The sequence below is a fragment of the [Mycobacterium] manitobense genome, assembly GCF_025821665.1.
In the GTDB taxonomy this organism is placed as follows: Bacteria; Actinomycetota; Actinomycetes; order Mycobacteriales; family Mycobacteriaceae; genus Mycobacterium; species Mycobacterium arseniciresistens.
In genome coordinates, this window is sequence record NZ_JACKSJ010000235.1 from 112,028 (window position 1) to 169,698 (window position 57,671).

The 57,671-nt window shown below is 69.4% G+C and carries 40 protein-coding genes, 3 tRNA genes and 1 pseudogene (2 of these 44 running past the window's edge); 14 read left to right on the forward strand and 30 right to left on the reverse strand.

Annotated elements, in window-relative coordinates:
* The 7 genes from H7I41_RS25750 to H7I41_RS25780 all read right to left on the reverse strand — a co-directional run.
* Positions 1–2,523, reverse strand: partial view of an NAD-glutamate dehydrogenase gene (locus H7I41_RS25750; protein ID WP_264015469.1) — the 5' portion only. Its footprint begins 2,349 nt before the window's first position; 2,523 of the gene's 4,872 nt are visible here — the first part of the coding sequence; it begins with the start codon at positions 2,521–2,523; its stop codon lies beyond the left edge, outside the window.
* Positions 2,524–2,617: 94 nt separating this feature from the next.
* Positions 2,618–4,291, reverse strand: a complete 1,674-nt coding sequence (gene ettA, locus H7I41_RS25755; protein ID WP_264015470.1) for an energy-dependent translational throttle protein EttA — start codon at positions 4,289–4,291, stop codon at positions 2,618–2,620.
* Between the two features lie 66 nt (positions 4,292–4,357).
* On the reverse strand, positions 4,358–4,828 hold the full coding sequence (gene ssb, locus H7I41_RS25760) for a single-stranded DNA-binding protein (protein WP_264015471.1): 471 nt from the start codon (positions 4,826–4,828) through the stop codon (positions 4,358–4,360).
* Positions 4,829–4,980: 152 nt separating this feature from the next.
* Positions 4,981–6,975 (reverse strand): bifunctional copper resistance protein CopD/cytochrome c oxidase assembly protein, encoded by a 1,995-nt coding sequence (locus tag H7I41_RS25765; protein ID WP_264015472.1) that lies wholly within the window; start codon positions 6,973–6,975, stop codon positions 4,981–4,983.
* 33 nt (positions 6,976–7,008) lie between these two features.
* Positions 7,009–9,354 carry a glycerol-3-phosphate 1-O-acyltransferase gene (locus H7I41_RS25770; RefSeq protein WP_264015473.1) on the reverse strand — a complete coding sequence of 782 codons (2,346 nt, stop codon included), beginning with the start codon at positions 9,352–9,354 and terminating at the stop codon, positions 7,009–7,011.
* Positions 9,351–11,078 (reverse strand): HAD-IB family hydrolase/lysophospholipid acyltransferase family protein, encoded by a 1,728-nt coding sequence (locus tag H7I41_RS25775; protein ID WP_264015474.1) that lies wholly within the window; start codon positions 11,076–11,078, stop codon positions 9,351–9,353. Before H7I41_RS25775 ends, H7I41_RS25770 begins: the two co-directional genes overlap by 4 nt.
* Positions 11,075–12,553 (reverse strand): wax ester/triacylglycerol synthase family O-acyltransferase, encoded by a 1,479-nt coding sequence (locus H7I41_RS25780; RefSeq protein ID WP_264015475.1) that lies wholly within the window; start codon positions 12,551–12,553, stop codon positions 11,075–11,077. Before H7I41_RS25780 ends, H7I41_RS25775 begins: the two co-directional genes overlap by 4 nt.
* A 150-nt stretch (positions 12,554–12,703) precedes the next feature.
* Between H7I41_RS25780 and H7I41_RS25785 the strand changes: the two genes are divergently transcribed.
* The 4 genes from H7I41_RS25785 to H7I41_RS25800 all read left to right on the forward strand — a co-directional run bounded on the left by H7I41_RS25785 (position 12,704) and on the right by H7I41_RS25800 (position 18,581).
* Positions 12,704–12,776 (forward strand) — tRNA-Arg (locus H7I41_RS25785).
* 105 nt (positions 12,777–12,881) lie between these two features.
* A complete protein-coding gene (locus tag H7I41_RS25790) occupies positions 12,882–14,867 on the forward strand; it encodes a molybdopterin-containing oxidoreductase family protein (protein ID WP_264015476.1) in 1,986 nt (661 codons plus the stop codon).
* Between the two features lie 445 nt (positions 14,868–15,312).
* Positions 15,313–15,699, forward strand: a complete 387-nt coding sequence (locus tag H7I41_RS25795) for an MmpS family transport accessory protein (protein ID WP_264015602.1) — start codon at positions 15,313–15,315, stop codon at positions 15,697–15,699.
* The gene (locus tag H7I41_RS25800; RefSeq protein ID WP_264015477.1) at positions 15,696–18,581 is read left to right on the forward strand and encodes an MMPL/RND family transporter; all 2,886 of its coding nucleotides are present in this window, start codon (positions 15,696–15,698) and stop codon (positions 18,579–18,581) included. Before H7I41_RS25795 ends, H7I41_RS25800 begins: the two co-directional genes overlap by 4 nt.
* Before the next feature lie 149 nt (positions 18,582–18,730).
* On the opposite strand, the gene H7I41_RS25805 is transcribed toward H7I41_RS25800, so the two are convergent.
* Complete coding sequence (locus H7I41_RS25805) at positions 18,731–19,189, reverse strand: DUF5078 domain-containing protein (protein ID WP_264015478.1); 459 nt, start codon at positions 19,187–19,189, stop codon at positions 18,731–18,733.
* 21 nt (positions 19,190–19,210) lie between these two features.
* Positions 19,211–19,618, reverse strand: coding sequence for a DUF732 domain-containing protein (locus tag H7I41_RS25810; RefSeq protein ID WP_264015479.1), 408 nt, complete (start codon positions 19,616–19,618; stop codon positions 19,211–19,213).
* A gap of 81 nt (positions 19,619–19,699) precedes the next feature.
* Here H7I41_RS25810 and H7I41_RS25815 point away from each other — a divergent pair, with 81 nt between their 5' ends.
* Positions 19,700–20,452, forward strand: coding sequence for an enoyl-CoA hydratase (locus H7I41_RS25815; RefSeq protein ID WP_264015480.1), 753 nt, complete (start codon positions 19,700–19,702; stop codon positions 20,450–20,452).
* Positions 20,453–20,466: 14 nt separating this feature from the next.
* Here H7I41_RS25815 and H7I41_RS25820 read toward each other — a convergent pair whose 3' ends face one another.
* From H7I41_RS25820 to H7I41_RS25855, 8 genes are all read right to left on the reverse strand, one after another.
* On the reverse strand, positions 20,467–21,621 hold the full coding sequence (locus H7I41_RS25820; protein ID WP_264015481.1) for a dihydrolipoamide acetyltransferase family protein: 1,155 nt from the start codon (positions 21,619–21,621) through the stop codon (positions 20,467–20,469).
* On the reverse strand, positions 21,618–22,676 hold the full coding sequence (locus H7I41_RS25825; protein ID WP_372503806.1) for an alpha-ketoacid dehydrogenase subunit beta: 1,059 nt from the start codon (positions 22,674–22,676) through the stop codon (positions 21,618–21,620). Before H7I41_RS25825 ends, H7I41_RS25820 begins: the two co-directional genes overlap by 4 nt.
* Before the next feature lies 1 nt (position 22,677).
* Positions 22,678–23,745, reverse strand: coding sequence for a pyruvate dehydrogenase (acetyl-transferring) E1 component subunit alpha (gene pdhA, locus H7I41_RS25830; RefSeq protein WP_264015482.1), 1,068 nt, complete (start codon positions 23,743–23,745; stop codon positions 22,678–22,680).
* 221 nt (positions 23,746–23,966) lie between these two features.
* A complete protein-coding gene (locus tag H7I41_RS25835; RefSeq protein ID WP_264015483.1) occupies positions 23,967–24,779 on the reverse strand; it encodes an HpcH/HpaI aldolase/citrate lyase family protein in 813 nt (270 codons plus the stop codon).
* A complete protein-coding gene (locus H7I41_RS25840; RefSeq protein ID WP_264015484.1) occupies positions 24,779–25,270 on the reverse strand; it encodes a MaoC family dehydratase in 492 nt (163 codons plus the stop codon). The genes H7I41_RS25835 and H7I41_RS25840 overlap by 1 nt, the downstream gene beginning before the upstream one ends.
* Positions 25,267–26,427, reverse strand: a complete 1,161-nt coding sequence (locus H7I41_RS25845) for an acyl-CoA dehydrogenase family protein (protein WP_264015485.1) — start codon at positions 26,425–26,427, stop codon at positions 25,267–25,269. The genes H7I41_RS25840 and H7I41_RS25845 overlap by 4 nt, the downstream gene beginning before the upstream one ends.
* Before the next feature lie 2 nt (positions 26,428–26,429).
* Positions 26,430–28,412 (reverse strand): acetyl/propionyl/methylcrotonyl-CoA carboxylase subunit alpha, encoded by a 1,983-nt coding sequence (locus H7I41_RS25850; RefSeq protein ID WP_264015486.1) that lies wholly within the window; start codon positions 28,410–28,412, stop codon positions 26,430–26,432.
* An 8-nt stretch (positions 28,413–28,420) separates the two neighbouring features.
* Positions 28,421–29,995, reverse strand: a complete 1,575-nt coding sequence (locus tag H7I41_RS25855) for a carboxyl transferase domain-containing protein (RefSeq protein ID WP_264015487.1) — start codon at positions 29,993–29,995, stop codon at positions 28,421–28,423.
* 96 nt (positions 29,996–30,091) lie between these two features.
* Here H7I41_RS25855 and H7I41_RS25860 point away from each other — a divergent pair, with 96 nt between their 5' ends.
* Positions 30,092–30,709 carry an SACE_7040 family transcriptional regulator gene (locus H7I41_RS25860; RefSeq protein WP_264015488.1) on the forward strand — a complete coding sequence of 206 codons (618 nt, stop codon included), beginning with the start codon at positions 30,092–30,094 and terminating at the stop codon, positions 30,707–30,709.
* Between the two features lie 12 nt (positions 30,710–30,721).
* Here the strand turns inward: H7I41_RS25860 and H7I41_RS25865 are convergent, their stop codons facing one another.
* From H7I41_RS25865 to H7I41_RS25875, 3 genes are all read right to left on the reverse strand, one after another.
* A complete protein-coding gene (locus tag H7I41_RS25865) occupies positions 30,722–30,877 on the reverse strand; it encodes a DUF6131 family protein (RefSeq protein ID WP_264015489.1) in 156 nt (51 codons plus the stop codon).
* The gene (locus H7I41_RS25870; RefSeq protein WP_264015490.1) at positions 30,874–31,137 is read right to left on the reverse strand and encodes a hypothetical protein; all 264 of its coding nucleotides are present in this window, start codon (positions 31,135–31,137) and stop codon (positions 30,874–30,876) included. Before H7I41_RS25870 ends, H7I41_RS25865 begins: the two co-directional genes overlap by 4 nt.
* Before the next feature lie 91 nt (positions 31,138–31,228).
* Positions 31,229–33,121: an alpha/beta hydrolase family protein gene (locus H7I41_RS25875; protein WP_264015491.1), complete on the reverse strand. Its 1,893-nt coding sequence runs from the start codon at positions 33,119–33,121 to the stop codon at positions 31,229–31,231.
* Between the two features lie 87 nt (positions 33,122–33,208).
* Between H7I41_RS25875 and H7I41_RS25880 the strand changes: the two genes are divergently transcribed.
* Positions 33,209–33,931 (forward strand): MmpS family transport accessory protein, encoded by a 723-nt coding sequence (locus tag H7I41_RS25880; RefSeq protein ID WP_264015492.1) that lies wholly within the window; start codon positions 33,209–33,211, stop codon positions 33,929–33,931.
* Here H7I41_RS25880 and H7I41_RS25885 read toward each other — a convergent pair.
* A complete protein-coding gene (locus H7I41_RS25885) occupies positions 33,928–35,247 on the reverse strand; it encodes an MFS transporter (protein ID WP_264015493.1) in 1,320 nt (439 codons plus the stop codon). The genes H7I41_RS25880 and H7I41_RS25885 overlap by 4 nt on opposite strands.
* A gap of 86 nt (positions 35,248–35,333) precedes the next feature.
* Here H7I41_RS25885 and cmrA point away from each other — a divergent pair, with 86 nt between their 5' ends.
* On the forward strand, positions 35,334–36,140 hold the full coding sequence (gene cmrA, locus H7I41_RS25890; RefSeq protein WP_264015494.1) for a mycolate reductase: 807 nt from the start codon (positions 35,334–35,336) through the stop codon (positions 36,138–36,140).
* 52 nt (positions 36,141–36,192) lie between these two features.
* On the opposite strand, the gene H7I41_RS25895 is transcribed toward cmrA, so the two are convergent.
* Complete coding sequence (locus H7I41_RS25895) at positions 36,193–37,773, reverse strand: helicase HerA-like domain-containing protein (protein ID WP_264015495.1); 1,581 nt, start codon at positions 37,771–37,773, stop codon at positions 36,193–36,195.
* An 82-nt stretch (positions 37,774–37,855) separates the two neighbouring features.
* Here H7I41_RS25895 and orn point away from each other — a divergent pair, with 82 nt between their 5' ends.
* Together orn and H7I41_RS25905 are read left to right on the forward strand one after the other, a co-directional pair.
* Positions 37,856–38,503, forward strand: a complete 648-nt coding sequence (orn, locus tag H7I41_RS25900; protein WP_264015496.1) for an oligoribonuclease — start codon at positions 37,856–37,858, stop codon at positions 38,501–38,503.
* Between the two features lie 52 nt (positions 38,504–38,555).
* Positions 38,556–38,628, forward strand: a tRNA-His gene (locus H7I41_RS25905).
* A gap of 66 nt (positions 38,629–38,694) precedes the next feature.
* On the opposite strand, the gene H7I41_RS25910 is transcribed toward H7I41_RS25905, so the two are convergent.
* Both H7I41_RS25910 and H7I41_RS25915 read right to left on the reverse strand, forming a co-directional pair.
* Positions 38,695–40,941, reverse strand: a complete 2,247-nt coding sequence (locus H7I41_RS25910; RefSeq protein WP_264015497.1) for a fused MFS/spermidine synthase — start codon at positions 40,939–40,941, stop codon at positions 38,695–38,697.
* A 109-nt stretch (positions 40,942–41,050) separates the two neighbouring features.
* Positions 41,051–42,271, reverse strand: a complete 1,221-nt coding sequence (locus tag H7I41_RS25915; RefSeq protein ID WP_264015498.1) for a L,D-transpeptidase — start codon at positions 42,269–42,271, stop codon at positions 41,051–41,053.
* A 155-nt stretch (positions 42,272–42,426) separates the two neighbouring features.
* Here H7I41_RS25915 and H7I41_RS25920 point away from each other — a divergent pair.
* Positions 42,427–42,499: transfer RNA gene (locus H7I41_RS25920), tRNA-Lys, on the forward strand.
* A gap of 400 nt (positions 42,500–42,899) precedes the next feature.
* Positions 42,900–43,064, forward strand: coding sequence for a hypothetical protein (locus tag H7I41_RS25925; RefSeq protein ID WP_264015499.1), 165 nt, complete (start codon positions 42,900–42,902; stop codon positions 43,062–43,064).
* Positions 43,065–43,072: 8 nt separating this feature from the next.
* Here H7I41_RS25925 and H7I41_RS25930 read toward each other — a convergent pair whose 3' ends face one another.
* Entirely contained in the window at positions 43,073–43,297 is a 225-nt protein-coding gene (locus tag H7I41_RS25930; protein WP_264015500.1) for a DUF3618 domain-containing protein, read from the reverse strand.
* Positions 43,298–43,392: 95 nt separating this feature from the next.
* Here H7I41_RS25930 and bcp point away from each other — a divergent pair, with 95 nt between their 5' ends.
* The gene (bcp, locus tag H7I41_RS25935; protein WP_264015501.1) at positions 43,393–43,866 is read left to right on the forward strand and encodes a thioredoxin-dependent thiol peroxidase; all 474 of its coding nucleotides are present in this window, start codon (positions 43,393–43,395) and stop codon (positions 43,864–43,866) included.
* On the opposite strand, the gene H7I41_RS25940 is transcribed toward bcp, so the two are convergent.
* The 4 genes and pseudogenes from H7I41_RS25940 to H7I41_RS25955 all read right to left on the reverse strand — a co-directional run bounded on the left by H7I41_RS25940 (position 43,863) and on the right by H7I41_RS25955 (position 55,887).
* Complete coding sequence (locus H7I41_RS25940; protein WP_264015502.1) at positions 43,863–45,209, reverse strand: dipeptidase; 1,347 nt, start codon at positions 45,207–45,209, stop codon at positions 43,863–43,865. The genes bcp and H7I41_RS25940 overlap by 4 nt on opposite strands.
* 35 nt (positions 45,210–45,244) lie before the next feature.
* Positions 45,245–45,640 (reverse strand): holo-ACP synthase AcpS, encoded by a 396-nt coding sequence (gene acpS / locus H7I41_RS25945; RefSeq protein WP_264015503.1) that lies wholly within the window; start codon positions 45,638–45,640, stop codon positions 45,245–45,247.
* Between the two features lie 60 nt (positions 45,641–45,700).
* The gene (locus H7I41_RS25950) at positions 45,701–54,913 is read right to left on the reverse strand and encodes a type I polyketide synthase (RefSeq protein WP_264015504.1); all 9,213 of its coding nucleotides are present in this window, start codon (positions 54,911–54,913) and stop codon (positions 45,701–45,703) included.
* Between the two features lie 486 nt (positions 54,914–55,399).
* Positions 55,400–55,887 (reverse strand): annotated as a pseudogene (locus H7I41_RS25955) (glycoside hydrolase domain-containing protein).
* A 97-nt stretch (positions 55,888–55,984) separates the two neighbouring features.
* On the opposite strand from H7I41_RS25955, the gene H7I41_RS25960 reads away from it, so the two are divergent.
* The gene (locus H7I41_RS25960; protein ID WP_372503809.1) at positions 55,985–57,163 is read left to right on the forward strand and encodes an ABC transporter substrate-binding protein; all 1,179 of its coding nucleotides are present in this window, start codon (positions 55,985–55,987) and stop codon (positions 57,161–57,163) included.
* A 15-nt stretch (positions 57,164–57,178) separates the two neighbouring features.
* Here H7I41_RS25960 and H7I41_RS25965 read toward each other — a convergent pair whose 3' ends face one another.
* Positions 57,179–57,671, reverse strand: partial view of a MerR family transcriptional regulator gene (locus H7I41_RS25965; RefSeq protein WP_264015505.1) — the 3' portion only. The gene runs 254 nt beyond the window's last position; 493 of the gene's 747 nt are visible here — the last part of the coding sequence; the start codon falls outside the window, past its right edge; it ends in the stop codon at positions 57,179–57,181.

Genomic DNA, 57,671 nt, shown 5'->3' on the forward strand with positions numbered 1-57,671 from the left:
GGCGTTCTTGACCGCCTGCGCCTTGACCAGGCCGAGGATCTCGGTGCGGAAATCTTCGCGCCGGTCCGACCAGCGCAGCCCGCCGCGGGCGACGTGCCCGAACCGCAGGTGCACGCCCTCCACCCGAGGTGAGTAGACGAAGATCTCGAACCTCGGTCGCGGCAGCGGCAATTCGTCGATGAGGCGCGGGTTCAGCTTGAGCGCCAGCACGTTCTGCGCCCGCGCCGAGTCCGCCGCGGTGACGAAGTAGTTGGTGCGCAGGGTCGCTTCGATCATCGAGGCGAACGCCCGCAGCACGCGGTCGGTGTCGAGGCTGACCAGAGCGTCGATGTCGGCGGTGACGGCCGCCGCGGCCTTCTGTGCGTCGCGGCGCTTGTTCGAACCGCCGTCCTGTCCTGCGCCCGGGTTGAACAGCGCCTCGAACAACGTGACGAGTGAGCGCGCGGTGCCGGCGTTGTCGTTGATCACCGACTCGATGTGGGACTGGCTGTACGGAAAGCCGGCCTGCCGAAGGTATTTCGCGTAGGCCCGCAGGATGACCACCTGCTGCCAGGTCAGGCCGGCGCGCAGCACCAGTTCGTTGAAGCGGTCGATCTCCATGCGGCCGTGCCAGATCGCAGTGACGGCGTCGGCGAAACGGGCCTCCATCGCCTCCTGCTCGGCGCCCGCCGGCGCGTCGGGAATGCTGCGGTGCGGCGTCACCCGGAACTGGTAGATCCACACGGCGAGGCCGTCGGCCCGCTTCACCGTGAACGGCCGCTCCTCGAGCACCACCACACCCATCGACTGGAGCATCGGCAGCAGCTGGCTCAGCGACGCCGACCGGCCGCCCAGATACCAGGTCAACTGCCCCACCCGGTCCTCGCCGCCCTCGGCGAACACCAGCTTGACCGAATCGTCGGTGAGTTCCTCGATGATCGCGATGTCGTCGATCGCGTCCAGCGGGTCGACGGCCTGCTTGTAGTCCTCGGGGAATGCCACCGCGTAGTGCTCGGCGGTGCCCTGGGCGATCGATCCGCTGCGCACCGCGCCGGTCAGCCGGTCGGCCCAGGTACGGGCCGCCGCGGTCAGCAGGTCCTGGATCCGGCTCTCGTTCTCCGCCGAGGTGTCGACGCGGGCGGGTTGCTCCGAATGCGGCAGCCGGACGTTGAAGTGCACCACCGCCCAGGGCGACTCGCTCACCCTGGCGGTGTAGTCGATGCTCTCGCCGCCGAGTTCGCGAACGAGGATGTCCTGCATCTCGAGACGGACCGCCGTCGTGTAGCGGTCGCGCGGCAGATACACCAGACACGACACGAAGTGCGCGAGGTGATCGGCCCGCAGGAACAGCAGCGCACGGCGGCGCGAGCCCAGCTCCACCACCGCCATCGCCATGTCGAGCAGTTCCTGGGCGCTCAACGTGAGCAGCTCGGGGCGGGGCACGGTCTGGATGACGTCGAGCAGCAGCTGGCCGGGATGCCCGGGGTCGCGTTTGGCCAGCGCCAGCGCGTCGTTCACGCGTCGGCATGCCAACGGGATCTCGGTGACGTTGGCATTGAGCGCGGCCACCGTGAACAGGCCGACGAAGCGGTGCTCGACCGTGTCATCGCTGCCGGAGCCGTCGCGTTCGCGCACCACGACGATGTACGGGTACGCGCCGTATCGCAGGTAGCTCGGGATGGTGGCCTGCGCCAGCACCAACAGGTCGTCGTCGGCGGCGAGCTGCGGCAGCACATCGGTGCGGCGCCGCAACACCCCGAGTCTGCTGTCGGGGTCGACGGAGGCCCGGCCGTCGGTCACCGGGCAGCGCTGGCAACCCAGCAGCACGAAGTGGCCGTCGGCCAGCCAGCGCATCAGCGCGGCGACGTCCTTGCGTTCGGCACCGGGGAAACGACCGCCGGAATCGTCCTCCACCTCGTCGGCCAGGCCGTTGAGGGTGGCCACCATCGCGTCCGCGTCGAGGGCGACCTGCCGGGCGTCGGCCAGGATGTCCGGGAGCAGGCGCTTCGCCTCGGCGAGCGCATCGCGGTCGGTCTCACCGCTGAGCGCGATGTGCACCCACGCCTCGTCGGCTCCGGCGTCCGAGGCATCGTCGTTCGAGACGTCGTCGTCCGGGGCGTCGGCGGCCGCGATGGCCTGCAGGTCTCCGTCAGCGCTGCGTCGCACCCGGAAGACCGGGTTCATGATCGCGCGATAGGCCACGCCGAGACGGTGCAACAGCACGGTCACCGAATCCATCAGCAGCGGCGCGTTTTCGGTGACGATCTGCAGGGCCGGACCGACTCCGGCGTCGTCGGCGACGGGATGGGTGGCGACCAGCGTCTCGCCCGGCGAGCGACGCCGGCCGAGCCGGTAGTGCGAATTCACCAGTTCCGATGACACCGCCTGCTCCGCGGAGGCCGGTTCGTCGGCACCGGGCTCCGACGACTCGTCGTGGATCCCACGGAACGCGGCGACGAACGCGCCGGCCAACCGCTTCGCGGTGTCGGGATCGGGTGTCTCCGTTGCGGGCTGCGAGTCCTGCGCGGCGCCACGTCCCGTCATGCGGATCACTCCTGACTCACACGTGCGCACCGGCACTGGCACGCACGAGCGACCTTAGTCGCCCCCCGGTCGCCCGCGGTCCCGCACGGTGCGATCAGTCGCGTGTCAGCCGGCGATGGGTGACCCGGTGCGGCCGCGCCGCCTCCGCGCCCATCCGCTCGATCTTGTTCTCCTCGTAGCCGCCGAAGTTGCCCTCGAACCAGAACCACTTGGCCTCGTTGTCGTCGTCGCCCTCCCACGCCAGGATGTGCGTGCAGGTGCGGTCCAGGAACCAGCGGTCGTGGGAGATCACCACGGCGCAGCCCGGGAAGTTCTGCAGCGCGTTCTCCAGCGAGCTCAGGGTCTCGACGTCGAGGTCGTTGGTGGGCTCGTCGAGCAGGATCAGGTTGCCGCCGACCTTGAGGGTGAGCGCCAGATTCAGCCGGTTGCGTTCACCGCCGGACAGCACGCCGGCCGGCTTCTGCTGATCCGGGCCCTTGAACCCGAACGCGGACACGTAGGCCCGCGACGGAACCTCGTTCTGCCCGACCTCGATGTAATCGAGCCCGTCGGACACCACTTCCCAGACGTTCTTCTTCGGATCGATCTGCGAACGGTTCTGGTCGACATAGCTCAACTTGACCGTCTCACCGACCTTCACGGTGCCGCTGTCGGGCTGCTCCAGGCCGACGATCGTCTTGAACAGCGTGGTCTTGCCGACGCCGTTGGGCCCGATGACCCCGACGATGCCGTTGCGTGGCAGCGAGAAGGACAGGTCCTTGATCAGCGTGCGACCCTCGAAGCCCTTGTCGAGGTGGTCGACCTCGACGACCACGTTGCCCAGCCGGGGCGGGGTCGGGATCTGGATCTCCTCGAAGTCGAGCTTGCGCGTCTTCTCCGCCTCGGTGGCCATCTCCTCGTAACGCTGCAGGCGGGCCTTGTTCTTGGCCTGACGGGCCTTGGCACCTGAGCGCACCCAGGCGAGCTCCTCCTGCAGTCGCTTGTGCAGCTTGGCGTCCTTGCGCCCCGAAACGGCGATGCGTTCGGCCTTCTTCTCCAGGTATGTCGAGTAGTTGCCCTCGTACGGGTACGCGTGGCCGCGGTCGAGCTCGAGGATCCACTCGGCGACGTTGTCGAGGAAGTACCGGTCGTGGGTGACCGCCAGGATGGCGCCCTTGTAGTCGGCGAGGTGGTGTTCGAGCCACAGAACGCTCTCGGCGTCCAGGTGGTTGGTGGGTTCGTCGAGCAGCAGCAGGTCGGGCTTGGACAGCAGCAGCCGGCACAGGGCGACGCGCCGTCGCTCACCACCGGAGAGGTGCGTGACGGGCTCGTCGGGCGGCGGGCAGCGCAGTGCGTCCATCGCCTGCTCGAGCTGCGAGTCGATGTCCCACGCGTCGGCCGCGTCGAGCTCCTCCTGCAGCGTGCCCATCTCTTCCATGAGCTCGTCGGTGTAGTCGGTGGCCATCAGCTCGGCCACTTCGTTGTACCGGTTGAGCTTGCCCTTGATCGCGACGCCGGCCTCGACGTTCTCTCGGACCGTCTTGTCCTCGTCGAGCTGCGGCTCCTGCATCAGGATGCCGACCGTCGCGCCGGGCGCCAGGTAGGCGTCACCGTTGTTGGCCTGGTCAAGGCCCGCCATGATCCGCAAGACGCTCGACTTGCCGGCCCCGTTCGGGCCGACGACGCCGATCTTGGCTCCCGGGAGGAAGTTCAGGTTGACGTCGTCAAGGATCACCTTGTCGCCGTGCGCCTTGCGGACCTTCCGCATCGTGTAGATGAATTCGGCCATGCCGGGGTTGTGCCTTTCGGTTGGCGGGTGATGCTCGCGGACCATCCTAGGCGTGGCCGGATGGCGCTAAGCGGTCAGTGGCAGCGGCTCGGACTCGTCCGGCGAAGCGTCGGCGGCGTCGCTGTCGGCGTCATCGCCGTCGGCGCCGCGTGCCTGCTGGTCGTCGGTGGCACTGTCGGGGTGCCTGCGGCTCTCGATCCGCACGATGCACCGGGACAGATCGGGTCCCACCGAGGTGGCGCGCACCTCCGTCGAGGTCCGGCGCACGCCTTCCTTGTCCTCGTACTCGCTGGTGTACACCTGTCCAACAACGATGACGGCGTCTCCCTTCCCGAGGGCGGCTCCGACGCCGGTCACCAGCTTGCCCCAGCAGCTGACGCTGACGAACAGCGAGTTGCCCGGCTCCCACTCGCCCTCGGCCGTGCGCCGGCGCGAGTTGCTGGCCACCCGGAACCGCATGACCTCCTGGTCACCGGCGCGGTGCCGGACCGGGTTGTTGACGATGTTTCCCACGACGGTGATCGGTGTCTCGAACATTCGGTGTGCCCTTTCGCTTCTGGTGCGGCGGCTGTGCGTCGCCGCTGCACCCATTGACCGCGGCGGCACCGACGGAAGTCGAGGTCCGCGCCGCCGGAGGGCGGCACCTGGGGATGAAGCCGGGACTGTGGATCGATCAGGCGGACGGCTGGTCAGCGACCCTCGCGGCGGGCCAGTTCGGCCAGCATCGCGTTGTAGGCGGCCAGGTCGGCGTCGTCGTCGCGGTCGGCGGCGCGGTCGAGTCGCGTGGCGGTGCGCTGGTCGCTGCGCCGCCACTGGATCAGCAGGGCGATCATCACCAGCACCAGGGGTATCTCGCCGGCGGCCCACGCGACGCCGCCGCCCAACTTCTGGTCGCCGAGCAGATCGGTGTGCCAGCTCAGCTGCAGCGACCGGTAGAACGGCTCGGCCAGCACGCTCTGGGTGCCCATCAGCACGACCCCGAAGAAGGCGTGCAGCGGCAGGGACGCGAACACCATCGCCAGCTTGCCCAGTTGCGGGATGGGTCGCGGCGTCGGGTCGACGCCGATCACCACCCAGTAGAAGAGGTAGCCGGTCACCAGGAAGTGCACGTTCATCAGGACGTGGGCGGCGTGGCTGGTGACCGCGGAGTCGAAGATGCCGCCGAAGTAGAGGCCGTAGAAGCCGGCCACGAACAGCACCAGTGCCACGATCGGATTGGTCAGGAACCGCGACACCCTGGAATGCAGGGCGGCGAGCAGCCATTCGCGCGGACCGGGCGCGCCGCGGCCTGCGGTGGGCAGCGCCCGCAGCGCCAGCGTGGTGGGGCCGCCCAGCGCCAGCAGGATCGGCACCAGCATGGACAGCAGCATGTGCGCGACCATGTGCACGCTGAACATGGCGGGCATGTACCGCCCGATGCCCGACGACGTCGTGATCAGCAGGGCGGCGCAGCCGCACAGCCAGGCCGCGGTCCGGCCGGCCGGCCACGCGTCGCCACGCCTGCGCAGCCGTCGCACCCCGAGCAGGTAGACGGCGGCCAACACGATCGCCGCGGTGCCCAGGATCAGGTCGAAGCGCCAGTCGAAGAGGATGCGTGCCACGGTCGGCGGGCCGGCGAGGTCGTAACCGATCTCCACCTCCACCGGACTCGGCTGGGTGCGCAGCGACGGCGGCGGGGTCCGGCCCAGCCCGACGGCGATGCCGAACGTCACGCCGAACACCACCGCCTCGGTGAGTGCGAGCCGCAGCAGGGGTCCGCGGGCGGACGGATCGTCCCGCAGCGCCGCCACGCCGCGTGTTCGTTGCCGCCACCCCAGCGCGCCGAGCACCACCAGGGCGGTCACCTTGGCCAGCACCAGCGCGCCGTACTCGCTGCGCACCAGCTCTGGCGGCGGCACCCGCACCAGCGCGTTGACGATTCCGCTGACCGCCATGGCGACGAAGCACCACAGCGCGAGCGCCGAGAAGCGCCTGGCGGCCAGGTCCGCGTGGTCGCCGCCGCGCAGTGCGTGCGCCAGCAGCGCGAGCAGTCCCCCGGCCCACAGTGCGCCGGCGATCAGGTGGATGAGCAGGCTGTTGGTGGCCAGGTCGTGCGCACCGCCCGACGACGAGTGTCCGGTCAGCGCCAGCGGCACCAGGCTGAGCAGCGCGCCGGCCAGCAGCGCCGGGGTCCAAGACCAGCGCAGCACCGGCATGGCCGCCACGGTGACGACGGCGGCCAGCAGCGCCGTCCAGCGCCAGGCGCCCGCGACGTCGACGAGGTCCGCAGCCGCCCAGATCTCGGCCGGACCGAGATGGTCGCGCAGCGGCTGCCCCGACACGTCGGACACCGTGAGCGGAACGAGCAGCACCGCGCACAGCGCCCAGATCGCCGACGCGGCGGTGCCGAGCCGCAGTGCGCGGTAGCCCGCGGCGTCGAGCACACCACTGGCCTGCGGCGGTGTCAGGAAGGCCGCGAACAGGAACGCACCGACCGCCACCACCGCCGCGATCTCCCCGGCAGCCCGCACGAACGGCAGCCCGTAGGTGGTGACCGGCCCGGGATCGGGCAGCCCGGTGGCGCTGAGCGCGTCGGCCAGCGACAGCGCGCCGATGCCCGCGGCGGTCGCCCCGGCCAGCAGCCCGACGCCGACGAGCACCGGCCACACTGCGCTGGTGCGCACCCGGGCCGCCACGGTCGTCATGCGTCCAGGGTATGAGGTGCGGAGCCGGACCCCTCAGCCGTCCTGCCTGGAGCGGCGCTGCGCCTCGCGCTCGCCGAACTGGGAGCGTGCGAGCTGCTCGACGCTGTCCATGTCGTCGAGGATGCCGCACAGTTCGATGTGGAACGCCTCGCGGCGCCGATCGAGGTTCTCGGCGGGCGACAGCAGATCCTGGTCGGCGGCCACCTGGCGGGCGGTGGCGAACAGCAGCGCCGACACCGACTCGGTGCTACGCACCCTGTTCTGCGCGACGTACTGCTGTCCCAGGCCGAGCGCCAGCTTGGTGAGGTCCTTCTCCGCGATCTCTGCCGGGGCATCGCGCAGCACGTCCGCGGCTATCTCGTAAGCCTCGAAGAACGGCCGCAGCATGGCCGCGGCGATCAGCGGCCGCTTGGCCCGCAGCAGGCGGTCCACCTCCTCACCGCCGGCCGAGACGTGTTCCTCCCAGTCGGCGTGCCACGACATCTCCTCGGCGACGTGGTCGCGGAACGCCGCGGAGTCGGCGAAGTAGAAGTCGAACTTCAGCAGGTCGCGCAGCCGCATCGCCTGCGACCAGAACGCCGCCAGGTGGTCGCCGTCGCTCCGTTTGGCATAGGCCAGCGCGAGTTCGACGATCGAGGTCTCCAGGAAGGCGTGGATCAGGGTGTTGCGGTAGAAGGCGGCCTGGTGCTCGTGCTGCGGTGCGATCGACCAGACCGGTTCCCGCCCGCTGTCGACCCTGGTGACCGGGTGCCCGCTGGACAGTGCGTCGACGGCGGCGAGCACCCCCTCCGGCGTGCGCAGCCGCAGCGCGCTGTTGGTCATCGGAGTCTGCTTGCGGTGCAGGTAGTCCAGCGAATCCTGCAGCGTGTGGTGCAGTTGGTCGAGGGTCAGCGCGACGCCACGGGTGGCCAGCAGCAGCGCGGACACCAGTCCGGTCGCGTTGACGGGGGTGACCTGCAGGATGCGCCAGGCCACCTCGAACGCCATCTTCTGCAGCGCAAGGCGTTTGACGGCCTGGTCCTCGGCGGCCGGACCGTGCGCCGGGCCGAGGTACTGCTTCATCGACACCGCCTCGGGGAAGCGGACGTAGATCTTGCCGAAGTTCCGCTCGCCCTGGGCCTTGATGAAGTTGTACAGCCAGCTCACACCCTCGGCGGCCTTCTCCCCACCGCGGGCGTACTCGGCGTATTCGGCAGTCTCGTGCAGCTGATCGAAACTGATCGAGACCGGTTGCAGCAGAAGGTCGTCGGTACGTCCCGCGAGATATGCGTCGGCGACGTAGGACAGCAGACCCAGCTTGGGCGGCAGCATCTTGCCCGTCCGGGACCGGGTGCCCTCGATCGACCAGCTCAGGTTGAACCGCTTCTCGACGACGTAGCCGATGTATTCCTTGAGCACGTACTTGTACAGCGCGTTGTCGCCGATGTTGCGCCGGATGAAGATCACCCCGGAGCGGCGGAGCAGCGACCCCAGCGGCGGGAAGTCCATGTTGATGCCGCCGAACGTGCTCACCGGCGGAAGCCGGTTCTCGTACAGCGCGACCGTGAGCACCGGGTTGTCGAGATTGGACCGGTGCGACCACAGCATCACCGCCGGATGGTTCTCCAGGTTGCGCCGCATCGTCTCGACCTGTTCGCGGTCGTAGTCGATGCGCGGATCGAAACCGCGGCTGAAGATGGCGCGGCTCAGCGCGGGGATCAGGTCGATGGACACCCTGCTCCACCCGGTGGCCATCTCGTCGAGCATCGCGCCGGCCTTCTCGAGGTCGGCGCCGTCGATCTGCTCGAGTCCGGCCCGGAACCGGGCCGATGCCAGCATCTCCGGCTTGACCAGTCGCGGCGACTTGTACTCGGGCCCCAGGAGGCGGTACTCGACCCGTTCGATGGCCAGCGCCGCCCGGCGGAGCACGAAATGCGCGAAGTCCCTTGGGTTCTCCGCGACCGTCGTGTCACTCCACTGCTGCCGGAGCTCGGAGACCTTGGCGGGCTCGCCGGCCACCACCCGGGCCCGCGACGCATCCTTGCGAAGGATGCGCCGCTGCAGCATCTCCGGCGGGCGGTAGGTGTCGCGTCCGGAGATCAGCGAGACCACCTTCGAGCGGGTCGGCAGGCCGCCGGGCACCCAGAACACCCGCACCGGCACGACGGTGCGGTCCTGGTCGGCCTCGAGTTCGGAGACCAACCGGGCCAGCACGGCGGGCGGCGGGTCCTCGACGACGGGTAGCTGTAACACCTCGACGCGCACCTCGGGATGGTCACGGCGCTGGGCCTGCAGCCAGTCCTCGAGCAGCTGGACCTCCGCCGGAGAGGAGGCCGCAGCCAGTACCAGCGCGTCGTCGGTGGTGGTGAAGCTGTCGAAGTAGTCGGCTGGGCGTTTCACGGGCGGCCTTTCGCACCGGGTTTCTTCGCGCCCGGATTCTTCTGTGCGGCAGCCTTCTTCGCCGGCGTTTTCGCCGCCTTCTTCGCCGGCGTTTTCGCCGCCTTCTTCGCAGCCGTGGTCTTCTTCGCAGGCGCCGCCTTCTTCGCGGCCGTGGCTTTCTTCGCAGGCGCTGCCTTCTTCGCCGGCGCGGCCTTTTTCTCGGGCTTCTCCGGGGACTGCCCAGCCGGCCGCTTGTACAGCGCAGGGGTCGGCAACTCCTGGTGCGGCCAGGCTTTCAGCGTGTCGAGGTAGATCTTGCGAATCTCGTCGATGCGCTCGGGCAGGTCCTCGACCGTCCAGCCGTCGGTCGAGATCGGCGGGTACACCGCGATGTCCACGGTGCCTGGGTTGAACGTGCTGGAGTCGCGCGCGGCGACCACCTCGGCGTTGCGGATGACGATCGGCACGATCGGGATGCCCGCGGACATCGCGATCCGGAACGGCCCCTTCTTGAATTCGCCGACCTCGGTGGTGTCGAGGCGCGTGCCCTCGGGGGCGATGAGGATCGAGAGTCCCTTGCGGGCGAGCCCTTCGATCTTCGCCAGCGCCTCGACGGCCTTCTTGGGGTCGTCGCGGTCGATGAACGCCGCGTCCATCACCTTGCCGATGGTGCCGATGATCGGGTCGTTCTCGAGCTCCTTCTTGCCCACCGAGGTGAAGTCGGTCTCGACGAGCCTGCCGGCGATCAGCGGGTCGGCCTGGTTGCGGTGGTTGAAGATGAACACCGCCGGCCGCTGGACGGTCAGGTTCTCGCGCCCGAGGATGTTGAGGTTGATGCCGGCGGTCGTCAGCACCAGCCGGCTCCACGCCGACGTGAAGAAGTTCACCCCGCTGCGCCGGTTGCGGTTGAGCAGTCCCCATCCGACGGCGCCCGCGGCGACCGGCACCAGCGAAGCGATGCCCGCGACCGTGCGCAACTGCGAGACCGGGCTGCTGCCGGAGCGACTGGTGAACCGCAGCACCGGCCACCCCCGCTTGGCGGCCACGGCCGCCAGCTTGCCGGCGGGATTGGTCGGCCTCGGATTGCCGACCAGGTACATCAGTGCCACGTCCTCGTCGCCGTCGGCGTAGAAGTAGCTCTTGGCGAGGTCGACGCCGTTGCGGGCGGCGAAGGCCTGAACGGCCCTGGCCTTTCCGGGACCCCAGATGATCGGCCGCGTCACCTCGCCGGTGATGCAGTCGTTCTCGTCGGTCTCGAACTTGTTGCTGAGCACGTTCTCGATGCCGAGGTACTCGGCGACCGGCTCCACCTGGACCGTCAGCGCGGACGAGCTGAGCACCACGGTGTGCCCGCGTGCCATGTGCGCCCGTACGAGGTCGCGCATCTCGGGGTAGATGCGGTCGCGGACGTGCTTGTCGAACAGTCGCTCGGCCAGTTCGTCGACGTCGGAGAGCGAACTGCCACGCAGCATTCGCGCACCCTTGCCGATGAGGTCCTCGAACTCCGAGCGGCCCAGCTGGTGGTTGAGACCGGCCTGCACCATGCCCATGAACTCGCCCACGCCCATCTGCCGGCGACGCAACCGTTCGCGGGTCATGATGACGCCGGTGAATCCGGCCACCAGGGTGCCGTCGAGGTCGAAGAAGGCGCCGATCTCCGGGCCGCCGGGGCCGCCCATGATCTCGGCCACCGATCCCGGCAGCCGGATGGTCCGCGGGTCGGATTGCTGATCGTCCGCCGTCACTGCTGTGCGCTCCCATTCGACGATGCCTTCGACCGGTCGGCGACCGATGCTGGTGACGCCCGGCCCGGGCCGCCCAGTGCGAGCACCTCGTCGAAACCGTCGATGAGGCAGCGGGCGAACAGGTCCGGGTCTCTGATCGACGCCCGGTCGTATCGGGCGGTGACGGTGCAGTACCCCGACCGGGACACCAACACCACCATCATCGCCACTCCGGGCAACGGCCCGATTCCGTACTGGCGCAGTATCTTCGCACCGGCGATGTAGGTGTCCCCCGCGTAGACCGGCACGTTGCTCGCCTGCACGTCGGAGTTCACCACCGACCCGGCCATGGCTTCGAGCACCGAGTCGGGCATCAGGCTCGCCACCGGGGCGACGGCGCCCACCATGTCGAGCGCACGCTCTTCACGCTTGCGGGTCATCTGCGCCCGGACTCTGCCGATGCGCGCCACCGGGTCGGTGACCCCGATCGGCGCAGCCAGGTTGACCCCGACGAAGCGGTTGCCGCCGGCCGGGTCGGCATCCGACCGCAGGCTGACGGGGACCGCCATCGGCAGCGTCGCGACCGGCACCCCGAACGCCTCGTGATAGAGGCGAAGCGCGCCGCACACACCGGCCAGGTAGGCGTCGTTGATGGAACCGCCCGCCGCCTTCGCCGCCTTGTGCAGGTCGCTGAGCACCATGTCGATCGCCTCGCTGCGCGTCGACAGGCTGCGCCGCCGCAGCAGCGGTGAGGGCTGCGCGACCGAGCCCACCACCCGCGCGCCGGAGCGGGCGTAGTCGACCACCCCGCCGACCGTCGACACCGGGTCGCGAACCACCTTGCCGACGGCGCCGAGGGCGCCACCGAGCACCCCGCGGACACCGCCGAGGATCGACAGCGGTAACCGGTTGACGCCTTCGCGCATCAAGTCGTTGGGCGACAGGTCCTGCGGGATGGGAAGCGGCGGCGCCTGCTGCGGCGGCGGATCGCGTTCGAGGTCGTAGACGCTGGCGAACATCTCGACTCCGCCGACACCGTCGGTCACCGCGTGACTGAAGTGCAGCATCGTCGCGGCGCGACCGCCCTCCAATCCCTCGATGAGGGTGGCCGTCCACAGCGGCCGGGAGATGTCCAACGGTGACTGCAGGGCGATCTCGGCGAGGTCGATCAGCTGGCGCATCGTGCCCGGGTCGGGGATCCGCACCCGGCGCACGTGGAAGTCGAGATTGAAGTCCGGGTCGACGACCCAGCGTGGAGCCGCCGTCGGCAGGGTCGGGGTGACGACCTTCTGGCGCAGCCTCAACACCTTGCGGGAGGCGTATTCGAAGCGGGTGCGGAACCGGTCCCAGTCCGGTGTGACGTCGAGGATCTCGACGGTCAGGATCCCCGAGCGGGTGCGGGGATTGGCCTCGCCGCGGTGCAGGATCTGGTCGAACGGGCTCAGTTCCTCGGGCAGTCCCGCCGTGTCCAATTCCGGCACGTCGCTCGTCGCCACGCTGTCCCCCCTCATCACCTGTGACCGCTGCCAACACGCTAGTCCGCGGGTACTCCCGGCGCTGCGGCTTTCATGGCGGTGGCGAGGCGCCTCGCGCGAACCCTTCACCCCACCGGGCCGGGGTGCCTGTGGCGTTAAAGTAGCTCCGCTGCCCCCGTAGCTCAGCGGATAGAGCAGCCGCCTTCTAAGCGGTTGGTCGCAGGTTCGATCCCTGCCGGGGGCGCTTCCCATGCGCCGGCCGACCGACGGAAATCGCATTCTCTTTTCTGCGTAGCCGTTCTCTCCGAATGCACATCCCTTCCCGCCGGGCGAGAGTACGTTTCCCGACATGCACACCGTCCGCAGTTTCTGCCGGGTCTGCACATCCGTCTGCGGCATCCTCGTCGACGTCGACGGCGACGAGGTGCTGCGCGTCCGCGGCGACAAGGAGCATCCGTTCTCCAAGGGCTACACCTGCGCCAAGGGACGCGCACTGCCGTTGCTGCACCACCATCCCGACCGCCTCGAACGGCCCCGCATGCGGATCGACGGACGCCAGCAGGACGTCAGCTGGGACGCCTGTCTGGATGACCTGGCCACCCGCCTGCGCGCGATCATCGACGAGCACGGCCCCGGCTCGGTCGGCATCTACTTCAGCACCATGGAGAGCGCCGGTTTCCGGATGGCCGAAGCGTTGCACGCGGCGATCGGCACCCCGGCCAAGTTCAGCCCCCTGACCATCGACGGCACCGCCAAACCGCTGGTGTCGGATCTGGTCGGCGGATTCATGGGGCTGTCCGGCCGGACGGATCTCGACACCACCGACTTCCTGCTGCTCGTCGGCGCCAACCCGGTGGTCTCCCACGGCCACGCCATCTCGATGCCCAACCCGACGGGCACCGTGCGCGACATCGCCGCACGCGGACAGGTGTGGGTGATCGACCCGCGGCGCACCGAGACCGCCCGTCTGGCGACCGGCCACCTGGCGCCGCGCCCCAGCACCGACCACGCGGTACTGGCCCACCTTGTGCGTGAGGTCCTGCGCGACGGCGTGAAACCCGATGTCCCCGTTCAGGGCATCGACGAGCTCGCCGCGGCGGTGGCACCGTTCACCCTGGCCCACACGGCGAAGTACGCCGACGTCACCGAAGCCGACCTCATGCGGCTCGCGACGGCGGTCCGCGGCGCCAGGTGCGTCGCCATCGAGACCGGAACCGGTGTGACCATGACCGCCGAGCGCGCCAACGTCACCCAGTGGCTGGCGTGGGTGCTGATGATCCTCACCGGCGCGATGAACCGGCCGGGCGGCACCTGGTTCCACCCCGGGTTCGCCTATCAACTCGAGGCTTTCGGTGATCTGCTGCCGATCACCCCGATCGAGGGATCATTCGGCCCGGGTCCGCGCAGCCGGCCGGAGGCGCAGGCGTTCATCAACGAATGGCCCTGCGCGGTCCTTCCCGACGAGATCGAGGCGGGCAACATCCGCGCGCTGATCAACGTCGGCGGCAGTCTGGTCACCAGCTTCCCCGAGACGGGGAAGCTCATCCCCGCGTTGCAGAAGCTCGAGGTCTTCGCCACCACGGAGATCATCGACAACGAGACGACGCGGCTGGCGACGCACGTCCTGCCGACCAAGGACCCGCTCGAACGTCCCGACATCACCCTGCACGACATCTTGAGCTCGCGGGTGTCGGTCCAGCACACCCATGCCGTTGTGGAGCCGGTCGGCGAGCGGCGATCGATGTGGTGGGTGTTCGCCGATCTGGCGCGGCGCCTCGGCTACGACGTCGGCACGCTCGCCAATCCGGACACCAGCACCGACGACGACGTCCTCGCCGTTCTGCTGGCCGGCGGCCGGACGCCCTTCGACGAGGTGGTCGCGACCGGCTGGGCGGAGGCGCCCCGCGAGCTGCCCGCTGAGTGGGTGGACCGGCACATCGACCGGATGGGCGGCTGGCGACTGGCTCCGCCGATCCTCGTCGCCCAGCTGGCGGGCCTCGAGCCGCCGCCCGATTTGATGATGGTCCCGCGTCGGCAGCGCAAGAAGCTCAACGGCCAACTCGACATCCTCGGCGAGCCGGCGGAGATCATCGTCCATCCCGACGACGGCGCCTCCGCGGGCGTGGTGAGCGGTGAATGCGTCACAGTGCGCAGCGCGAACGGCGAGGTCACCGGCATCGCGAAGCTCGACGACTCGGTCCGGACGGGCGTGGTCTCGATTCCACACGGTCACCACGACTGCAACGTCAACCGGCTGACCAGTAAGGACGACATCGACGTGGTCACCGGGATGGTGCGTTATTCGGGGATCGCCGTCAGCCTGCATCCCGCCTGACCAGCAAAGCGCCCCAGGGACGTAGCCCGGTCGCAGCCACCTTCCCGGTGTAATCTGCACCCACCGTTCAGCGTGCGGATACAGGGCTCATCAGGCACGTCACCAGGCGATCGACCGGGTGCGAAGTGTGAGCCACATCACACTCACATGATCTCGTGAGCTACCGCACAGTAGCCGGGCACGTCTGTTTTCCGGACGACAAGTTAAATAGGCTAATCTCTGTCGCGACGACTGTTTGTCTGGCGTCATTCATCGGGTCGAAATGTAAGGGGTCACCATGTCTCGGACGGACAACGTCACCTATGACGGTCCCGGACAGGTGAGCCAGCCGCCGGTCGGGCAACAGCCCGCGACCGCGCCGGCGCCGCCGTCACACCAGAAGCCGACCAAGCGGCGCCCGACGGCCGTCGACATCGTCAAGAAGATCTGGATCCCGCTGCTCATCATGATCGTCGTGGTGGTGGCCGGATTCACCGTGCACCGCATCCGGGGATTCTTCGGCGCCGAGGGCGTGACCGTGACACCCAAGGTGTTCGCCGACGACCCCGAACCCTTCGACCCGAAGGTCGTCCGGTACGAGATCTCCGGCAACGGCAGCTACGCCGACATCAACTACCTGGACCTGGACGCCAAGCACCAGCGGGTGGACGGGGCAGCGCTGCCCTGGAGCCTGACCCTGGAGACGACCGCTCCGTCGGCGGCTCCCAACATCGTCGCCCAGGGCGACGGCGACTTCATCTCCTGCCGAGTCATCGTCGATGACGTCGTGAAAGACGAGAGGACTTCCAGCGGCGTGAACGCCCAGACCTTCTGCTACGTGAAATCGGCATGAGCGCACCCACCTACGACGCGCCCACCGACGCTTTCCCGCCCGCCCGACGCCCTTCGAAGCCGTTCATCCCGCGGATGATCCGCGCCTTCGCGGTGCCCATCATCCTCGGCTGGATCGCCGTGATCGCCGTCGTCAACGTCGTCGTCCCACAGCTCGAAGAGGTCGGGCAGCTGCGCGCGGTGTCGATGAGCCCGGACGACGCCCCGTCGATGATCTCGATGCAGCAGGTGGGCAAGGTCTTCGAGGAAGGCGACTCCGACAGCCAGGTGATGATCGTCCTGGAGGGCGAGAATCCACTCGGCGACGACGCACACGCCTACTACGACCAGCTCATCGACAAGCTCGAAGCCGATCCCGCCCACGTCCAGTCCGTGCAGGACTTCTGGAGCGACCCGCTCACCGCCACCGGCGCGCAGAGCAGCGACGGCAAGGCCGCCTACGTCCAGCTGAAGCTGGCGGGCAACCAGGGCGAGTCACTGGCCAACGAGTCGGTGGACGCGGTCCAGGCGATCATCAACAGCATTCCGCCGCCGGACGGGGTGAAGGCCTACCTGACCGGCCCGGCCGCACTCGCGGCCGACCAGCACATCGCCAGCGACCGCAGCATGCAGCTGATCGAGGCCGTGACGTTCACGGTCATCATCATCATGCTGCTGCTGGTCTACCGCTCGATCATGACGCTGATCCTCGTGCTGGTGATGGTCGTGCTCTCGCTCGCGGCGTCCCGCGGCGTGGTGGCCTTCCTCGGCTACTACGAGATCATCGGGCTCTCCACGTTCGCGACGAACCTCCTTGTCACACTCGCGATCGCCGCCTCCACCGACTACGCCATCTTCCTGATAGGCCGATATCAGGAAGCGCGAAGTGTCGGCGAGGACAAGGTGACCGCGTACTACACGATGTTCAAGGGCACGGCGCACGTGGTGCTCGGCTCCGGTCTGACGATCGCCGGCGCCACCTTCTGCCTGAGCTTCACCCGGCTGCCCTACTTCCAGACCCTGGGCGTCCCGCTGGCGATCGGCATGGTCGTCGCGGTGCTGGCCTCGCTCACGCTGGGTTCGGCGATCGTCGTGGTGGCCAGCAAGTTCGGGGCGCTGGAGCCGAAACGCGCACTGCGGACCCGCGGTTGGCGCAAGGTCGGGGCGGCAGTGGTGCGGTGGCCGGGTCCCATTCTGATCGGCACCGTCGCACTCGCGTTGATCGGCCTGCTCACGCTTCCCGGGTACCGCACCAACTACAACGACCGGCACTACCTGCCCGCCGACCTGCCGGCCAACGAGGGATACGCGGCCGCCGACCGGCACTTCGACCAGGCCCGGATGAATCCCGAGCTGATGATGATCTCCAGCGACCACGACCTGCGTAACTCGGCGGACTTCCTGGTGATCGACAAGATCTCGAAGGCCATCTTCCGGGTGCCCGGCGTGGCGCGGGTGCAGGCGATCACCAGGCCGGACGGCAAGCCGATCGAGCACACGTCGATCCCGTTCCAGATCAGCATGCAGGGCACCACCCAGCAGATGAACCAGAAGTATCTGCAGGACCGGATGGCCGACATGCTCAAGCAGGCCGACGAGATGCAATCCACCATCGACACGATGACGCGGATGCAGAACCTCACCGCGCAGATGGCCGACACCACGCACAGCATGGTCACCAAGATGAAGGGCATGGTCGTCGACATCGAGGAATTGCGCGATCACATCGCCGATTTCGACGACTTCTTCCGGCCTATCCGCAACTACTTCTACTGGGAACCCAAGTGCTTCAACATCCCGGTGTGCTGGGCGCTGCGCTCGGTCTTCGACACCCTTGACGGCATCAATGTGATGACCGACGACATCAAGGCGCTCATGCCGGACATGGAGCGGCTGGATTCCCTTATGCCGCAGCTGGTCACGATGATGCCCGAGATGATCGAGACCATGAAGACGATGAAGACCATGATGCTGACCATGTATGCCTCCCAGAAGGGCATGCAGGATCAGATGGCCGCGATGCAGGACGAGTCCAACTCGATGGGCGAGGCCTTCGACGCGTCGATGAACGACGACTCGTTCTACCTGCCGCCGGAGATCTTCGACAACGAGGACTTCAAGCGCGGCATGGAGCAGTTCATCTCGCCGGACGGTAAGTCGGTGCGCTTCATCATCTCCCACGAGGGCGATCCGATGTCCCCGGAGGGCATCAAGCGCATCGACGCCATCAAGCTGGCAGCCAAGGAAGCCGTCAAGGGCACTCCTCTGGAGGGCTCGACGATCTACCTCGGCGGCACCGCGGCGACGTTCAAGGACATGCAGGACGGCAACAACTTCGACCTGCTGATCGCCGGGATCGCCGCGCTGGCGCTGATCTTCATCATCATGTTGATCATCACCCGCAGCGTGGTGGCCTCAGCGGTGATCGTGGGCACGGTGGTGTTGTCGCTCGGCGCCTCGTTCGGCCTGTCGGTGCTCATCTGGCAGCACCTGCTCGGCATCGAACTGCACTGGATGGTGATGGCGATGGCGGTGATCATCCTGCTCGCCGTCGGCGCCGACTACAACCTGCTCCTGGTGTCGCGGTTCAAGGAGGAGATCCACGCCGGATTGCACACCGGCATCATCAGATCGATGGGCGGCACCGGCTCGGTGGTGACCTCGGCCGGCCTGGTGTTCGCGTTCACGATGATATCGATGGCGGTCAGCGAGCTGACGGTGATCGGTCAGGTGGGCACGACGATCGGACTGGGTCTGCTGTTCGACACGCTGATCGTGCGCTCGCTCATGATGCCCTCGATTGCCGCCCTGCTCGGGCCGTGGTTCTGGTGGCCGCAACGGGTTCGGCAGCGGCCGGTCCCGGCGGCGTGGCCGCAGTCGCCGCAGAACTTCACGTCCGTCTGAGCGACACCCGAAAACGAGATCCGCCCGGTCGATCCGACCGGGCGGTTCTCGTTGTGGGCGGTCATGATTGCGCCGGACCCGGCGGCACTGAGCGCAAAAAGAATCCGCCCGGCCATACGGCCGGGCGGATCTCTTGGTGGCTCGGGGTACTACCAGACCCAGACGGACATGTCGTTCGGCGGGTAGTTCATGCAGATGTCCGTGGTGTGCGCGGCGACGCCCTTGTTGTTGAAGAAGACCTTCGCCCAGTTCGGCCAGTTCCAGTGCAGCTGCTCGTAGAACGCGTTGGTCACGGTGTCCTCGGCGTACTGGCGACGGCCCTTGTAATCCATCGAGAAGAACCAGTGGATGCGGTCCTGGACCGCGCGGTGCACCTCGGGCGACTTGTTGTTGTAGTCGATCATATACCGCTCGTAGTACACCGGTTCGACGTCGCGGGCGGCGGCCAGGATCTGCTCGGCCGTGCACGGCGTCCGCAGGATCCGGTTCGGGATCGGATAGTCGTCGGTGGCGTCCGCGGAGGCGACGCCCGGCGCGACCGCCATCAGGCCGGCGGCGGCGACCGCCACCATCCCGGAGTGGACCATGGAGCGAATGCTCTTACGCATGTCTGTCTTACCTTCCTGACGTCAGCGCTCGGCCGGCAGCGGGGGGCCTGCCGGCACCGGTGCCGGTGCGGGGGCCGCCGGGTTGGCGACCCGTTGCAGGGCCACCATCTGGTTCGGGCAGTACACGGGGATGGCCTCACCGAGGAACTGCCACGACTGCTCGGTGGTGCTGCCCCTCTGCAACTGGTCGAAGACGAACTTCGCCGACTGCACGGCGTCCTTGTCGACGCCGCGGTTCAGCCGCTTGCAGGCGATCTTCGCGATCCAGGCGTTGTAGTCCTTCTGACCGTAAATGCCGTAGGCCTGAAGGCGCTTGGCGAATGCGGTGTCCGGTTCGGGCTGCGCCATCGCGGGCGCAGCCAGGCCGACGGCGATCGCCGCACCCGCGACCGCGGTGGTCAGTCCCTTGGTGAGTCCCGCTAACTTCATGGGTGGATACTACATTGCTCCGGCCGGTCGACGCAGCCACTCGACAGTGGCAAAAAAGCGGGTGCGAATAGGCTCACAGCCGTGTCCAACCCGGTCCTGGTCGACGTCGCCGACCACATCGCCCTGATCACCGTCAACGATCCCGATCGCCGCAACGCGGTGACCTTCGAGATGTCCGCCGGCCTGCGCCGGGCCGTCGACGCCGCCGAGGCGGACGACGACGTCCACGCCGTGATCGTCACCGGCGCGGGCAAGGCGTTCTGCGCGGGCGCCGACCTGACCGCGCTGGGCGAGGCCACCGAGGACGGGCTGCGCCGCATCTACGACGGCTTCCTCGCGATCGCCGACTGCTCACTGCCCACCATCGCCGCCGTCAACGGCGCGGCCGTCGGCGCCGGGCTCAATCTGGCGCTGGCCGCCGACGTCCGCATCGCCGGGCCGGCGGCGCTGTTCGATCCGCGGTTCCAGAAACTCGGCATCCATCCCGGCGGCGGCGCGACGTGGATGCTCAACCGTGCCGTCGGGCCGCAGGCAGCACGGGCGGCCCTGCTGTTCGGCATGCGCTTCGACGCCGAGTCCGCGGTCCGGCACGGGCTGGCGCTCGAGGTGGCCGACGATGCGGTCGCGGCGGGGCGCGCCCTCGCCGCGGGCCCGGCTTCGGCGCCCCGCGACGTCGTCATCGCCACGAAGGCGTCGATGCGGGCGACCGCCAACCCCGGCACGGTCGACAGCGACCAGCACCGGGTGGCCGTCGACGTGGAAATCGGCCCGCAGGCCACGTCCATCGAGTCACCCGAGTTCGCCGCCCGGCTGGCCGCGGCCAAGCGCCGGTAACGCCGATCCCGGGACTACAGGTCCGCGAGCGCCAGGTCCGGTGACTCGACGAGCTCGCGCAGCTCGCACAGGAATGCCGCCACCTGGGCACCGTCGGCGACACGATGGTCGAACGCGCACGTGAGCGTCATCGTCGGGCGGGCCACCACCTCGCCGTCGCGCACGACGGCGCGCGGCTTGAGCGAGCCGATCCCGAGGATCGCCGCCTCCGGGTGGTTGATCACGGGCACGCCCTCGTCGAGGCCGAGCGCACCGAAGTTCGAGACCGTGAACGTCGAGCCCTGCAGTTCGCCCGGTGTGAGCGTGCCCGCCCGCGCGCCGGACACCAGCCGCGCGACCTCGGCCGCGAGTTCGCGGGTGGTCCTGGCGTGCGCGTCGGTCACCACGGGCACCAGCAGCCCGCGCGGCGCCGCGACGCCCACTCCGAGGTGCACGGCGGAATGCCGGTGGATGCGGGGCCCGTCGACGGTGTCCATCCAGGTGGCGTTGAGCAGCGGGTGATGGCGCAGCGCGACGATCAACAGGCGCAGCGTCAGCACGAACGGCGTGACCGACTCCACACCCAGCCGGTCCCTCAGCGCGAGCAGCCGGGTGCCGTCGACCTGTACCGAGGCGTTGGCGTCGGGGATCTCGCGGCGGGACACCGCCATCCGGCGCGCCATCTCCAGCCGCACCCCGCGCACCGGGTCGTCGTTCGCCTCGGCCGCCTCACCGGGTGGCGCGACCGGCGCCTCGACCGCCGCGAGGACGTCAGCGCGGGTGACGATTCCGTCGGGTCCCGAGGGTTCGACGGCGGTGAGATCGACGTCCAGGTCGGCCGCCAGCCTGCGCACCGGCGGTTTCGCACGGGCCCGCCGCCTGCTGCCGTCCATCGAGTCGTCGGCGCCGTAGCCCACCAGCACAGCCGTGCGGGCCGGTGCCGCGGCGGTCTCGATCCGCACCAGCGGCGCGCCCACGTCGAGGGTGTCCCCGGCGGCACCGCCGAGGGCGACGATGCGGCCCGCGTACGGGCTGGGGATCTCGACCTCGGCCTTGTTGGTCTCGACCGTGCACAGCGTCTGGTTGAGTTCGACGTCGTCGCCGACCGCGACGTGCCACGCGGTGACGGTGGCGTCGGCGAGCCCCTCCCCCAGGTCGGGAACCGCGAAGTCGCGGACGGTGGTGGTCATGGCCGCGTCATCGCCTTTTCGACGCAGTCGAGCAACCGGTCCGGCCCGGGCAGCCACAGCTTCTCCAGCCGGGCGGGTGGATACGGGGTGTCGAAGCCGGTGGCCCGCAACACCGGCGCCTCCAGGTCGTAGAACAGGTCCTCCTGGATGCGCGCCGCCAGTTCGGCGCCGAATCCCAGTGTGCGCGGGCCCTCGTGCATGACCACGGCGCGACCGGTCCGGCGCACCGACTCCGCAACGGTGTCGAAGTCGAGCGGGTTCAGCGACCGCAGGTCGACGACCTCGAGGTCCCAGCCGTAGCGGTCGGCGGCGAGTTCGGCGGCGCGGGTCGCCGTCGCCACCAGCGATCCGTACGTCACCACCGTCACATCGGCGCCGGGCCTGCGGATCACGGCCTTCCCGATCGGCGGTCCGGGCACCGTGGTGTCCACGGGACCGCGTTCCCAGTAGCGGCGTTTGGGCTCGAGGTAGATCACCGGATCCGGGCAGGCGATGGCATGGCGCAGCAGCCAGTAGGCGTCCGACGGCGTGGCGGGCACCACCACCTTCAGCCCGGCGGTGTGCAGCCAGTAGCTCTCGGTGGACTCCGAATGGTGTTCCACCGCACCGATTCCGCCGAAGGACGGAATTCGCACGGTGACCGGCATGTCCACCTCGCCGTGCGTGCGCATGCGGTACTTGGCCAGATGGCTGACGATCTGGTCGAACGCAGGCGCCGCGAAACCGTCGAACTGGATCTCAGGCACGGGCACGAACCCGCGAATGGCCAGCCCGACGGCAATGCCGATGATCGCCGACTCGGCCAGCGGGGTGTCGAAACACCGTTGCTCACCGAAGGTCTCGGCCAGCCCCTCGGTCACCCGGAACACGCCGCCGAGGGTGGCGACGTCCTCGCCGAACACCAGCACCCGGTCGTCGGCGGCCAGCGCGTCGTGCAGCGCGCGGTTCACCGCCCGCGCCATGGTCGACTCGGTGTCGGTGCACACGGTGCTCAGCATCGGCCGGGGGACGTCGTCACCGCCGTTGGCCGCGGGCCGTTCGATGGTCTGGGTCATCTCATCCCTCCTTCGCGAGTTCGGCGGTCAGCTCGTCGCGCTGGCGCATCAGGTCGGGCGTGATGTCGTGGTAGACGGCGTCGAACACCTCGGCGACGTCCATGTCCGGCGTGTCGAGCACCGACTGCCGGAGTTCGGCCCGCAGGCGCTGCGACCGGTGCGCCACCCGCTCGTCGAGGCGGTCGGACCACACCCCGGTCGCCTGCAGGTAGCGCCGGTAGCGGTCGACGGGGTCGCGCGCCCGCCAGGCGTCGACCTCGCCGTCGGTGCGGTAGCGCCGCGGGTCGTCGGAGGTGGTGTGCGGGCCCATCCGGTAGGTGAGCGCCTCGACGAACGTCGGCCCGCCGCCCTCGCGGGCCCGCCGCGCGGCCTCGGCCGTCACCGCGAAACAGGCCAGCACGTCGTTGCCGTCCACCCGCACCGCGGGCATGCCGTAGCCCTCGGCGCGGTGCGCGAGCGACGGGGCGGCGTGCTGTCGTCGCTCCGGCACCGAGATGGCCCACTGGTTGTTCTGGACGAAGAACACGACGGGCGCGCCGAACACCGCGGCGAGGTTGAGCGCCTCGTGCGCATCACCGGTGGAGGTGGCGCCGTCGCCGAGGAACGCGACGGTCACGGAGTCCTCGCCGAGCCGCTGCGCGGCCATCGCCGCCCCGACCGCGTGCAGACCCTGGGTGCCGATGGGGATGGCGATCGGCGCACAGCACCTCCTGGTGAAGCCGAGGCCGCCGTGCCAGCGGCCGCGCCACACGGCTGCGACGTCGCCCGGGGGGATGCCGCGGACGAGGAAGACACCGAGTTCGCGGTACTGGGGGAAGAGCCAGTCGGTCTTGCGCAGACACGCGGCGGCGCCGACCTGGGCGGCCTCCTGGCCGCGGCAGGACGCGAAGAGTGCGAGCTCGCCCTGGCGCTGCAGGTTGACGAGTTCGGTGTCGACCTCGCGGGTGACGACCATCGACTCGTAGAGCCAGGCCAGGGTCTCGGGCGGGAGGTCTCTTCGGTACCGGGCCTCGTCGGTGGGCGCGCCGTCGGGCGCCACCAGTCGAATCGGTTCGACGAACCCGGCCATACCGCCTCCTGGGGTCACTGGCGGCGGGTCGCGCCGTCAGGCGACTGAGGTGCTCGGTACGAGGCGGTCAGAGCAGGGCCTCGGGTGTGAGGCCTGTCGGCCGGCGGCCAGGGTATGGCGCCGGCGCGACGATGCGCACTGCTCGCTCCGTATCGGGGCACCTTCCAGTATGCCCCTGAAGCGGGTGTCCGCAGGCCGACCCGCCGCCGCGGCGCCGGGACTCAGCTGCGGGGTGCCAGCGCGACGATGCGCTCGGCCCGCCGCAACACCGGCGAATCCACCATCTGCCCCTCGAACTGGAAGACCCCGCGTTCGCTGCGCGCGGTGTCCAGGACCCGCCGCGCCCAGTCCACCTGCTCCTCGGTGGGCGCGTAGGCCGCCCGGATGACCGCGACCTGGCTGGGGTGGATGGCGACCTTGGCGTCGAACCCGACCGCGACGGCGTCGTCGCTCTCGGCCCGCAGCCCGTCGAGGTCCTTGATGTCGAGGTACACCGAGTCCAGCGCGATCCGGCCCCACGCCTTGGCGGCGAGCAGGCTCTGCGACCGCACGTGCCGGGCCACGTCGCGGTAGCTGCCGTCGGGCCAGCGGTTGGACGTGCCGCCGGTGACGGCGAACAGGTCCTCGGCGCCCCACATGACGGCGTAGGCGTTGTCGACGCGCGCGGTCTCCGTGACGGCCAGGGCGCCCAGCGGGGTCTCGACGAGCACGATGACGTCGAACGGCGCGAGTGAGCGCACCTGCTCGGCGGACTCGGTCTTCGCGAGCATGATGGTGGTGTAGCCGGTCTGCGCCAGGGTCGTCATGTCGAGCGCGTGGTCCGGCGTGGTCACCGGGTTGACCCGCACCACAGTCCGGTCCGGGTCGAGGCGGGTGTCGAGCAGCGCCTTGCGCGCCGCCTCCCGGTCCTTCGCCGCGACGCCGTCCTCCAGATCGAGGATCACCACATCGGCTGCGGCGGCGGCCTTCTCGAAGCGCTCGGGCCGGTCGGCCGGGCAGAACAGCCAGCCGGGGCCGTTGGTTCCCAGCGCCATCAGGCGTCCGCCTCGGGACGCTTGCGCACCATGGTCTTCCGCGACGCGGTCGCCACCACGTCGCCGTGCTGGTTACGGGCGACGTGGGAGAAGGTGACGATGCCCTCCCCCGGGCGGCTCTTCGACTCGCGCTTGTCGGTCACCTCGGTCTCGGCGTAGAGCGTGTCACCGTGGAACAGCGGTTTCGGGAACGCCACCTCGCCGAAGCCGAGGTTGCCGACGATGGTGCCCTGCGTCAGCTGGGCCACCGAGAGCCCGACGAGCGTGGAGAGGGTGAACATCGAGTTCACCAGTCGCTGGTTGAACGGCGGCAGCGCATCGGAGAACGCGGCATCCAGGTGCAGCGCCTGGGTGTTCATCGTCAGCGTGGTGAACAGCACGTTGTCGGCCTCGGTGATGGTGCGGCCGGGACGGTGCTGGTAGAGCACGCCGGTCTCGAACTCCTCGAACCACAGCCCCCGCTGGACGACGACCCGCTTCGCCTCGCTCACAGGCCCGCCTCCCGCGCGATCAGCATCAGCTGTACTTCGGTTGTGCCCTCGCCGATCTCGAGGATCTTGCTGTCGCGGTAGTGCCGCGCCACCGGGTACTCGTTCATGTAGCCGTACCCGCCGAACACCTGGGTGGCGTCGCGGGCGTTGTCCATCGCCGCCTCGCTGGCGACCAGTTTGGCCACGGCGGCCGCCTTCTTGAACGGCTTGCCCGACAACATGAGTGCCGCCGCGTCGTAGTAGGCGGCGCGGGCGGCGTGGGCGCGGGCCTCCATCCGTGCGATCTTGAACGAGATGGCTTGGTACGTGCCGATCGCCGCACCGAACGCCTGGCGCTCCTTGGCGTACTTGACGCATTCGTCGACGCAACCCTGGGCGGCGCCGACCGACAGCGCCGCGATCGCGATCCGGCCCTCGTCGAGGATGCGCAGGAAGTTGGCGTATCCGCGGCCCTGCTCGCCCAACAGGTTCTCCTGCGGGACGCGGACGTCGTCGAAGCTCAGCGGATGGGTGTCCGAGGCGTTCCAGCCGACCTTGTTGTACGCCGGTTCGGCGGTGAAGCCCTGGGTGGGCACCGGCACCAGGATCGCCGAGATCTCCTTCTTGCCGTCGCGTTCACCGGTCACGGCGGTGACGGTCACCAGCTTGGTGATGTCGGTGCCGGAGTTGGTGATGAACTGCTTGGAGCCGTTGATCACCCAGTGCCCGTCGTCGAGCTTGGCGGTGGTCCTGGTGGCGCCCGCATCGGTGCCGCCGCCGGCCTCGGTCAGCCCGAAGGCGCCGAGCGCCTTGCCGCCGGCCAGCAGCGGCAGCCACTCCTGCTTCTGCTCCTCGGAGCCGAACCGGTACACCGGCATCGCGCCGAGCGACACCCCGGCCTCGAGGGTGATCGCCACGCTCTGGTCGATCTTGCCGAGCTCCTCCAGCGCGAGGCAGAGCGCGAAGTAGTCGCCGCCCATGCCGCCGTACTCCTCGGGGAACGGCAGGCCGAACAGGCCCATGTCGGCCATCCCGGCGACGACCTCGTACGGGAACGAGTGCTCCTCGTCGTGTTTGGCGGCGACCGGCGCGACCACACCCTGGGCGAAGTCGCGGACCGTCTTGGCCAGTTGCTCGTAGTGGTCCGGCAGTGTGCCGGTCGACAGAAAGTCACCCATGATCAGCTCTCCTCCGCGGTGATGCGGGCCAGCAGCTGGCCCACCTTGACCTGGTCGCCCACGGCGACAAGCAGTTCGACCGCGCCGTCGACCGGGGACGTCAGCGCGTGTTCCATCTTCATCGCCTCGACGGTGACCACCACGGCGCCCGCCGCGACGGTCGCGCCGTCGGAAACCCCTACCGCCACAACCGATCCCGGCATCGGGCTGGTCAATTCGGCGTCGCCGCTGTGGGCCTCGTCGGGCCGCACCGGCTCCTCGGGCACCTCGTCGACAACGGCGATACGCCCTGCGCCGGCCAACCAGATGCGGCCGTCGGCGGCAGCCACCACGTACTCGGCGCGCAGCCCGTCGACGGTGACGACGAGCCGGTCACCGTCGAGCGCGGCGGACAGCGATCGCGCCGGCCCGTCCTCGATCGCGACCACCGCGCTGTCAGGGATGCCGGTGATGTGGACGTGATCGGTGCGGTGGCCGGCGTGCAGGCGCACGGTCGTCGGCGCCGCCTCCCCCAGCCGCCACCCGGTGGGGACCGCCCACAGGTCGCCGCCGCCTGCCGGCCACCCGCGCAGCCACACGACGGCGGCGGACGCGATCAGCTGGTCGTCGCCGATCGGGACCGGCACGAAATCCGGTGTCCGGCGGTCGAGCAGCCCGGTGTCGAGGCGGCCGGCCGCCACGTCGGGATCGGCCAGCAGGAAGCGCAGGAAGTCGATGTTCGTCGTAACGCCGAGGACGGCGGTGCCCGCGAGCGCGCGGTCGAGGGTGCGCAGGGCCGCGGCCCGGTCGTCGCCGTATCCGATGACCTTGGCCAGCATCGGGTCGTAGTCGCTGCCGATCACCGAGCCGGCGCGGATGCCGGAATCCACCCGGATGCCGGGGCCGCGGGGTTCGGCCACGTCCAGCACGGTTCCGCCGGTGGGCAGGAAACCGTTGACGGGATCCTCCGCGTACACGCGTGCCTCGATTGCGTGGCCGCGCAGCACGATGTCGGACTGCGCGAGCGTGAGCGGGTGCCCGGCGGCGACCCGTAGCTGCTGCTCGACCAGGTCGACGCCGGTGACGAGTTCGGTGACCGGATGTTCCACCTGCAGACGGGTGTTCATCTCCATGAAGAAGAACTCGTCGGGCCGGTCGGCCGACACGATGAACTCCACGGTGCCCGCGCCGGCGTAGTCGACGCTGCGCGCGGTGTCGCAGGCGGCGGCGCCGATCCGGTCCCGGGTGGCGGCGTCGAGCAGCGGTGACGGCGCCTCCTCGATCACCTTCTGGTGGCGGCGCTGCAGGCTGCATTCGCGTTCCCCGAGGTGCACCACGGCGCCTTGCCCGTCGGCCAGCACCTGCACCTCGATGTGGCGCGGGTTGAGCACGAACCGCTCCAGGAACAGGGTGTCGTCGCCGAACGCAGCGGCGGCCTCCCGCCGGGCCGAGGTGAGCGCGGCGGGAAGGCCGGCGGCCTCGCGCACCACCCGCATGCCCTTGCCGCCACCACCGGCCGACGGCTTCACCAGCACCGGGTAGCCGATGTCGACCGCGCCGGCGATCAGGTCGTCGTCGGTCAGCCCCGGGCGCGACACCCCGGGCACCACCGGGACACCGAACGCCGACACCGCGGCCTTGGCGGCGATCTTGTCGCCCATGGTGCGGATCGCATTCGCGGGCGGACCGACGAATGCGATGCCCGCCTCGTGCAGCGCCGTTGCGAATTCCGCATTCTCCGAGAGGAATCCGTACCCGGGATGTATGGCCTGGGCACCGGTGCGCCGCGCCGCGTCGATGACCGCGGCGATGTCGAGGTAGCTCTGCCGCGCGGGCGCGGGTCCGATGTGGACGGCGACGTCCGCCGCGGCGACGTGGCGTGCGCCGGCGTCGGCCGTGCTGTAGACCGCGACCGACCGGATGCCGAGCGCGCGCAGCGTCCCGATGACGCGCACGGCGATCTCGCCGCGGTTCGCGACCAGAACGGTGTCGAAGAGAGTGGTCATATCGCCCGTCACATCCGGAACACGCCGTAGGAGACCGGCTCGAGCGGGGCCTGCCCCACCACCGAGAGAGCCAGCCCGAGCACGGTTCTGGTGTCGACGGGGTCGATGACCCCGTCGTCCCACAGCCGCGCCGTCGAGTAATAGGGATTGCCCTGGTGTTCGTACTGGTCGCGGATCGGGGCCTTGAACGCCTCCTGCTCCTCGGCAGGCCACGGATCCCCCGCCGCCTCGCGGGCGTCCGCACGCACCGTCGCGAGCACCGACGCCGCCTGCTCGCCGCCCATCACCGAGATCCGGGCGTTGGGCCACATCCAGAGGAACCGCGGCGAGTACGCCCTGCCGCACATCGAGTAGTTGCCCGCGCCGTACGAGCCGCCGATCACCACCGTCAGCTTGGGCACCCGCGCACAGGCGACCGCCGTCACCATCTTGGCGCCGTGCTTGGCGATGCCGCCTGCCTCGTAGTCGCGGCCGACCATGAACCCGGCGATGTTCTGCAGGAACAGCAGCGGCGTGCTGCGCTTGTCGCACAGTTCGATGAAATGCGCGCCCTTGAGCGCGGATTCGCCGAACAGCACCCCGTTGTTGGCGACGATGCCGACCGGATGGCCGTGGATGCGGGCGAAGCCTGTCACCAGCGTCGTGCCGTATTCGGCCTTGAACTCCGAGAATTCGCCGCCGTCGACGATCCGGGTGATCACCTCGTGCACGTCGTAGGGCACCCGGGCGTCGACGGGAACCACGTCGTAGAGCTCGGTCTGGTCGGCCACCGCGTCGACCGTCGGCGCGACGTCCCAGGGCGGCGTGCTGCGCGGACCCAGCGTCGCGACGATGCGCCGCACGATGCGCAGGGCGTCGCGGTCGTCGTGGGCGAGATGGTCGGTGACCCCGGAGGTCTTGGAGTGCAGGTCGCCGCCGCCGAGGTCCTCGGCCGTCACCACCTCCCCGGTCGCCGCCTTCACCAGCGGCGGACCGCCGAGGAAGATGGTGCCCTGATTGCGCACGATGACGGCTTCGTCGCTCATCGCGGGCACGTACGCCCCGCCCGCGGTGCAGGATCCGAGCACCGCAGCGATCTGCGCGATGCCGCGCGCGGACAGGGTGGCCTGGTTGTAGAAGATGCGGCCGAAGTGGTCGCGGTCCGGGAACACCTCGTCCTGCCGCGGCAGGAAGGCGCCGCCGGAGTCGACGAGGTAGATGCACGGCAGCTGGTTCTGGCCGGCGATCTCCTGCGCGCGCAGGTGCTTCTTGACCGTCACCGGGTAGTAGGTACCGCCCTTGACCGTCGCGTCGTTGGCCACGATCATGCACTCGCGCCCGGAGATCCGGCCGATGCCGGCGATCATCCCGGCGCCGGGACACTCGTCGTCATACATGCCGTCGGCGGCAAGCGGCGCCACTTCCAGGAACGGGCTGCCCGGGTCGAGCAGGCCGTCCACCCGGTCGCGCGGCAACAGCTTGCCCCGCCCGACGTGGCGCTCCCGTGCCTTGGCGGGACCGCCGAGGGCGGCGGTGGCCAACTTGTCGCGCAACTGCGCCACCAGGGCGAGGTGATCCTCGCGGTGTGATGACCGCGGCGTCATCGCAGCACCCGTTCTTTTGAGTTAATGAGGAATAACTCATGGTATGTTAGTGGCGATTAACCGAGATGTCCACCGCCGAAATCGAGGAGCCACAGTGTGACCTCTCCGGCGCCGCAGGACGGCACCCGCCGCAGCCGGGCGAAATCCGACCGCCGCAGTCAGCTCATCGCCGCGGCGGAGCGACTGGTGGCCGAAAAGGGCTATCTCGCCGTGCGGTTGGAGGACATCGGCGCGGCGGTGGGAGTGAGCGGACCCGCCATCTACCGGCACTTCCCCAACAAGGAGGCGATGCTGGTCGAACTGCTGGTCGGCATCAGCACCCGGTTGCTCGCCGGGGCTTCGGAGGTGGTCGCCGGCACCGACGACGCGGCAAGCGCGCTCGAGGGGCTCATCGACTTCCATCTGGACTTCGCACTCGGCGAGTCCGACCTGATCCGGATCCAGGACCGCGACCTCGGCCATCTCCCCGATCCCGCCAAGCGGCAGGTGCGTAGAGCGCAGCGGCAGTACGTGGAGATCTGGGTGTCGGTGCTGCGCCGGTTGGACGACACCGTGGGTGAGGCCGACGCCCGGCTGATGGCGCACGCCGCGTTCGGGCTGCTCAACTCGACGCCGCACAGCGTGAAACCCTCGACGACGAGAGCGGCCGAGGCCAGCTCGCGTTCCGTCCTGAAGAAGATGACGGTCGCTGCGCTGACCTCGGCCGGTCGCTGAGGTAACTGAGAGCTAATACCAGACTTTTCGGCCACCCACCGCGCGTCCGGTCGAGCCCAGGATCCACAGGACGACACCGATGACGATCAGGACGACGCCGATGTACATCACTATCGGGATGCTGATGAAGTATCCCAGCAAGGCCAGGATGATTCCGAGGATGATCATGCCAACACTCCAATCTTGTATTCGATTGTCTGCCCGGAGGGTTCGGGCAGGTCACTTGCGCTTGGCTCCGGAACATTGACGTTGCAGTCAGCCTTCGGATTGACGCCGAAGTAGTTGAGCGGTCCCGCCACCACCGTGAGGGCGATGTTGGCTGCGGTTGCGCAGTTCGCGTCGCCGGTCTTGAAATAATCGCGCTGATAGGCAGCGAAGACGCCGATCAGCAACCAGATGAGCACAATCAAGCCGAGTAGGCCCCTCATGCCGTGCCTCCATCCCTTTTGCGCCCTAGTGGCGCAGCACGAGTTTTACCCAACCGACAAATTCTCCAAACCTCGCCTCAGCGACCAGGGCTCATCCGATGGCGGTGGCGGCGAACGCCTTCATCAGCCACTGACGCATCGCGTTGACCAGCACCGCACGGTTTTCCCGCTTGACGATCTCGTGGCCGTCGTCGTCGAACGTCAGGAGCTCGGTTGTGCGGTCCAGCGATCGCAACGCCTCGAACATTTGCTGCGATTCGCTCGGGGGCACGTTGGTGTCGTTCGCACCGTGCACCAGCAGTAGCGGAGCGGTCAATGCGTGCACCCGCAGCAGCGGCGACAACCGCTCCAGCAGCTCCCGGTCGCCGATCGGATGGCCGTATTTCGGATACGCCGCGGCGGCGATCCACGGCTCCGTGGTGCGGTACCAGGTGTTGAGGTCGCTCATCCCACAGATGCTGATGCCCGCCGCGAACAGTTCGGGGTGGAATGCCAGGGCGGCCTGGGTCAGGTATCCGCCGTAGGACCAGCCGCAGCAGGCGATCCGGTCGGCCGACACCGCCTCGCGGTCGATGAGGAAGTGCACACAGTCCGCGACGTCGTCGATGGCCGCGAACCGCAGCTCCTTGTCGTCGGCGTGCATGAACGCCCGGCCGCCGCCACCGGAACCGCGGACGTTCGGGGTGAACACGGTGATGCCCGCCTCCAGCAGCGGCGGATAGAACTCGTTGTAGCCCGGCCGCGACTGCCCCTCGGGCCCGCCGTGCAGGAAGATCATCGCGCCGATCGGTTCCACCGGGGCGGGCGGCCGGTAGAGCCAGCCGCTGAACTCCAGCCCGTCGCGTGCGGTGACGAATTCCAGTGTCGGGTCCGCGGTCAGCGGCCCGAGGCTGGGCTCGCGGTGTACGCGTTCCCATTCGCGGGTGCGCGGGTCGACCAGTTCGATGGTCGGCGGCAGCGACGGACTCTCCACCGTCATCGCCACCATCGACCCGCCTGCGCTGATGGTGAGCTCGGTGGCCACCAGGCCGGGCAGCGGGATCGGCGGACTCAGCGTGTTGTCCGCGTACTCCAGGATCTGTAACTCGCTGCAGCCGTGCTTGTTCCACAGCAGCGCCACGGTCGACAGGTCGTCGCTGACGACGAACTCGTCGAGATCGAACCCCGGCTTCTCGGCGAGCACGTGGTACGACACGCCGTCTGCGGTGCTGGTGACCTCGATGAGCCGGGCGTGCGATGCCCCGTTGTCACTGCGGATCAGCGCCCGCACGAAGCCCTCGGTGCTGTTGAGGCCATAGGTCTTCGCCGGGTGGTACAGCTCGAAGGACTCGCCCGTCGTTCCGGCGCGCAGCCGCCGCGGGGTGTGGTCGTCGAGGATGAAGCCGAGGTCGGTGGTCGAGCCGGGATCGTAGGGCAGCAGGGCGAACTCGGTGAGTCCGCGCAGCAGGATCAGGTCCCGGTACCCGCGCGGTCCGACGCGCACCAGCGCAGCGCCGGCCCAGGCGTCGACCAGCCGGCCTGCGGTGCGCCGGTCGAGCACCACCGTGCTGCCGTCGGCCGGGTCGATCAGGCACGAACTGCCCACTCCGTCCTCGCCGGTGAGGATCGCCGCGACCTGCGTGCCGTCCCAGCCGATCAGCTCGGCGCTGCCCTCGGGATGTCCGTGGGGCCAGCTGTCGATCCGGCGGGCGTCGCGGTCATCGGGATCGTTTGTCACCACCCAGATCTGGAATCGGTCGCTGCCGTCCGGTGCGACCTGGCAGGCCAGCCAGTGACCGTCCGCGGAGTGCATCACCCGGGTGACCGGGCCCTCGACCGGCAGTTCGACGTCACGCGAGGAACTCGCGCGCCAGCCTCGCAGGAACCGCTGCACCGCCCGTGGAAAGCCACCGTCGTCGACGAGGTGGGCGAATGCCGTCGCATCCGGCGACAGTGACGCGCCGTAGTTCGCCCGCACCTGCCGTCTCACGCCTTGATTGTCCATCGTGTCCGGCGGCGGGGTCGGCCTCCCCCCGGAACCGAGCCGCCGCGACGGCGGCTTACGCGGGTACCCTGCGACCATGAGGTGGGCATGACCGGATCGCGTCGCGACGGCGAGGAGCCGGGCTATCACGACCCCGCGTACGCCAACCAGCCGCCGTACGGCAATTACCCGCCACCCACCGGGCCCGCCCCCACCCAGCGGTTGCCGCAGTATTCGCAGTACGGCTACGACCCCGCCGATCCGTACGCCGCCGGCCAGTACGCCCCCCACGAACCGGCCGAACCCCCGCCCGGCGAGCCGAAGTCGCCCCAGTGGCTCTGGTGGGTGGCCGCGGCCGCGGTGCTGGTGGTCGTCGGACTGGTGATCGCACTGGTCATCTCGAACAGCTCCCGCCAGCAGACGGTGGTCGCACCGGCACCGGCGATGCCCGAGCCCACCGCCAGCACCACCCCGCGCACGACCACCACCACCTCGCCGAGCCCAAGGCCGGTGCTCCCGCTGCCCACCACCTCTGCGCCGACACCGACGACGACGGTGTCCGGGCAGACAGAGACCGTCACCTACGACGTCTCCGGCGACGGCCGGGCGATCAGCATCACCTACACCGACAGCGGCGGGCTCCCGCAGACCGAGTTCAACGTGATGCTGCCGTGGAGCAAGCAGGTGGACCTGCCCGCGCCCGCGCAGAATGCCGCGCGGATCAGCATCATCAACCTCGGCAACCAGGTGTCCTGCACCGTCTCGATCAACGGCGTGACGACCGAGCAGCACACCGGAGCCGGGCTCACGATCTGCGCGGGACTGGGCTAGCGCGGACGCTTCGGCACGCGCACGAACAGCATCGCGATCAGGCCGAGCGCCAGCACCGCGGCCAGCCCGCCCATCCCGGCGCGATCGGTGCCGAACAGCGCGATCGCCGAGGCGAAGAACCACGGCGCCAGCGGCGACGCGGCCCGCCCCGTGGTGGTGTACAGCCCGAACGCCACGCCTTCCTTGCCCTCCTCGGTGATGCGCAGCATCTGGGTGCGCGCCGATGACTGGGTCGGTCCGACGAACAGGCACAGCAGCAGCCCGCAGATCCAGAACGCTGTGGTGCCGTCGAGGGTGATCAGCACGATCGAGACCACCACCATCGACGCCAGCGACCCGACGATGACGGGTTTGGAGCCCACCCGGTCGTCGAGCAGTCCGCCGAGCACCGCGCCCAATGCGGCCACCACGCACGCGCAGACGCCGAACAGCAGCAGGTCGGCCTGGGACACGCCGTAGACCGCCCCGCCCAGCACGGCGCCGAACTGGAAGACCCCGGTGAGGCCGTCCCGGAAGATCGCGCTGGCGACCAGGTAGTAGACGATGTTGTGGTCGCGCCGCCACTGGTCCTTGAGCTCCGCCCACAGCTTCCGGTAGGCGCCGAGGAAGCCGACCCGCGGCAGCACGTCGACCGGGGCCTCGACGCCGCGCTTGAGCAGCAGCGGGATGGCGAACAGCACGAACCAGGCGGCGGTGAGCAGCATGGCCGCGCGCACCGGCCAGCCGTCCGCGGCGGTGATGCCGAAGAATCCGCGGGTCGGGCCGTCGCCCTGCACCAACCCGAGATAGACGATGAGCAACAGCCCGACACTGCCGAAATATCCTGCCGCAGCGCCGAAGCCGGAGATACGACCGGAACTCTCCGGCGTGGACAGGTTCCGCAGCATCGCGTTGTACGGCACCGTCGCCAGATCGCTGCACGCCGCCGTGAACGCCAGCAGAATCAGGCCCGGCCACAGGTAGCGGGGGTCGTCGCGGATCAGGCTCATCGAGGCGGTCGAGGTCACCGCGACGCCGGTCAGCACGATCAGCATCGGGCGCCTGCGGTGCGCGGCGTCGACCCAGATGCCCGTCGCCGGTGCGAGCAGCGCGACGATCAGACCGGACACGGTCAGCGCGTTACCGAGCCAGCCCGCCGGCGTCGTCGGCCCGGCCAGGCCCTCGCCGACCTGTCCGGTGAGGTACACCGAGAACACGAAGGTGATGACGATGGCGTTCATCCCGGTGGCGCCGCAGTCCCACAGCGCCCACGCGACGACCCCCGACCGCGGCGGGGTCCGCTCGGGCGATGCGGGCGGACGCGACGACACGCTCATCGCCGCCCACCCTAGTGGCAGCCGCCGTCCACGGCCCCCGGTGCAGGCCGGGAGGGCGCGGTGCGGCCCGCGATATAGTCCCGCCCATGCCGATTCCCGCTCCCCGCCCCGAATCCCGCGCGGTCGTCACCGGCGCCTCTCAGAACATCGGCGAAGCCCTGGCCATCGAACTGGCCGCCCGCGGACACCACCTGATCATCACCGCCCGCCGCGGCGAGGTGCTCGCCGCGCTGGCCGACCGGTTGACCAAGCAGTACGGCGTGACCGTCGAGGTACGGGCCGTCGACCTGGCCGATCCGAGCGCGCGCACCGAGCTGTGCGACGAACTCGCCGGACGTGACATCTCGATCCTGTGCGCCAACGCGGGCACCGCGACCTTCGGTCCGCTGTCGCGGCTCGATCCGGCCGACGAGAAGGCGCAGGTGCAGCTGAACGTCCTCGGCGTGCACGACCTGGTGCTCGCCGTGGTGCCCGGCATGGTGGCGCGGCGGGCAGGCGGCATCCTGATCTCGGGCTCGGCCGCAGGCAACTCACCGATCCCCAACAACGCCACCTATGCGGCGAGCAAGGCGTTCGTCAACACCTTCAGCGAGTCGCTGCGCGGTGAACTCAAGCACGACGGTGTGCACGTCACGGTGCTGGCGCCCGGCCCGGTGCGCGAGACGCTGCCGGACACCGACGAGCAGTCGCTGGTCGAGAAGCTCATCCCGGACTTCCTGTGGATCTCCACCGAGTACACCGCCAAGCTGTCGCTGGACGGCCTGGAGCGCAACAAGATGCGGGTGGTCCCCGGCGTCACGTCCAAGGCGATGTCGGTGGCCAGCGGATACGCGCCGCGGTCGATCGTGACGCCGATCGTCGGCGCCGTGTACAAGAAACTCGGCGGCGACTAGTCATTTCGGCGCGCTCACGATCGCTGGGCGAACGTTTTCGCGCCGAGATCGCTCAGCGGCGGCGACGGCGGCGGCCGGTGCCGAAGATGCTGCGGGTGATCTCGCGGCCGATCACCGTGCCCGCCGAACGCATCGCGCTCTTGAACGCGGGACTGTCGGTCATCTTCTCGAAGAAGCCGGGTTCCTCCGGGGCGGCGGGTGCGGGCATCGGCGGCACGTCGACCTGCGTCGGCACCGGCGGCAGGTCCGCGGGCGGGGCCACCTCGGGCGGCGGGGCCAGCTTGGCGGCGAGCCGCTCGTAGGCCGAGTCGCGGTCGATGGTCGGGCCGTACTCCGCCTGCAGCGGACTGGCCTTCGCGGCGGCGGTGATCGCCTCGGTGCCGATGGTGTCCATCAGCGATCGCGGCGCCCGCATGCGCGTCCACGCGACCGGCGTCGGCACGCCCCGCTCGGAGAGCACGGTGACGACCGCCTCGCCGATGCCCAGCGACGTCAGCGCTGACTTCAGTTCGTAGACATCGGTTTTCGGGTAGGTACGGACGGTCTTGTTCAACGCCTTCTCGTCGTCGGGCGTGAAAGCGCGCAGCGCGTGCTGGATGCGGGCGCCGAGCTGGGACAGCACCTCGTTGGGGACGTCGGTGGGCAGCTGGGTGCAGAAGAACACCCCGACACCCTTGGACCGGATCAGCTTCACCGTCTGCTCGACCTGGGCCAGGAACGCCTTCGACGCGTCGTCGAACAACAGGTGCGCCTCGTCGAAGAAGAACACCAGCTTCGGCTTGTCGATGTCACCGACCTCGGGCAGCGAGGTGAACAGATCCGCCAGCACCCACATCAGGAACGTGGAGAACATCACCGGGCGGGCGGCCTGAGCGCCCAGCTCGAGCAGTGTGACGATGCCGCGTCCCGACGCGTCGACACGCAGCAGGTCCGCAGGCTCCAGCTCCGGCTCGCCGAAGAAGGTGTCGGCGCCCTCGGCCTCCAGGTTGACCAGCGCGCGCAGGATCACCCCGGCGGTGGTGGTCGACACCGCGCCGAGCGCCTTGAGCTGCGGCTTGCCCTCGTCGCTGGTGAGGAACTGGATCACCGAGCGCAGGTCCTTCAGGTCCAGCAGTGCCAGGCCCTGCTGGTCGGCCCAGTGGAAGATCAGACCCAGCGTCGATTCCTGAGTCTGGTTGAGCCCGAGCACCTTCGACAGCAGGATTGGCCCGAAGCTCGAGATGGTGGCCCGCACCGGCACACCGACGCCCGACGTGCCGAGGGACAGGAACTCCACCGGGTAGGCGGTCGGCGTCCACTCATCGCCGGTGTCGTGGGCCCGCTCGGCGGTCTTCTCGCCGGCCTCCCCCGGCCGGGACATCCCGGACAGGTCGCCCTTGACGTCGGCCATCAGCACCGGCACCCCGGCGGCGGAGAGTTGTTCGGCGAGCACCTGCAGCGACTTGGTCTTGCCGGTGCCGGTGGCGCCCGCCACCAGACCGTGCCGGTTCACCGTGGCGAGCGGAATGCGCACCTTCGCCGTGGCGTCGGCGGCGCCGTCGATGACCACGGTGCCCAGCTCCAGCGCCTGACCCTCGACGGCGTAACCGGCGGCGATCTGCTGGGCTGGGGTGGCGCCCGACTCGGTCGACATGGGCCACACAGTACTTGCCAAGATCACGGTCCCGACGGGTACGGCCGCCGGTCCAGCGGGGGTGCGAATACTGTGGAGCGCTGTGCGCGAAGAACTGGTGTGGATCGACTGCGAGATGACCGGACTGAACCTGAGGTCCGACCGGCTCATCGAGATCGCGGTGCTGGTCACCGATGCCGACCTGAACATCCTCGGCGACGGCCTCGACGTGGTCATCCATGCGCCCGACGAGGCGCTCGACTCGATGGTCGACGTCGTCGCCCAGATGCACAAGCGGTCGGGTCTCACCGAGGAGGTGCGGGCCGCCACCGTCGACCTGGCCACCGCGGAGCGCCTCGTGCTCGACTACATCCGCGGACACGTCAAGCAGGCCAAGACCGCACCGCTGTGCGGCAACTCCATCGCCACCGACCGCGGCTTCATCGCCCGCGACATGCCCGAACTCGACGAGTACCTGCACTACCGGATGATCGACGTCAGCTCGATCAAGGAGCTGTGCCGGCGGTGGTACCCGCGGATCTACTTCGGCCAGCCGGAGAAGGGCCTGGCGCACCGGGCGCTCGCCGACATCCACGAGTCGATCCGCGAGCTGCGCTACTACCGCCGCACCGCGTTCGTCACGCCGCCGGGCCCGTCGACCAGCGACATCGCCGCCATCGCCGCCGAGCTGGGCCCCCCGGGCACCGACGCGAGCGATAACGATTCGGCCGACGAGGCATCGAGCGGCTAGTATCGACGACGCCGCGAATGCCCCCGGGTTCCCGATGGGCACTGCGGCGATGGTGGCTGTAGTTCAGTTGGTAGAGCACCAGGTTGTGATCCTGGATGTCGCGGGTTCGAGTCCCGTCAGCCACCCCGAAGAGACACCGCCCCACCTGCCTGTGGCAGGTGGGGCGGTGTGCTTTGTCCGGGTGTCCCGCTTCAGTTGAAGCCCCACTCGGTGGTCATGTTGTCGTCGGTGATCGTCGGCGCACCCTCGGTGCGAGCCAGGATGCCCTCGCGGGTCTCCATGTTCTCGCCGGGTTTCTTGGCAGGGCCGTAGCCGGCCGAGAGCGAGTCGGTCAGGGCCAGGACTTCATCGAGGCGCGCCTGGTGCTTCGTGTCGGCGAGGTCGAAGACGGGCCTGCCTTCGATGCGGTACTCGCGCAGAACGCGCTCCCAGCGGCGGCGGTCGACCGCGATCGGCGATTCGCTGACGGCCATGAAATTGATGAAGCGCAGTGCGTTCGGGTATTCGAGCGCACCGGTGCGCTGCGCTTCGGCCGACCCGGTCGTGTTGTAGAAAGACACCCCGCCGGGCTTGAGGTGGCCGCGGACCAGGTCGAGATACTCCTTCGACAGCAGGTCGGTGGCGTGTGCGCGCCAGTTGAAGCTGGTGTTCTGCACGATGAAGTCGAACTTGCGGTCGGGATTGCGGGCCAGCCAGCGCCTGCCGTCGTCGATGACGACGTTCATCTTCGGGTTGTCCAGAACGCCGGCCTCGCCGGGGTAGTTCTTCATGACGTTCAGGTAAGCCGGATTGATCTCCACCACGGTCAGGTTCTCGACCTGTGGATTGTTCGCGATCACCTGCGCCCAGGAACCGGACGACAGCCCGATCATCAACACGTCGCGCGGCGCTTCGTGCAGCAGGCTCAGGGCGTAGGCGCGGACGATCAGGTTGCGGTCGTCCACCAGGTCGGTGGAGAAGTTGCCGTCGTAGACACCGCCGCCCTGGATCTCGCCGTCCTGCGTGACACTGACCACGCCGCTCTTGTTCTCGGCCAGGTGCGCGAAGCGCTGTCCCGCATAGTCGTCCTTGAAGTAGAGCCGCTCATAGACACCGTCGAAGAGCCATGGCTGCACGAAGACGATCACCACCGCCGTCAGCGCGATGGCCGCAGCGCGCGTGGTCAGCACCTTCTTCTGGCGCGTACGGCCTCTGGCGGCCAGCAGGAGCACGAGCGAGAGCGCGATGCCGAGCAGCGCCAGGAAAAGCGAGATGCCGCCGAGGGTCCAGTGATCCATCAGCACGAAGCCGGTGATCAGGCTGCCCAGCGCCGAACCTGCGATGTTGGCGAGGTAGAGGTAGCTCAGTCCCTCCCCCGCGCGGGCGTCCGGCGCGATGGCGATATGGCAGATCAGCGGGAAGATCGCGCCAAGCAGGCCCGCGGCGACGGCCACCAGCGGCAACGAGGCGCCCCAGTGCAGCACGCTGGTGATCAGCGCCGCCGCCGGCACCAGCAGATAGCTGGCGAGATTGGCGAACAGCACGAAGCCGGACAGCGAAGCCACCTGCTCGCCGGCAGCCGGCTCACGGCAGAAGCGCCGGCTGGCCAGGGCGCCGAGCGCGATGCCGAGCAGGTAGCAGCCGAGCAGCAACGCGAAGGCCTGCGCGACGCCGCCGGATGCGAACGAGTAGACGCGGTACCAGAGGATCTCGTAGCTCAGTGCGATGTAGCCGCAGAGCGCCGACAGCAGCAGCGCGAACCAGAAACCGCGAGTGTTGAACTGCGTCAGCCGCCCGCCGGGCGCGACGCCGGCCCTTGGCGACCTCACCTGGGCGATCAGGGCGCCGACACCGACGGCCAGATTGAGGCCGCAGGCGAGCGTGACGGCGCCCTGCTGTCCCAGCAGACGCATCAGGAACGCCGCGACGATGAAGCAGGCGAAGGCGCTGCCGAGGGTGTTGACGAAGTACAGCAGCCCGACACTGCGCCCCACGTTTCCCGAGTGCTTCACCAGGTGCGCCGTCAGCAGAGGCAGCGTGGCGCCCATCAACAGCGTGGGGATAAGCACGAGCAGGAACGTGAACAGCGCGGTCAGCGGCGCGCTCATCTGAAGGGTCAACTCGCCCACGGCGTGGAACAGGCCCAGCGAGAAGAAGCCGAAGACGCCGATGCCGATCTCGACGGCCCCGAACACGCCGAGCAGCGGGAGGCCCAGCCGCGACAGCCGCCCGCCCGCGAAGCTCCCGAGGCCCAGCCCGAGCATGAACGCCGTCACCACCACCGTGACGCTCTCGACGTTGATGCCGTAGATCGTGAACAGCGAGCGCTGCCAGACGAGCTGGTAGATCAGCGCCGGGACGCCCGAACAGAAGAAGATGGCGCAGATCACCGCCAGGTTCGCCCGCGGGGCGGCTACCGAAGGGTCCACCGGCGGGGCGGCCACCGACTGTTCAGCCATGCCAGGCCCGGCGCGCGGTCAACGCTGCACAGCTCGTCGCGGTCCCGCTGTAATCGGACACTCCCAGCTTCTCGGGCCCGCGGCGCGGGCCTCGTCGTCGGTCCACGGATCAGATGGCGGCGTTGCCGTCCTTCCACTGGCTCCACGGAATGTTCCAGTCGCCGAGTCCGTCCGTGCCGGGCAGGACGGAGCCGACGGTGTTCACCACCTCGACGATGTCACCGCGCTTGGTGTTGTCGTAGAACCACCGGGCGTTCGACGTGCTGACGTTGATGCAGCCGTGGCTGACATTGCTGTAGCCCTGGCTGCCCACCGACCACGGCGCCCCGTGCACGTAGATGCCGCTGTAGGACATCTGAGTGGCCCAGTCGACCTCGGTGCGGTACCCGTTCGGCGAGTTGACCGCCACACCGTAGGTCGACGAGTCCATCACCAGGTGGGAGTACCGGTCCCCGATGATGTACGTGCCGTTGTTCGTCGGGGTGCTGTTCTTGCCCATCGAGATCGGCATCGTCTTGACCACTTCGCCGTTGCGGCGGACGGTCAGTGTCTTGTTGTTGTCGTCGGCGGTCGCGATGACCTCGTCGCCGATGGTGAATCGGGTCTTGACGTTCTCCTGGCCGAACAGTCCGTCACCGAGGTCGACACCGTAGGTGTTCACGGCGACGTCGACGGTGGTGCCGGGCTTCCAGTACTGCGCTGGGCGCCAACGGACTTCGCGGTTGCTGAGCCAGTAGAACGCGCCCTCCACCGGCGGCGTGGTCTTGACGGTGATCGCACGCTGGGCCGCGAGCCGGTTCGGGATGCTCTCGTCGAAGCGCACCGCGATCGGCTGGCCGACGCCGACGACCTCGCCGTCGTTGGGCAGCACGTACGGCATGGTGAGATTCTCGGGCGAGTGCGTCTCGAAGCTCATCTCCCTGCTGGTGGCCCCGCCGAGGCCCAGCGACTCCGCGCTGAGCGAGTAGCGCTTGTTGTAGCCCAGCGGCTCGGTGGTCGCCCACGACAGCCCGTCGGGGCTGAGCTGACCGGCGACCGGTTCACCGTCCTCGTTGGTCATGTTGACCGCGCCGAGCACACCGCCCTCGGCGCTGACGGTGACCGGAGTGTCGACGGCCACGCCCACCGCGCCGTCGGTGACCGACGCCGTCAGCTTCGGCATCAGCAGGTCGCCGAACGGGGTGCCCTTCTCGGAGATCACCTGGGGCTGCTGTGGCGCCGACTCCCCGCCGCAGCCGCTCAGGCCCAGTGCGAGCACGGGGATCAGGGCGATGGCCAGCCACCAAACCCGGTTCTTACGCGGACCGGTTACGGCTCGGACCTGCCTCATTCTCTCCTCCACCTCACGACCTACGGTCGGTAACGACGACTTATTGGCAATAGTCTAAGGGCAAAGTCGGTCAACGGCTCATTCGCGCTGAGCCGTCCCTCAGGTCCCGAACTGATTTCGTACCCCGCCACCCGAACTGTTACTCTCGCTGTCGCGCGCCGTTAGCTCAGTTGGTAGAGCAGCTGACTCTTAATCAGCGGGTCCGGGGTTCGAAACCCTGACGGCGCACTCGTTTTCCTCAGGTGCGGTGCGGGCGTTCGAGCCCGCACTGCCCCCTTCTCCCGGGTCTGCCCACTGCGGGCCGTGTCACAGGCACCTCTGGCCGCCGCGCACGATGCCGCCGATCACCGTTCCGCGCAGGTCACACTCGCCCACTTTGCGGTTGACGTTTGCGACAATTTGTCAACCGCCGCCGCGCCCGACGGCCCCTAATGTGCTGCAGTTCACTGAGCGGGCGCACACCGGCGGTATGTCCACTACCGGTAAACAGTTGCGGGTCACGTCAGGCAAGTCACATTTTCGCAGTCAAACGACCCTCACCACCGGACCTGCTGCTACCATCGAGTTAGCTGACTACTCCACGACACGGTTCGGTCAGCGGTCACCGACGAGATCGAAGGCTTAGCTGATGTCCACTGCAGGCGCACCCCGGGCGGCGAGCACACCTGCCTCGACGCCGGACGACGAGGTAGCTGCCCCGCTGTACGTGCACAGCTGCAGCAGGCTCGGCCGTCGCGCCAATCCGCCACGGTTGACGATCGCCGACTGGCTGTTGTCCGGCCGGCGCCGCTGATCAGCGCGTCAGCGCCGCGACCTGCGCACGATCACCAGCACGACCACCACACCAACGCCCGCGAGTGACGCCGCCACCGCGGGCGTCTTCACGAAACGGATCAGACCGGCCTTGACGTCGTTGGCGACGCGCTGTGGGTTCGCGCGCTCGGCGAGCGAGTCCACCGTGGCGGCCAGTTGATCGCGGGCCTGGTCGATGTCCTGCTTGATGGTGTCGGGATCTCGGTCCGCCACGTCTGCCTCCACCTCGGTCGCTGCTCTGCCGCACTACCCTAGATCAGCCGGTGTCCATCGGTGGGCACCGGCCGACAGAAGGGTTACCCAGACGCATGCCACAGACTCCTCGTCTCGAGGTCGGCGACACGGCGCCGTCGTTCAGCCTGCCCGACGCCGACGGCAACACCGTCGCGCTGTCGGACTACAAGGGCCGCAAGGTCATCGTGTACTTCTACCCGGCCGCCTCGACGCCTGGTTGCACCAAGCAGGCGTGCGACTTCCGCGACAGCCTCGGTGAGCTCAACGGCGCCGGCCTCGACGTGGTGGGCATCTCCCCCGACAAGCCGGCCAAGCTGGCGAAGTTCCGGGACCAGGAGGGCCTGACGTTCCCGTTGCTGTCCGATCCCGACAAGGCGGTGCTCACCGCGTGGGGGGCGTTCGGGGAGAAGACGATGTACGGCAAGACCGTTCAGGGCGTCATCCGCTCGACCTTCGTCGTCGACGAGGACGGCAGGATCGCCGAGGCGCAGTACAACGTCCGGGCCACCGGGCACGTCGCCAAGCTGCGGCGCGACCTGTCGGTCTAGCTGCCGGTCGCGTCGCTTCCGCCCAGTTTCGCCAGCAGCAGCGCCTCGGCGGTGGCCGCCCGTTCGAACACCCCGAGGTGCAGGCTCTCGTTGACGCTGTGCGCCTGCGTCCCCGGGTCCTCGACGCCGGTGACCAGGATCGCCGCCGACGGGAACGCCGCGGCGAACTCGGCGATGAACGGGATCGAGCCGCCCATCCCCATGTCCACCGGTTCACTGCCCCACGCCTCACGGAACGCGGCGCGCGCGGCCTCGTAGACCGGGCCTGCGGCGTCGATGGCGTAGGGCTGACCGACGTCGCCGGGCGTGACGGTGACGTGCGCGCCCCACGGGACGTGCGCTTCGAGATGGCGGGTCAGCGCGTCGAGGTGGGCACGGGCGTCGCCGCCTGGGGCGACGCGCATGCTGACCTTGGCGCGCGCCCGCGGGATCAGCGTGTTGGAGGCCTTGTCGATCGGCGTCGTGTCGATGCCGATCACCGTGATCGCGGGCTTGGCCCACAGCCGCTGCACCACAGAGCCCGAACCGATCTCGGCGACGCCGTCGAGCAGACCCGTCTCGGCGCGCACCCAGTCGGGGCCGCGGTCCACGTCGGCGGCGCTGCCGACGTGCAGGCCTCCGACCGCTACGTTGCCCTCATCGTCGTGCAGGCCTGCCAGCAGGCGCACCAGCACCGACAACGCGTCCGGCACGACGCCGCCCCACAGGCCCGAGTGCAGGCCGTGGTCCAGGGTGGCGACCTCGACCACGCAGTCGGCCAGCCCGCGCAGCGACACCGTCAGCGCCGGTACCTCGGTGCTCCAGTTGTCCGAGTCGGCGATCACGATGACGTCGGCGGCGAGCAGATCTTTGTGCGCCTCGAGCAGGGCTCCTAGGGATGGCGACCCGGACTCCTCCTCGCCCTCCACGAACACCGTCACCCCGACGGGAGGGGCGCCGCCGTGCGCCCGGAATGCGGCCAGATGCGTCGCGATACCCGCCTTGTCGTCGGCGGTGCCGCGGCCGTACAGCCGCCCGTCGCGTTCGGTGGGATCGAACGGCGTTGTGCGCCACTGCGAGTGATCGCCCTCGGGTTGCACGTCGTGATGGGCGTAGAGCAACACCGTCGGCGCACCGGGAGGCGCCGGATGGCGGGCGATGACGGCCGGGGCGCCGCCCTCGCTGACGATGCGGACGTCATCGAATCCGGCCTCCGACAACAGCTTCGACACCGCTTCCGCGCTGCGCTGGACCTCGGGGCGGCGCGCCGGATCGGCCCACACCGACTCGATGCGGACCAGTTCCTCGAGGTCGGCGCGCACCGACGGCAGCACGTCGCGGACGCGCTCGACGACATCACTCATGGCGACGAGGGTAGTGGCACGCTCGCGGGGAAGGACTAGTCGGCGGATTCCAGGATCGCCACTGCCGCGGCCGTGTCGGCCTCGTGGGTCAGCGACACGTGGATCGTCACGTCCTGCAGATGCTTGGCGATGTCACCCGACAGCCGCACCTTCGGCCGGCCCCACATGTCGGTGACGACCTCGATGTCGCGGTGGATCCCCTCCGGCAGCGCGGGCCGCTTGGAGAACCGCGATCCCGACCACGCCTTGATCACGGCCTCCTTGGCCGCCCACCGGGCCGCCAGGTGCCGGGCCGCCGACGAACTCTTGTCCGCGGCGTCCCGGCGCTCCCCCGGCGTGAACGTCTCGGAGAACACCGTGCCCGGGCGGTCGACCTGTTCGGCGAACTCCGGGATGGAGACCAGGTCGATGCCCACACCCACTATCGCCACGCAGCGACCCTAGCCCACGCCTGTGTGCTCATCGGTGCTGGTTGCTCTTCGCGCAAGCGCTCATCGGCCGTACACGTCGCCGTCACCGAGCCTCGACGCCGCGTCGAGCAGCATCGCCGCCTCCTGCCGCTTCTCCGACCCGTCGTGGCCGAAGCGCCGGTCCGCGGGCCGCTCGTACATCGGGCGACCGCCGGCGATCGCCGACGCCAGCCGGCGACGGCCGGCGAGCGTGCGCTGGTCCGCGCGGCGGCTGTAGTCCTCGCGCTGCTCGGGATCGAGCGTGGCGAGGAACGCCTGCGGGTGCACCAGCGCGATGAGCCCGGACACGTGCCCGAAGCCCAGGCTGGTCACCAGGCCGGCCTTCAGCGGGAACTTCTCCCCCAGCCGCAGCGTCTCGCGCGGCCAGACGAAGTGCCCGGAGGTGGCCATCTCGTCGTCGACGCAGTCCAGGCTGCGGTTCGGCGGGATGACGCCGTCGCGCAGCACCTGGCACAGGCCCATCATCTGGAACACCGCGGCACCGCCCTTGGCGTGGCCGGTGAGCGTCTTCTGGCTGACGATGAACAGCGGCGCCCCCGCCGACCGGCCCATCGAGTCCGCGAGCCGCTCGTGCAGCTCGGTCTCGTTGGGATCGTTGGCCAGCGTCGAGGTGTCGTGCTTGTAGATCACCGCGATGTCGTCGGCGCCGACGCCCAGCTTGGCCAGCGAGCGGGCCAGCACCGAGTCCCTGCCGCCGCGACCGGCGCCGAGCGCGCCGAGTCCCGGTGCCGGGATGGAGGTGTGCACACCGTCGGCGAAGCTCTGCGCGTAGCCGACGACCGCCAGCACCGGCAGACCCATCTTCACCGCAAGGTCACCGCGGGCCAGCAGGATCGTGCCGCCGCCCTGGGCCTCGACGAAGCCGAGCCTGCGCCGGTCGTTGGCACGGGAGAACTTCGAATCGCTGATCCCCTTGGCGCGCATCATCTGGGTGTCGGCGGTGGCTGCCATGTCACCGAAGCCGATGATCGCCTCGAGCGTCAGGTCGTCGAAGCCGCCGGCGACCACGAGTTCGGCCTTGCCGAGCCGGATCTTGTCGACGCCTTCCTCGACCGACACCGCCGCGGTGGCGCACGCGCCGACCGGGTGGATCATCGCGCCGTAGGAGCCGATGTAGGACTGCACGACGTGCGCGGCCACGACGTTCGGCAGCACCTCCTGCAGGATGTCGTTCGGCTTGTTCCGGCCCAGCAGGTTGCCGTGATACATGGTCTGCATCGACGTCATGCCGCCCATGCCGGTGCCCTGCGTGCTGGCCACCAGGCTCGGGTGCACCCAGCGCATCAACTCGGTCGGGCTGAAGCCCGCCGACAGGAACGCATCGACCGTGGCGACGATGTTCCACAGCGCCACCCGGTCGATCGAGTTGGCCATGTCGGGCGTGATGCCCCACACCGTGGGATCGAAGCCGGTGGGGATCTGCGCGCCGACTGTGCGCGACAGCTTGGTCTTGCGCGGCACCCGGATCTCGGTGCCCGCCTTGCGGATCACCTGCCAGTCGGCCGAGTCCGGGACTGGGCGCACCACGGTGTGCTCGGGATCGAACTCGACGAACGCGCGGGCCTCGTCCTCGGAGGACACGACGAACGAGAAGTCCTTGTCCAGGAACACGCTCACCAGCAGCGGCGAGGCGTGATCGGGGTCGATCGCGCCGTCGTCGACGAATTCGCGGATGCCGCAACGCTCCACGACGGTGTCGTGATAGCGCTCGACGAGCTCCTCCTCGGGAACCAGGTCACCGGAGGCGGCGTCGTACCAGCCCGGCTTCGGGTCGTCCTCCCAGGTGATCAGGCCGGTCGTCCACGCCAGCTCGAGAACGCCTGCGGCCGACAGTTCGTTGTCGACCTCCATCTCGAAGCGGGTCCGCGACGAACCGTAGGGCCCGAGTTCGGCGCCGCCGACGATCACCACGAGGTCCGCGGGGTCGACGTCGAGGTCGGCCCACTCCGGTGCGGGCGCCGGGCCGTCCAGCCGCGGCGGCGCGGGCAGCGCGGCGATGGTGCCCGGTGTTGGCCCGTCCTCCGGCAGCGTCTCGGTGGTCATCTCCTCGCGCGCCTTGGCCGCCAGCGCCGCCATGTCGAGCTCGACGTCGCCGAGGCCGCCGGTGAGGTCGACCTCGAGCGGCTCGCGGGCCGCGGACACCTTCGCGTCGATGTCGCACAGCGCCAACAGCATCGAGGCCATCTCGGCGGTGGTGTAGGTGGTGACGCCGGCTTCCTCGACGGCACCCACGATGGCGTCGTTGTGACCCATCAGGCCGGTGCCCTTGGTCCAGCCGATCAGCGCGTGCGCCAGCGAAACCCGCTGCGCCCAGGATGATTCGGCCTTCCAGCGGGTGACCAGCGCATCGAGTGCGGACTTGGCCTCGCCGTAGGCGCCGTCACCGCCGAACATGCCGCGGTTCGGTGAGCCGGGCAGCACCACGTGCAGCCGCGACGCGATGTCGCGCTCGGCGCCGATGCCCGACAGGCCGGCGATGAGCCGCTGCACGGCCCACAGCAGCACCTTCATCTCCATCTCGGAGCGCGAACCGGCCTCCGACATGTCGCCGGCCACCTTCGGCGCGGCGAACGGGAACAGCAGCGTCGGCGTCTGGGCGTCCTTGAGGTGGATCGACTGCGGCCCGAGGCTCTCGGTCTGCTCCGAGCCGACCCACGACACCAGTGCGTCGATGTCGTTGTAGGAGGCCATGTTCGCCGGCACCACCCACAGCGTCGCGCCGAAGCGCGCACTGTCGCGGTAGAGCGACTTGTAGAACTCCAGCCGGGCGTCGTCGAGGCGCGAGGTGGTGGCGATCACCGTCGCCCCGCCCTCGAGCAGCTGCGCGGCCACCGATGCGGCGATCGAGCCCTTCGAGGCGCCCGTCACCACCGCGACCTCGTCGCTGTAGCGGCCGCGGCCCGGGTTCTCCGCCCCGGCGGCGATCCGGCCGAACAGCGATGCATGCACGTTGCGGCCCGCCGCCAGTGCCTTGCCCTGCCACCAGTTCGCCTGGGTGGCCACCACGTGGCCGGCGCCCTCGAACCGTTCGGCCAGTCGCGGCCACTCGGCGTCGACGTCGTTCTCCTCGGCCAGCCAGATCTTCACCAGATCCTCACGGGCGCTCGCCCAGCGGTCGTCGAAGACGACCGCCTTGCGACCGTCGAAGACGGGTGCGACCAGCCGCGGCCAGTCGGAGCCGAGTTCGGTGGTGACCAGGTCGATGAGCTCCGCGTCGCTCGCGGACTCGGGCGCGGTGACCGGCTTGTCGAGGCCGAGCTGGTCGAGGACCAGGCGGGCGGCCGAAGCCAGCACGCCGTCGCGACCGGTGACCTGTTCGGCGAACTCACCGAGCGCGGCGGAATCGACCACACCGCCCGCGGCGCCGCCGGCCGACGGGAGCGTCACGGAGACACCCTTGCGTGCGGCCACCGCCGTCACGGCGCCGTCGACGACCTTGTCCACCGACGCGGCGTCGGCGAGCGCACCCTCGTGCAGTCCGCCCAGACCGCCGCCGCGCACGCTGCTGCCCTCACGGGTGCCCAGCGCCACCTCGACGGTCACGTGCTTGACCCAGCCGTCGCCGAGCTCCCAGGTCTTCTTCACCCGCTCGGCGATGTAGGCCGGGCGCTTGCCGGACGGGCCGAGCACGGTGCGCAACTGGTCGTTGATCGCATCCGAGAGCACCGGGCCGAACGGCTTGTAGGTGCGGGCCAGCTTGGTGACCTGTCCCTTCAGCGCGGCGAGGTCGGCCTCGGCCGCACCGTCGATCGCGCCGAGGTTCAGCTCCGAGCCGAGGTCGACCAGCAGCTGGTTGCGCCGCGACGACGCACCGTCTGTGATCGACTCGATGGAGTCCAGCCCCTCGATCTGATCGAGGCGCATCTTGGCCGAGAGGGCGATCAGCGCCACCGTCGCGTCCGCGGCGTCGAAGCTCAGGTCGTCGGGACGCGGGCCACCCGACGGCGCCGCCGGAGCGGCCTGCGCGGGCGCGGCTGCCGCCGGAGCCTCGCCGGCGGGTGCGGCCGGGGCGTCGTCGACCTCGGGCTCGGGCTCGGGATCGGTGTCGTTGGCGAACAGCACCGCGGCGTCGCGCTCTGAGTTGAGCACCTCCACCGTGCTGTGCGAGTACTCGGGCAGCTTCAGCGTGTTGGTCGCCAGGCCCGCCACGGTCGGCGCGGACTTCACGCCGAGCTCGACGAACCGCTCGACGCCGAGGCCGCCCGCGGCCTCCTCGATGAACAGCAGGTCCTGGGTCTCGATCCACCGCACCGGGCTGGCGAACTGCCAGGCCAGCAGCTCGATCACGACCTTGCGGCACAGCTCGCGCGGCTTCTCGTTACGCCAGGTGTCGTAGTCGGCGAGGATCTCGTCGAGCGGCTCGGCGGGCACCAGATCGCGGATCTCCTGGATGAAGTCGCGATCCAGCGTGAACGGCCTGGGCACCAGGTTGGGGATGTACTTGCCGATCAGCAGGTCGGGATCGGCGTCGCGCGGCATGACGCGCTCCAGCGAGCGGCGGAAATCGGCCACGCCGACCCGCAGCACCGACGAGTGGAACGGCACGTCGATACCCGGCACGAGGATGAAGGACCGCTTGCCGCCGCTGATCTCGCGGCGCCGTTCGACCTCTTCCTCGAGCACCTCGAGGCCGCGCACGGTGCCGGCGATGGCGTACTGCGATCCACGCAGGTTGTAGTTCACGATCTGCAGGAATTCGCCGGTGCGCGCGGCGATCTCGTCGACGAACGCCGTGACGTCGGCGTCGGGCAGGTCGATCTGCGACGGCCGGATCGCGGCCAGCCGGTAGTTGGACCGGCCCTGCTCGTCGCGCGGCACGATGTCGTGCATCTTGCTGCCGCGGTGGAACACCACCTCGAGCAGCGCCTCCAGTTCGTAGACACCGGAGACGCACGCCAGCGCGGTGTACTCGCCGACGGAGTGCCCGCAGGCGATGGCGCCCTCGACGAACGCGCCCTGCTCACGCATCTCGGCCACCTGGGCGGCCGCCACCGTCGCCATCGCGACCTGGGTGAACTGCGTCAGGTAGAGCACGCCCTCGGGATGCTGGTAGTGCACTCCGGAGGCGATGAGGCTGGTCGGGTTGTCGCGCACCACGTGCAGCACCGAGAAGCCGAGGGTCTCGCGGGTGAACTTGTCCGCGGAGTCCCACACCTTGCGGGCCGCCTTGGACCGGGCACGGACCTCCATGCCCATGCCCTTGTGCTGGATGCCCTGGCCGGGGAAGGCGTAGACGGTCTTCGGCGCGGCCAGCCGCGCGGTCGCCGACATCACCAGGTTGTTGTCGACCTTGGCGGTGACCTCGAGAACCTCTGCGCCGACGTCGATTCCGACGCGGTCGACGCGGAACTCGATCTCGTCGCCGGGCAACACCATGCCGAGGAACCGGGCGGTCCAGCCGATGAGGCGGGCCGGCGGGACGGCCTTGCCGTCGGTCGCGGTGACGACGTGCTGGGCGGCCGCCGACAGCCACATCCCGTGCACGATGGGCGATTCCAGCCCAGCGAGCAGCGCGGCGGCGCGGTCGGTGTGAATCGGGTTGTGGTCGCCGGAGACGACCGCGAACGGCCGCATGTCGACCGGGGCGCCGACGCTGACGTCGCGACGGCGGCGACGCGGCGTGTCGGTGGCGTTGCCGGAGACGGCTCCGCCCGCCCGGACCGGGTCGGTCAGTTCGGCCGCACCGGTGCGGCCGCGGATGGCGAACCGCTCCTCGAGCGTGGCCACCACGGTGCCGTCGGCGGTGGTCACCGTGACGGCGACCGGGACGACGCGGCCCACCTCGGTGTCGGTGGCCACCGAAGCTGTTGCGGTGACGGTCAATTCGGCCACCTCGGTGGGCAGCGGCGCCTCCAGGCGGGCGGCGTGGTCGAGGTGCACCAGGCTCAGCAGGCCCTCGACGACCGGGAATCCGGAGTCGGTGGCCGCGGAACCGACGGCGGCGAACACGGCGGGCCAGCAGCGGCCGACGAGGGCGTCGGGCACCACCGTCAGAGTGGGCGCCAGCGGGGCGCCGAAGGTGGCGGTCACACCGGTGTGGTCGGCCACCTGCTCGGGATCCCAGCCCACGGTGACCGTCGCCGAGCCACCGGAGACCGGCGGCAGGGCATCGGGGCCGTCGACGCCCGCGGCGATGGCGAGCACCGCACGCATGGCGGTGGCGGCGTCCTCGGTGGACACCAGCGGCGCTCCGCCGCTGCGGACGACATCGGTGAGGGTGAAGCGGATCTCGATCCAGGTGCCCGAGAGCGGCACGCTGAGGACGACGTGCTGGTCGTCGGCGACGGTGATGCGCGCACCGGTGGACGCGTGGGTCGCGACCGTCTGGCCTTCACGCACCTGCCAGTCCCGCGGCTCGGCGATGCGGTGCACCGGGTTGGTCGCGGTGCGGCCGGCCCACAGCACGTCGGGCGCGTCGAGCAGCGCGGCGAGCGGACCGGTGACGTCGGCACGGCCCTGACGGCGGGACAGCACCGGCGCCGGGTCGCCGTTGCGGGCGAGCGCCTGGTCCACAGCGGCCTGCTCGAAGCGGTCGAGCAGCTCGCCGACGGGCTCGTCGACCCGGGTGATTCCGGCGACGGCGGCGGTGCCGGGGATGATGCACACCTGGTCGGCGGAGTAGCGGGCGTCGTGGGCCTGCCACAGCGAGTCGCTGCGCCACCAGCGGCGGACGTCCTTGTCGATCACCGGCACGAAATTAACCGGCTTGCCGAGCGTCTTGCAGAGCTGGACGAAGAACGGCACGTCGGCCGGGTGCAGCTGCACCGTCGCGGCGTCCGGGTAACGCTTCACGAGTGCGGCGATCGCCGCCTCGGGCTCCTCGAGCAGCCGGCCTTCGGGGAACAGCGTGGGGATCTCGCCGGAGTCGACGGCGTGCAGCCGGGCCTCGGCGCGCTGCAGCATCTGCTCGAAGCGGTCCCGCCAGGTGATGTCCAGCCACGGCGAGCCCGGGGTCCTCGAGTCGGCGTTGCTGCTGCCGTCCCCGATGGCGAGCTCGACGTAGCGCTGAAGCCACTGCAGGTAGGTCATCTCGCCGACGTCGCCGAAGTAGGGCTTCGCCGTCACGGCCATCGCCGCGATGATCTCGTCGCGCCGGTCGGCGACGGCGTCGGCGTCGCCGGCCACCTCGTCGAGCAGGCGTCCGCAGCGTGAGGCGGCGTTGTCGATCTCGTGGATGTCGGCGCCGAGCTGGCTGCGGCCGGAGGCCATGCCGCCCTGCGCCTTTCCGGCGCCCACCCATGTCTCGGTGCCACGGGTCTCGACGAGCATCTGCTTGACCTGTGGGCTGGTGGTGGCCTCGAGGGTGGCCATCGCCGCGGTGCCGACGAGGATGCCGTCGACGGGCATGGCCGGGAAGCCGAAGGACTCCGACCAGCGCCCGGACAGGTATTCGGCGGCCTGCTCGGGCGTGCCGATGCCACCGCCGACGCAGATGGTGATGTTGGATCGCGACCGCAGCTCCGAGTAGGTCGCCAGCAGCAAGTCGTCGAGGTCTTCCCAGGAGTGGTGGCCGCCGGCGCGGCCGCCCTCGATGTGCACGATCACCGGCTTGGTGGGCACCTCGGCGGCGATGCGGATGACCGAGCGGATCTGCTCGACGGTGCCGGGCTTGAACACGACGTGGCCGATGCCGATGGAGTTGAGCTCGTCGATCAGGTCGACGGCCTCCTCGAGCTCCGGGATGCCCGCGGTGACGACGAGGCCGTCGATCGGCGCACCCGCCTGGCGCGCCTTCTGCACCAGGCGCTTGCCACCGACCTGCAGCTTCCACAGGTACGGGTCGAGGAACAGCGAGTTGAACTGCACGGAGCGGCCCGGTTCGAGCAGCCCGGTGAGTTCGGCGATGCGGTCGTTGAAGATCGGCTCGGTGACCTGGCCACCGCCGGCCAGCTCAGCCCAGTGGCCGGCATTGGCTGCGGCGGCGACGATCTTGGCATCGACGGTGGTGGGCGTCATCCCCGCGAGCAGGATCGGCGAGCGGCCGGTCAGCCGGGTGAACTTCGTCGACAGCTTGACCGACCCGTCCGGCAGCCGCACGGTCGTCGGCGCGTAGCTCGACCACGGCCGGGCCACCTCGGGCACCGCGCCGACGGTGAACAGGTTGCGCTGCCCGCCGCGGGTGGCGGCGGGGACGATGCCGATGCCCAGTCCGCGGATCACCGGGGCGGTCAGCCGGGTCAGGATGTCGCCGGGTCCGAGGTCGAGGATCCAGCGGGCGCCTGCCTCGTGCAGGTCGGTGATCTCGTCGACCCAGTCGACCTGGGTGACGAGGATCGCCTCGGTCATGGCGCGGGCGAGGTCGACGTCGATCCCGACCGCCTCGGCCCACCGGCCGACGATGTCGACGCCGTCCGACAGGCGCGGCGTGTGGAAGCCGACCTCGACCTGCACGGGGTCGAAGGAAGGTGCGAACACGGCGCCGCCGCGGACCTTGTTCTTGCGGTCGGCCTCTTCCTTCTCCGAGATCTGGGCGCAGTACAGCTCGAAGCGGGAGAGCTGCTCGGGGGTGCCGGTGATGACGACCGAGCGCCTGCCGTTGCGGATGGACAGCACCGGCGGCAGCACGGTGCGCACGTCCTGGGCGAATTCCTCGATGAGTTCGTAGATGCGCTCGGGATCGGCGTTGGTGACCGACACCATGGGCGGCCGGTCGCCGAGGACGGTGATGCCACGCCGGCGGGCGACGAGCGTGCCGGCCGCACCGATCAGCTGAGCCAGCGCGAGCAGCTCGACATCCTTCGCGCCACGGGCGGCGAGCGCCTCCACGGCGAGCACGCCCTGCGAGTGCCCTGCGACGGCGACAGGCGGGGTGGCGTACAGATCCATGCCCTGACGGGCCAGCGCCCGCACCGCGGCGATCTGGGTGAGCAGCACGCCGGGCACGGAGACCGCGGCCGACGTCAGCTGCTTGGCGGTGGGCAGTGGCTCCTCGGAGGCCAGCGCGCGGACCCAGGCCAGCGGCTCGAAGCCGATCGGCCGGACGACGACGAGTTCCTTGGCGACGGGTTCGAGCAGCAGTTCGGCCTCGCCGGCGAGTGTCGCGAGTTCGCCCTCGATGCCTGCTGAGGACACCAGCTCCTCGAGCGTGTCGAGCCATGCGCTGCCCTGGCCGCCGAAGGCGACCGCGTAGGGTTCGCCGGCGTTGAGGCGGTCGACGAGCGCGTGCGCGGATCTGGTGGCCTCGACATCGCCGCTGCGGTCGGTGGACATCCGGTCGTGCTCGTGAATCGTCACTCTTGCTATCTCCCTCGGCGCTGCCTGCGCGCTTGTCGTCTCGCTCGTCGAACTGGCGGTCGTGACCGACTGTGGTCGGCTCGCCGGCTGCGCTCCCCTGCGTCGGGCCGGCGGAAGATTCTGCGTCGAATCCGGGCTGGCGGCCGTCCGTGTCCGGGCGGTCCAACCCCACTAAGAGTGGCATAAGAAGAAGGGGTGCTTTCGGCCCGCAATTGGTTACTGGCGAGTTCTACGCCCGGGTAACCCACCGCCAGATAACGCGACGCCCTTCGCCGTGCGACAGCAAGCGGGACAAACGTCCTGCATGCAGGTGGTTACGGTCGAGTAGCTACAACTGCGCTGTTCAAAGCAGCATTGTTATGCAATCGTTATCTAAGAATTTCGGGCCGCCGGAGCGGCCGATCGAGTGTCGGATGGGTCGACACTCGGCGCGGAAGTGTCCACCCGCGCCTCGCGATGGCGCACAGGAGTTTGCTAGAAATATTACTAGTCAGTAAGGTTCCGGCCCCACTGACCGAATTGCGGCTCGAGAACGTGGTTGAGGTCGACGCCGATGCCGCCAACCTGACGCGTGTCGATCTCCACCCGGTGCAGAGGTGTCGCCGGGTGTGCGACCCGCCTGGGCGAACCCCAGTTGTGCTGCCAGCAGCAGGCGCCGGGGCCGTCCTGCAGTGCCCACCCGATGGTCTTCGAGTTCATGTAGACGCCGACACGCTGACGGCCGAGCACCGCCTCCCAGCCCCGCAGGAACGGCGCGACCTGCTGTTTGTACTCCAGCAACCACGCGCGCCGGGCCTGCGGTCGGCCACGTACCGGATAGCTCCGAGCGCCCCGGAAGCGCGGAGGTCGGCCGCGCGGATCACTCCTGCCGCGTCGTCGAGCAGGATTGCTGATCGGAGTGGCACAACCTGCGGAATCCCCTGCTCGATCCCACGGCGAGTGGCCTGCGGTACGGCGCGCCGGTTTCCTACCATGAACCATGCCCGTTGGTCGGGTCGGCGAGGATCCGACGTGAACCCCGCCGCTTCCGGTGCCTTCGCCAGGGCCTTTCTCACGGTGCCCGTATCGACGCTGCTTCGCGCCGGCTTCGCGCTGACGGCGTGCGCGGCGCTGCTGGTCGCCTGCTCGGGATCGTCACCGGACGCCACCGACGGCCCGCGCGCGCCTGATCTGGAACCGTTGTCCGCCGTCGGCGACGGCGAGGGCGAACTCGACCTCATCGCCTGGGCCGGCTACGCCGAGGACGGCAGCAGCGACAGCGCGGTCGACTGGGTGACGCCGTTCGAGCAGCAGACCGGCTGCCGCACCACCGTCACGATCGGTCACACCTCCGACGAGATGGTCGACCTGATGCGAACCGGCCGCTACGACGGAGTCTCGGCCTCCGGCGACGCCACGCTGCGGCTGATCCACGCCGGGGACGTGGCGCCGGTGAACACCGCGCTGGTACCCCACTACGAGACCATCTCGCCGTTCCTCAAGGATCAACCGTGGAATTCGGTGGACGGCCGGATGTACGGCATCCCGCACGGGTGGGGCGCGAACCTGCTGATGTACAACATCGGCGTCGTGCGCGATGCGCCGAACTCCTGGGCGGCGGTGTTCGACGACGCGGCGGAGTACCGCGGCCGGGTGACCGCGTACGACTCCCCCATCTACATCGCCGACGCGGCGCTCTATCTCGCCAAGTCGCGGCCGGAACTCGGCATCGTCGATCCGTATTCGCTGACCGTCCCGCAACTCGACGCCGCTGCCGAGCTGCTCGAGGCGCAACGCGAGAACGTCGGGCTGTACTGGTCGGACTACACCACCGAGGTGCAGGCGTTCGAGTCGGGCGCCGCCGTGATCGGCACCACCTGGCAGGTGATCGCCAACACCATCGGCGCCAACAACCGGGTCCAGGTCAACACGGTGCTGCCCAAGGAGGGCTCGACCGGCTGGTCGGACACCTGGATGATCTCGTCGAAGGCCGCTCACCCCCACTGCATGTACAAGTGGATGGACTGGATCGCCTCACCCGAGGTCAACGCCCAGGCCGCCGAGCACTTCGGGGAGGCACCCGCGCAGTCCCTGGCCTGTGAGTACACCACCGCATACGACTTCTGCGATCTCTATCACGCCACCGATGAGCAGTTCGCCGCAAAGATCCACTACTGGACCACGCCGCAGAAGGAATGTGTGGACGGCAGTGGCGACGACTGCACCACCTACGACCAGTGGGTGGAGCGGTGGCAGCGCATCAGACGCTGAACAGGCACGCCTTGCTCAGCCGTGCGGCGGCCACTGCCCGTCGAGGAGGGCGCCCGGCGCTGTGGACACCATCTGACGGTGCAGCACCGCGTCGAGGTGGCCGACCACGAGCCTGGTGGCCAGCTCCCGGTAGTCCCGGACGATCTGCCTGTACTCCGGAAGCTGGCCGGGGCCGGGCAGGTGCGCCGGTCCGAAGCGCGCCGTCAGGCATTCCTCCAGCGCGGTGACGACGGCGGCGGCCAGCACGTCGATGTCCTGTCGGGTCGATTCGACGATCCGCAGCAGCGCGCGGATGTAGAGCATCTGGTCCGCCGCGCGGGCGACGATCTCGCTGAGCACGGGGTCGGTGAGCGCGACGGCGCCGTCGACCCGCCGGGCCATGCCCAGCTCGAGCAGCCGTTGCGCCTCGTCGGACCCCACACCGATGTCGAGCGGCGCGTCCTTCCGCGGGGCGGACGGGACCGGGGCGGCGGCGGACGCGTCGGTTCGCGGCGCAGGCACCGCACGC

Bases quoted from the DNA above. Each gene is read 5' to 3' on its own strand.
- ettA (WP_264015470.1), bottom strand. From the start codon at position 4,291: ATGGCCGAATTCATCTACACGATGCGGAAGGTCCGCAAGGCGCACGGC.
- H7I41_RS25870 (WP_264015490.1), bottom strand. From the start codon at position 31,137: ATGAGGGGCCTACTCGGCTTGATTGTGCTCATCTGGTTGCTGATCGGC.
- H7I41_RS25810 (WP_264015479.1), bottom strand. From the start codon at position 19,618: ATGAAGTTAGCGGGACTCACCAAGGGACTGACCACCGCGGTCGCGGGT.
- H7I41_RS25790 (WP_264015476.1), top strand. From the start codon at position 12,882: ATGCACACCGTCCGCAGTTTCTGCCGGGTCTGCACATCCGTCTGCGGC.
- H7I41_RS25855 (WP_264015487.1), bottom strand. From the start codon at position 29,995: ATGACGCCGCGGTCATCACACCGCGAGGATCACCTCGCCCTGGTGGCG.
- cmrA (WP_264015494.1), top strand. From the start codon at position 35,334: ATGCCGATTCCCGCTCCCCGCCCCGAATCCCGCGCGGTCGTCACCGGC.
- H7I41_RS25825 (WP_372503806.1), bottom strand. From the start codon at position 22,676: ATGACCCAGACCATCGAACGGCCCGCGGCCAACGGCGGTGACGACGTC.
- pdhA (WP_264015482.1), bottom strand. From the start codon at position 23,745: ATGGCCGGGTTCGTCGAACCGATTCGACTGGTGGCGCCCGACGGCGCG.
- H7I41_RS25940 (WP_264015502.1), bottom strand. From the start codon at position 45,209: ATGAGTGATGTCGTCGAGCGCGTCCGCGACGTGCTGCCGTCGGTGCGC.
- H7I41_RS25875 (WP_264015491.1), bottom strand. From the start codon at position 33,121: ATGGACAATCAAGGCGTGAGACGGCAGGTGCGGGCGAACTACGGCGCG.
- H7I41_RS25885 (WP_264015493.1), bottom strand. From the start codon at position 35,247: ATGAGCGTGTCGTCGCGTCCGCCCGCATCGCCCGAGCGGACCCCGCCG.
- H7I41_RS25835 (WP_264015483.1), bottom strand. From the start codon at position 24,779: ATGGCGCTGGGAACCAACGGCCCCGGCTGGCTGTTCTGCCCGGCCGAC.
- H7I41_RS25880 (WP_264015492.1), top strand. From the start codon at position 33,209: ATGACCGGATCGCGTCGCGACGGCGAGGAGCCGGGCTATCACGACCCC.
- bcp (WP_264015501.1), top strand. From the start codon at position 43,393: ATGCCACAGACTCCTCGTCTCGAGGTCGGCGACACGGCGCCGTCGTTC.
- H7I41_RS25915 (WP_264015498.1), bottom strand. From the start codon at position 42,271: ATGAGGCAGGTCCGAGCCGTAACCGGTCCGCGTAAGAACCGGGTTTGG.
- H7I41_RS25910 (WP_264015497.1), bottom strand. From the start codon at position 40,941: ATGGCTGAACAGTCGGTGGCCGCCCCGCCGGTGGACCCTTCGGTAGCC.
- H7I41_RS25800 (WP_264015477.1), top strand. From the start codon at position 15,696: ATGAGCGCACCCACCTACGACGCGCCCACCGACGCTTTCCCGCCCGCC.
- H7I41_RS25865 (WP_264015489.1), bottom strand. From the start codon at position 30,877: ATGATCATCCTCGGAATCATCCTGGCCTTGCTGGGATACTTCATCAGC.
- H7I41_RS25805 (WP_264015478.1), bottom strand. From the start codon at position 19,189: ATGCGTAAGAGCATTCGCTCCATGGTCCACTCCGGGATGGTGGCGGTC.
- ssb (WP_264015471.1), bottom strand. From the start codon at position 4,828: ATGTTCGAGACACCGATCACCGTCGTGGGAAACATCGTCAACAACCCG.
- H7I41_RS25895 (WP_264015495.1), bottom strand. From the start codon at position 37,773: ATGTCGACCGAGTCGGGCGCCACCCCAGCCCAGCAGATCGCCGCCGGT.
- H7I41_RS25795 (WP_264015602.1), top strand. From the start codon at position 15,313: ATGATCGTCGTGGTGGTGGCCGGATTCACCGTGCACCGCATCCGGGGA.
- H7I41_RS25925 (WP_264015499.1), top strand. From the start codon at position 42,900: ATGTCCACTGCAGGCGCACCCCGGGCGGCGAGCACACCTGCCTCGACG.
- H7I41_RS25820 (WP_264015481.1), bottom strand. From the start codon at position 21,621: ATGACCACCACCGTCCGCGACTTCGCGGTTCCCGACCTGGGGGAGGGG.
- H7I41_RS25845 (WP_264015485.1), bottom strand. From the start codon at position 26,427: ATGGGTGACTTTCTGTCGACCGGCACACTGCCGGACCACTACGAGCAA.
- H7I41_RS25850 (WP_264015486.1), bottom strand. From the start codon at position 28,412: ATGACCACTCTCTTCGACACCGTTCTGGTCGCGAACCGCGGCGAGATC.
- H7I41_RS25765 (WP_264015472.1), bottom strand. From the start codon at position 6,975: ATGACGACCGTGGCGGCCCGGGTGCGCACCAGCGCAGTGTGGCCGGTG.